Origin of the sequence: uncultured Bradyrhizobium sp. (assembly GCF_936943645.1) — a bacterium.
GTDB lineage: Bacteria > Pseudomonadota > Alphaproteobacteria > Rhizobiales > Xanthobacteraceae > Bradyrhizobium.
In genome coordinates, this window is the sequence record NZ_CAKZJO010000050.1 from 109340 (window position 1) to 163512 (window position 54173).

A 54173-nucleotide genomic window follows, 5' to 3' on the forward strand; every position below is an offset into this window, starting at 1 on the left:
GCGCCGGGGAGCAGAATCAAGGTGCCGCAGAGCACATCGGAGGCGGGTCGCGCGACGGCGGCCGCATCGAAGCCGTTGCCGTCCATGGCCGCCACCGGTGCGCGCAGCTGGCGCGATTATGCGCTGCTGCTCGCGCTCGCCTGCTGCTGGAGCTCGACTTATCCGCTGGCCAAGCTCGCGCTCCCCACCATCCCGCCCATCACCTTCATCTCGGCCCGCTCCCTGATCGCGGCCGCCTTCCTGTTCGCGATCCTGTGGATGCGCGGCATCAGGATCCCGACCGACCCAAAGGCCTGGAAGCTGTTCGCGACCCAGCAGCTGATCAACTCGACCTTCCCGTTCCTGATCATCACCTGGTCGCAGCTCTACGTGCCGGCTTCGAACACCGTGGTGCTGGCCTCGACCACGCCGATCTTTGCCTTCCTGATCACCTCGCTGATCACCCGGCACGAGCCGGCCACGCTGCTGAAGCTCGCCGGTGCGATTCTGGGCCTTGCCGGCACCGTCGCCATTGTCGGCCTCGATGCGCTGCGCGGCTTCGGCAGCGAGATCGTGGCGGAGATCGCGATCCTGCTCGCCACCATCTCGTTTGCCTGTGCCACGATCTTCGGCCTGCGCCTGTCCGAATACGATCCGATGATGGTGGCGGCCGGCTCGCTGCTGTTCGGCGGCTTCATCCTGCTGCCGCCCTCGCTGATCATCGACCAGCCCTGGACGCTGCACCCGACGCCGACGGCCATCGTCGCCACCATCGTCATGGGCATCGTCTCGAGTGCACTCGGCCTGATGCTGTTCTATGTCTGCCTTGGCCGGCTCGGCACGCTGACCACCAACGCCCAAGGCTATCTGCGCATCCCGATCGGCGTCGGCCTCTCCGTGCTGCTGCTCGGCGAGAGCGTGCCGTCGAATCTCGCGCTCGGGCTATTGCTGGTGATGGCCGGGGTTGCGGCCATGACGGTGCCGGCGGAGAAGTTGAAGTTGCGATAGCTACTGCTTGGCGTCGTCCGCCAGCATCTTCCGGTATTTCTCGACGTCGCGGGTCACCAGCTTTTGCAGCACTTCGGGCGCATGCTCGTCGGCATCGGGGGCGACGGTCGAAAGGTCGGCAAAGCGCTTCTTGACCGCGCCGGTTTCCACGGCGGTGCGCGCGGCGGCGTTCAGCTTGGCAATCACGGCCGGCGGCGTCCCCTTCGGCGCGAACAGGCCGTTCCAGCCCTGCGCCTCGAATTCGGGCAGGCCGGCCTCCGCGGAGGTCGGCAGGTCCGGCAGCGTGGCGAGCCGCACGGTGGAGCCGACCACGAGACCCTTCACCAATTTCTCGTTGATCGACTGCGAGACCGAAGCCGCCGCATCGCAGACGCCGTCGATCTGGCTGCCGACCGCGTCGGTGAGCGCGGGCGCGGCGCCGCGATAGCCGACCAGCGTCGCGTCGATCCCCGCTGACGTGACGAAGCTCTTGCAGATCAGATAGTTCGAGGAGCCGACGCCGGCATGGCCGAGATTGATCTTGCCCGGATTGGCCTTGGCGTAGGCGACGAACTCTTTCAGGTCCTTGGCCGGAAAATCCTTGCGCAGCGCGATGATGCCGAACGTCTTCGCCACCATGGCGATCGGCACGAAGGACTCCGGCGTGAACGGCAGCTTCGGATAGATCGTGTAGGTCGCGGCATTGGTGCCGGCATTGCCGATCGCGATGGTGTAGCCGTCGGGCTCCGCACGCGAGGCGCGCGCCAGCGCGGTCGAGCCGCCGGCGCCGGCGACGTTCTCGATCACGATGGTCTGGCCGAGCGCGATGCCCATCTGCTCGGCCACCGCGCGCGCGATCACATCCGAGGTGCCGCCGGCCGCGAACGGCACGATCATGGTGATCGGACGCTTGGGGAAATCCTGCGCGAAGGCGCCGGTCGCGAGCGAAAATGACGCCAGCGACAGCGCCGCGATCGCAGCGAGCGACCGCTTCAGCACGAAGGAAATCACGCGGCCTTTTCCAGATGCGCGGTGAGGCCGGCGAACAGGCCACGACCGTCGGTGCAGCCCATGATGTCTTCGACGTGGTTTTCCGGATGCGGCATCATCCCGAGCACGTTGCCCTTGTCGTTGACGATGCCGGCGATCGAATGCGCCGCGCCGTTGATGTTGGATTGATCGTCGACGGCGCCATCCGGAGAACAATAGCGATAGAGCACGCGCCCCTCACCCAGCAACCGCTTCACCGTCTCTTCGTCGGCTGCATAATTGCCCTCGCCATGCGCGACCGGCACGCGGATGACCTGGCCGGCATTGTAGCCGCGCGTGAACGGCGTATCCGAACGCTCGACCCGCAGGTGAACATCCTTGCAGATGAATTTCAGCCGCGAATTGCGCATCAGGATGCCCGGCAGGAGGCCGGACTCGCAGAGGATCTGAAAGCCGTTGCAGACGCCGAGCACGAGGCCGCCCTTGGCCGCATAGTCGCGCACCGCATCCATCACCGGCGCGCGGGCCGCGATGGCGCCGCAGCGCAGATAATCGCCATAGGAGAAGCCGCCGGGCACCACCACGAGATCGGTGCCTGATGGCAGCGACGTCTCGGCGTGCCAGACCATTGCCGGCTCGTGGCCCGAGATCAGCCTCAACGCACGCGCCATGTCGCGCTCGCGGTTGATTCCGGGAAAGACGAGGATGGCGGCTTTCATGTTCGGGTTCCGGCGGTGACGGGAATCGGGCTGGCCAAGGGGCCATTTCGTGAAGAGACATAGCCATTTGACGGGGATTTTACCAGTGCTAGCCTTGCCGGATGGCCTTGTACACAGGCCATAGCCACGGCACTTCTGCCTGACGATTTTGCCCGGGATTGAAGCCATGAACGTCCCGTCGCTCCCCGCATCTCCCTCCGAGCCGGTATCCACCGAGGGCGTCGTCGCGGCCGGCGCCTATGTCGACGGCCGACGCGTCGCCAATATCGCCATCAGCGAAGCCTCGAGCTGGCGGGCCAAGCCCGGCCATGTGGTCTGGATCGGCCTGCATGAGCCCGACATGGCGCTGCTCGAAGCGGTGCAGAAGCAGTTCGATCTGCACGAGCTCGCCATCGAGGACGCCAATCACGCCCATCAGCGGCCCAAGATCGAGCAATATGGCGAGGCCCTCTTCATCGTGGCGCGCACCGCGCAATTGATCGAGGGCCGCATCGCCTTCGGCGAGACGCACATCTTCGTCGGCGAAGGTTATCTCGTCTCCGTGCGCCACGGCGCTTCGACGTCCTACAAGCCGGTCCGCGAGCGTTGCGAGAGCTGCCCGCGGGCGCTCGCCCGCGGCGAGGACTACATCCTCTACGCCATCCTCGATTTCATCGTCGACAATTACTCGCCAGTGCTGGAAAGCATCCACGACGAGGTCGAGGGCATCGAGGACGACGTGCTCTCCAAGCCGATCAGCAAGGCGCAGATCGAGCGGCTCTACATGCTGCGCCGCGACCTCTTGCGGCTGCGCAACGCGATCGGACCGCTGGTGGAAGTGTGCCGCCGGCTGGAGCATGACGAGCTGGCGATGGTGCGGCAGGCCATGCAGCCGCTGTTCCGCGACGTCACCGATCACGTCCGCAACATTCAGGAGCGCATCGATTCCATGCGCGAGGTGCTGGCCTTCGCCTTCGAGGCGAGCCTTCTGGTCGGCCAGGCCCAGGAGACGGCGGTGTCGAAGAAGCTGGCCTCGTGGCTCGCGATCATCGCCATCCCGACCGCCCTCGCCGGCATCTACGGCATGAACTTCAAGCACATGCCGGAGCTGGAATGGGAGTACGGCTACTTCATGCTGCTCGGCGTGATGCTGACGGCGTGCACCGCGCTGTACTGGCGGTTTCGCCGGGCGGGGTGGCTGTGACGCACTCGACCAACGCTATCGAACAGGCCCCTCGTTCAATTCAAGCCTGCGCTCGATCCGGTCAAGCCGCCCTTCATGCCTCACCAGCGTGGCATGAACCCCCGCAATCTCCTGAAAGACACTCGTGACATCCTGGCGAGCGGCATTTTGAGACGTCCGCAACGCCAGAATTTCCTGCTTCATTTCATCGATCTTGCCATCGACCTGCGCCAACCGCGCCTGGATCGATTTCAACACCTCGAACATGAGCTCGGCCGTCACGTCGGGCATTTTGGCTTAATCCCTATGCTTTCATCTCGATAGCATAATTCTCGATCACGGTGTTCGCCAGCAGCTTGTCCGCAGCGTCCTTCAGCGCAGCCTCCGCCTTGGCCTTGTCGGCGCCGGCGAGCTCGATGTCGAACACCTTGCCCTGGCGGACGCTGGCAACGCCGTCGACGCCGAGCGATTTCAGCGCGCCTTCGATGGCCTTGCCTTGCGGATCGAGAATACCCGTTTTCAAGGTAACGGTGACACGTGCCTTCACGTCAAAATCCTCTTCAGCTCTTCACCAGCACCGGGCCGGAGCCCTGCGGACGCTCGTTCTCCATGAGGATGCCGAGGCGCTTTGCAACTTCCGTATAGGCTTCGAGCAGCCCGCCGAGGTCCCTCCGGAAGCGGTCCTTGTCGAGCTTCTCGTTCGACTTGATGTCCCACAGACGGCAGCTATCCGGCGAGATCTCGTCGGCGACGATGATGCGCATCATCTCGTTCTCGAACAGGCGCCCGCACTCCATCTTGAAGTCGACGAGGCGGATGCCGATGCCGAGGAAGAGGCCGGTGAGGAAGTCGTTGACACGGATGGCAAGCGCCATGATGTCGTCGATCTCCTGCGGCGTCGCCCAGCCGAAGGCCGTGATGTGCTCTTCCGACACCATGGGGTCGTTGAGCTGGTCGTTCTTGTAATAGAATTCGATGATCGAACGGGGCAGCTGCGTGCCTTCCTCGATGCCGAGGCGCTGCGACAGCGAGCCGGCGGCAACGTTCCGCACCACCACCTCGAGCGGCACGATCTCGACCTCACGAATCAACTGCTCGCGCATGTTGAGGCGGCGGATGAAATGGGTCGGCACCCCGATGTCGTTGAGGTGCTGAAACAGGTACTCCGAGATCCGGTTGTTGAGGACGCCCTTGCCCTCGATCACCTGATGCTTTTTCGCATTGAACGCGGTGGCGTCGTCCTTGAAGTGCTGGATCAGGGTGCCGGGCTCCGGGCCTTCATACAGAACCTTTGCCTTGCCTTCATAAATGCGACGCCGACGGCTCATGGGGATGTACCGTGTTTTGTTGAAATCCATGAATTTGGTGTGCTCCGGTTGACTAGGATTACGACCCACAGCGGAGCTGCCGTGAACGACTGGGAACCGATCCATGCCCTCAGGAAACCTGAGGAAACAGAACGGGAACCAAGCCTTTAGGCAACCTATCCGATTGGCTGTCCCAGCACAATCGATCCGGCCGTCCGGCGCCAACTTATACCGTCTTGCCTGCGGCTTAACGGCCCGTTGTTTTGCCGATTCGTGCCCCTTATGTAGGCATGCACCGGGGCCCTCGCAACGAGGGCCTGCCGGCTCCAGTCAGCAGGGATTTGCAATAGGCATGAGCGAGATCAACAAGCGCGAGGAAGGCTTTGAGAAGAAGTTTGCCCTCGACGAGGAGCAGAAATTCAAGGCGGAGGCCCGCCGCAACCGGCTGCTCGGGCTGTGGGCCGCCGAGAAGCTCGGCATGTCAGGCGACGCCGCCACGGCCTATGCCAAGGAGGTTGTCGCGGCCGATTTCGAGGAAGCGGGCGATGCCGACGTCCTGCACAAGATCACGACCGATTTCGCCGCCAAGAACATCGCCGTCACCGAACAGGCGATTCGCGCCAAGATGAGCGAGCTGCTCGCGGTCGCGGCCGCCGAGGTGAAGGCGGGGAAATAATCCATTCAGGCAAGACGCCGGCGCGCAACAACCTTGCGCGCCGGCGTCTTTCTTCTGACGTTTTGCTTTTTGACCGTCTGCGTGGCCGAGACGTCCTGCCCGGCGTAGTTGCGGCGGATGGTGTCGAGCAGGCGCCCTGCGGCAGCGCTCAGAAAGCCATCGCGACGCGTCACGAGGACAGTGTCCTGGTCCGCGGCAAGATCGCCGACGGCGATCGTCGCGATCGAGGCGGCGCGCAGCTCCTCATCCACATGGCTTCGTGCCAGCAGCGCAAGACCGAAGCCGGCCTCCACGAGGCGCTTCTGCGCGGTGAGGCTGTCGACGGCGGTCCATTCGACTTCGCCGAACCCTTTCGTGAGAAACAGCGCGAACACATGGGCCGCGGCGATCTCGCGGCGTCCGCGCGTTTCCGGAAATGCGATCCAGCGTTCACCGCGAAGCTCGGCAAGCCGCTTCACGCGCTTGCCGGCCAGCGGATGATCGGGCGCACAAACGACCTGCAACGCCTCGGTGAGCACCAGCTCGCAGGCGAGATCGCCGGCGCGGTCGACGTTGTAGCGCAGGCCGATCGTGGCCTCGCCGCGCCGGATGAGATCGCTGACCTCCGCGCTGGTCGCCGTCCGCAACGTCAGCGTGACCGCCGGATTTTCCCGGGCGAACCGCTTCATGATGGTCGAGAGGCGGCCATCGGCGAGCGTGCCGGTCACGGCCAGCGAAACCGGCCCCGCATTCTCTTTGGTCAATGCACGTATCGCCTGTTCGGCATCCTGCGCCGCAGCGACCGCGCGTTCGGCATAGGGGATCAGCACGCGCCCGGCATCGCTCAGCCGGGTGCGGCCTGCCTCCCGTTCGAACAAGGGCACGCCGAGCTCCTGCTCCAGCAACGCGATTCGGCGCGAAATCGCCGGCTGTGAACGGTGCAGGAACTTCGCGGCATTCGAGATCCCGCCCCTGCGATGCACCGTCAGAAAGGTGTTGAGGGCGTCGCTGTCCATGCCAACCTCATGCAAAAAGCTGATGATATCTGCAAGAATAACAAATTTGGCGGATGGCGAAAACGCGCCTAAGTCTCCCTCGACCGACAACACGGAGACGAGCCATGACGAGCCAGCTGGACAAGGCGACGGCGTTTCGCGCGCTGCACGAGCGGCGGGATGCCTTCATCATTCCCAATCCATGGGATGCCGGCACGGCCAAGCTGCTTGCGGCGATGGGCTTCGAGGCCCTGGCGACCACGAGCCTCGGGGTGGCCAACATGATCGGCAGTAGCGGCGTCAGTCTCGATGTCATCCTCGCTAACGCGCGCGCGATCGCCGAAGCGACCGACCTGCCCGTCAGCGTCGATCTCGAGAATTGCGGCGCAGACGAGCCGAAGCGTGCCGCCGAAGCAATTCAGCGGGCCGCCGAGGCCGGCGCCGTCGGCGGCTCGATCGAGGATTTCAGCGGCGACCGCGATCGCCCCATCTACGAGTTTTCCCACGCCGTCGAGCGCGTCCAGGCCGCCGTGGAAGTGGCGCGCGCACTTCCAATTCCGTTCACGCTGACGGCGCGGGCCGAGAACTTCCTGCACGGCCGCAAGGACATCGACGACACGGTTCGGCGCCTGCAGGCCTTCGAGGCCGCAGGAGCCGACGTCCTGTATTCGCCGGGGCTATACGATCTCGCCACGATCCGGACCGTCGTCTCCTCGCTGAGGAGGCCGTTCAACCACGTGATGGGCTTTGCCGACCCGACGCTGACAGTCGGACAATTGTCCGCTGCCGGCGTCAAGCGCATCAGCGTCGGCGGGGCCATGTCGCGCTACGCCCTCGCCGCATTCCTGAGCTGCGCGCGCGAGATGAAGGACAAGGGATCCTTCAGCTACATTCGCGAGATGGCCAACGTCGGCGAGCTGCGCGCCGCCTTCGCTGCGGTCACTCCTCCTTGAAACCGTATTCCGGCACGTTACCGCTGGCGCCGTAATATTTGTACGGCAGGAACTTGCCGCTCATGGTGATCTTGACGCGGTCGCCCTTCGGGTTGGGTTGACGCTCCATCGCCATGTCGAAGTCGATCGCCGACATGATGCCGTCGCCGTACTCCTCCTCGATCAAGGCCTTCCAGGCCGGCCCGTTCACCATCACCAGCTCGTAGAAGCGATAGATCAGGGGATCGGTCGGGGGCATCGGCATGCCACGCATCGGGGTCTCGTTCAGCATGGCGACTTCGGACTTCGACAGGCCGAACAGCTCGCCGGCATTGGCGGCCTGCGGCTTCGTCAGCTTCATCTGGCCGAGGACGGCGCCGACGATCAGCACCTCCGAATAGCCGCCGATCTTGTCGCAGATGTGCTTCCAGCTCCAACCCTTCTCGCGCTTGATATCGAGCAGCTTTTCGGTGAGGTCTTCGCGTTTCATGATGGCGTCTCCTTGTTAGGCACTCAATCCGGGATTTGTCCCCGGCATCCAGGTCTGTCGTGGCTCTTCACCGTTTGATGCGATCGTCAGGCCCGGCTTGCCGATATGCACCAGCGGCACATTACGCGGATCGTGACCGGGTGTCTCGGCGGCGAACGTCTTGCTGCGCGTCACCAGGAAATCGATGATGTGGTTGCGCAGCGCGTAGTAGAGTGGATGACGGTGCAGATCGGTACGGCCGCGATCCCTCGGCAGGGGGTTCTCGACCACCTCCGCAAGCATCGCGCCGGGCCCGTTGGTCATCAGGAAGATCTTGTCGGCGAGATAGATCGCCTCGTCGACGTCATGGGTGATCATGAAGGCGGTCTGCCCGGTCTCGAGGCAGATGCGGCGGACCTCGTCCTGCAGCGTGCCGCGCGTCAGCGCGTCCAGCGCCGAGAACGGCTCGTCCATCAGCATCATCTTCGGCGTGATCGACAGCGCCCGCGCGATGCCGACACGCTGCTTCATACCGCCCGACAGCTCCGACGGTCGCTTGTGCTCGGAGCCGGAAAGACCAACGAGATCGATGAATTTCTGCGCGTGCGCCTTGACCTTGGCCCGGTCCCAGCTCCGCCATTTCGAGCTGACGGCATAGGCGACGTTGCCGAGCACGGTGCGCCAGGGCAGCAGCGCATGGCTCTGGAAAATCACGGCACGGTCGAGGCTGGTGCCCGAAATCGCCTGCCCGTCGACGATGACGGCGCCCTCGCTCGGCGCATCGAGGCCGGCGAGGATGTTGAGCACCGTGGTCTTGCCGCAGCCGGAATGGCCGATCACGCAAGCAAACTCGCCGCGCGCCATCGACAGCCAGAGATTCTCGAAGATGGTCGTCGTCGCGCCGCCCGCACCGGGATAGCGCTTGGCGATGCCTTCGATGGAGACGAACTTGTCGGTCATGTCACCTACTCCGGAAACGTGACCATGCGCGTGAAGCGCGCGAGGATCTGGTCGAGCAGCATGCCGACGACCCCGATCAGCAGGATCGCGATGATGACATTGGTGATCGAGAGGTTATTCCACTCGTTCCAGACGAAATAGCCGATGCCCGTGCCGCCGACGAGCATCTCGGCCGCGACGATCACGAGCCAGGCGATGCCGATCGAGATCCGCATGCCGGTCAGGATCGTCGGGGCCGCCGCGGGCAGGATCACGGTGAAGGCGCGCCTGATCGTGCCCACCTCCAGCGTCCGCGCCACGTTGATCCATTCCTTGCGGACGCTGGCCACGCCAAACACCGTGTTGAGCAGCATCGGCCAGATCGAGCAGATGAAGATGACGAAGATCGCGGAGATCGAGGAATCCTTGATGGTGTAGAGCGCCAGCGGCATCCAGGCCAGCGGCGAGATCGGCTTCAAGACCTGGATGAAGGGGTCGAGCGCCTTGCTGAGCAGCGGCGACATGCCGATCAGGAAACCGAGCGGGATCGCGACCAGCACGGCGAGCAGATAGCCGATGCCGACCCGCGCGATCGAATAAGCGAGCTGGATGCCGAGACCCTTGTCGTTCGGCCCGTTGTCGTAGAACGGCCGCCGCAGATGCTCCCAGAGCTTGGCACCGACATCGAGCGGCCCCGGCAGCGCCGATTTGCCTTGCGTCGCGGTCAGGCCCATCAGCTTGGCGTATTCCGGGCTCATCGTCGTGGTGGCACCAGTCGAGCGCGTCGCCAGATGCCAGATGCCGAGAAATGCGGCGAGCAGCACGATGGAGACGAGGCCGGCACGGAGACGGAGGGAGGATGTCATCGCGCGAGACCTCTCCACCCGTCGTCCCGGCGAACGCCGGGACCCATACCGCGTGATCTATCGATGGCGGTCAGTGGGAGTACCGAACGACGAGTCATCGCCAAACAGCTCCCTGTGGTTATGGGTCCCGGCGTTCGCCGGGACGACGATGGGGAGAGAGCGCAGCCCGTCATCACGACGACTTCCTGATCTTGAAGCTCGCGGTATACTCCTCCGGCTTGGCGGGATCGAATGTCTTGCCCATCACCGCGAACGATTTGTAGGCGCTCGCCGGTGGCGACAGACCCATCTCGGTCATCAGCTTCTTGGTATCGGTGGCGAGATAGACCTGCTCGGCGACCGCCTTGTAGTCGACGTCGCCCTTGATCTGGCCCCAACGCTTCATCTGCGTCAGCATCCACACCGCGAAGGACTGCCAGGGGAACGGATCGAAATCGACGCGCTTGGCGTCGGTCTTCACCCCGCCGAGGCCGTCGGCATAGGTGCCGGTCAGAACTTGCTCCAGCACCGTGACCGGCGCGTTGATGTAGTTGGCCGGCGCGATCGCTTCCGCGATCTGCTTGCGGTTCTCGGCCTTGGACGCATAAGCGGTGGCGTCGACGATGGCGCGGGTCAGCGCCGCAAAGGAGTTCGGCGCCGCCGTGATGAATTCGCGGCTGGCGGCGAAGCTGCAGCAGGGGTGGCCGTCCCAGATCTCCTTGGAGAGCAGATGCATGAAGCCGACGCCGTCATAAATCGCGCGCTGGCAGATGTTGTCGGGCGCTAGGAAGCCGTCGATGTTGTCGGCGCGCAAATTGGCGACCATCTCCGGCGGCGGCACCGAGCGCAGCTGCACGTCGGTATCGGGATCGAGACCGTGCTCGGCGAGATAATAGCGCAGGAGGTAATTGTGCATGGAATAGTCGAAGGGAATGGCGAATTTCATTCCCTTCCAGTCCTTCGGGTCGCGCTTGTCCTTGTGCTTGGTCGCCAGCACGATGCCCTGCCCGTTGATATTCTCGATCGCAGGCACAGCAAACGGAATAGCGTTGGCACCGAGCCCCAGCGAGATCGCGATCGGCATGGGTGCCAGCATGTGCGCGGCGTCGTATTCCTTGTTGATGGTCTTGTCACGGATCACGGCCCAGCCGGCCGTCTTGACCACCTCGACGTTGAGACCGTGCTTGGCATAGAAGCCCATTGGCGCCGCCATGATGATCGGCGTCGCGCAGGTGATCGGGATGAAGCCGACCTTGAGGTCCTTCTTCTCGGGCGCACCGGTCTGCGCGAAAACCTCTGTCGCCGTCTTGAGCGGGAAGAACTGCGACAGCGCAGCGAGCGCGGTCGAGGCACCGACGGATTTCAGGAAGGCGCGCCGCGCCACATCCTGCGGAAACATCGCGCGCATGACGGCCGAGGCGACGACCCCCTCGTAGCGCGTCTCCTCGCTCTCGACGGGCTCGCAGCGCAGGGCCAGGGCCGCCTGCTCGTGCTCTCCTGCCGAGCGGTGCTGGCCGCACACGCAACCAGATTGAAGATTGCGGTCGGCATCAAACGGATCGTCGAACGTGGACATGCTGCTGCGCCCCTTTGTCACACCGCGCGAAGGACGCCGTTGTCCTCCGCGTCGGCTCAAAATTCCATCGTGGCCCGGCTATGGCTTACGCGGCCGGGCCACTGGAAACATGCAGGTTCTATGCCGCCTTGCCTGTTACCTGGGCAGCCACTGGCAGCCCCTGCTCGATCGGCAGCGACGGATCGCGTGACCACTCGTTCCAGGAGCCGAAATACATCCGCACGTCCTTCACGCCGGCGTTCTTCAGCGCAAGGAACGTGTTCGAGGCCCGCGCGCCCTTGAAGCAGTAGAGATAGACCGGCGTGGTCGGCGAGATGCCGACGGTGGCGCACTCCGCCAGGATCTCGTCCTTGGACTTGAAGCGCGGCCCTTCGGCGGTCGGCTTCATCATGCGATACCATTCCAGCCACACTGCCCCGGGGATGCGGCCCTTGCGCGGACAAAAGTCCTTGCCGTAGGGCGAGGAGCTGTCGCCGATCCATTCGTCGACATCGCGCACGTCGAGAATGGCGATGCCGGGCTTGCCGACTGCGGCCAGCATGGTCTTGGCGTCGATCAGGATCTCGCCGGCTTCCGGCACGATGGAGAAAGAGGCCTTCGCCGGCGTCGGCACATCCTTCGTCACCGGGAGGCCCGCAGCGGCCCAGGCGTCGAAGCCGCCATGCAGCACCTTCACCTTGGGATAGCCGAGCATGGTGAGAAGATAGTAGCCGCGGCAGGACTGGCCGAAGCCGGAATTCATCGACTGCTCGTAGATCACGGCCGTCTCCTTGCCGGAGAGGCCGGCAGCGCCGAAGGCGTCGGCGAATTTGGTCTTCAGCTCGCTGATGCCTTCCGGCGTCGAGGTCGCCAGGAACGTGAAGATCTCGTGCACGTTCACGGCATTGGGCAGGTGCCCGGCGGCGTAGGCGTCGGGATTGCGGGTGTCGATCACGACACAGGGCTCGGTCTTCAAGAGATCGGCAAGTTCGCTGGCAGAAATCAGAACGTCCGTCATTGGCAGCCTCTCCGTTGAGGTTGGGTGGTCTTCTGGGTGGACTCGCAAAACTCAGGAATCGGCGAGCATCTTGCGCAGCTGCTTGGTGGCCGGCGTGACGATCGCGACGAAATAGGCCTCGCGCATGCGCCGCTGCGCGCGGTGGCTCTTCAGGTAGCCGCGCGCGCCACAATGCAGCATCGCCGCATGCGCCGCCGCGACGCTGGCCTCGCCGGCGCGAAGCCTGAGCGCGATCACCTTGCGCCAGTAAGTTTCCTCCTCGTTGTAGGGATCGCGCGCCAGCGCCATGGTCTCCGCTTCGAGCTCGGCGGCGAGATCGCGGAAATGCACCGGCTGCTGCGGCAGATAGCGGTTGATGTGTCCGAGGGGATTGTCGACCTCGTCCATGATGTTGATGCAGTCCTTGATCAGGCCGAGCGCCATGCCGGCCTGCAGCAGGATGAAGCCGGCGCGGATCTTCTTGACGAAGGGCGCGGCGGGATCGGCGAGGATCAGCTCGTCCGGCACGAAGACGTCGCGGAACTGGACGCCATAAGTGCCGGTGCCGTCCATCGCGAGGAACGGCTTGCATGGCGTCAGCGTGATCGCGGGGTCCGAGCAGTCGGCGAGGAACATCACTTGCCCCGGCTCGTCCTCGCGCTCGAAGATCGTACCGAAATAATGACCGGGGCCGAGATTGGAGACCCAGGGCAGCGCGCCGCGCACGATGTAGCCGCCGTCGACTTTCTTGCCTTTCAGCTTCAGCTTCTCGATGCCGAAGAAGCTCTTCATCGGATTGGAGAGGCCGGTGCCGCCGAGCACGCGTCCGGTCGAGAAGGCATCGCCGAAACGTTTCGCGAGCTTCAGATTGGTCGAGTTGGCCGCGTACCAGGCCAGCGTGTTCTGGCACCAGGCCATGAAGGCCGTGGCGCCGCAGACCTCGCCTATCGCCGCCATCGCCTGGATGGCGCAGCGCAGATCGGCGGGACCTTCGTGCGGCACGTGACTGCCCCACGCGCCGACCGCGCCGAACTTGCGCAACACCTCGGCCGGATAGACCGTGCCGTCGTCGATACCGGCAGCAAGCGGCGCGAGATCTTCCCGCGCGATCCGCGCCACCTCACCTGCAATGGACGGTGCGGGCTGATCCAGAACGTCGACCCGCGATAAAGCCAGTGAACCCATGATCGTCTCCCGCACCTTGTCCTTGTTGTGATCAGCTAGATGCCGACCTCGAGATTGACCGGACGGGTGAAGGTGTTGGCGACCGGCGACCATTTCTTCACATGGGCCACCAGCGCGTTGATCTCGTCCGCCGAGACGCCCTCGCATTCCATGTCGACCTTGACGCGGACGTCGGTGAAGCCGACCGGCTTGTCGGAGGTGTCGCCGGTGCCCCAGACCGCGGTGATGTTGAGGTCGCCTTCGAGCTCGAGCTCGAGCTTGTTGACGATCCAGCCGCGATGCACGGCGTTGGCGTGCAGGCCGACGGCAAGGCAGGAGCCGAGCGCGGCGAGCGAGGCTTCCGACGGATTCGGTGCGGTGTCGTCGCCCAGAAGCCCCGGCGGTTCGTCGACGATGTAGGGCGGCAGGTTGCGGATGTAGTTGGCGTGGCGGAATTTTCCTTCCGCGACCGTCTTGCATTTCAAGGTCTTGACGACCTTCGGATTGGCCTTGCCGCTCGCGATCAGTTGCTCGAGGCCATTCTTGTCGATGGGCGCAAGGCACCCCGTCAGCACTGTCTTTTGAACGACGGCAGTCATCTTCTTCTCCCTGGCAAGCCGCGGAACGCGGCAGGATACCGAACGGTCTGTTTCCTTGCATGGACCGTGCCAGAGCGGGCCGAGAGCGAAAGACGAGGCATTGGAGCCGCTTAAGCGTCGCTGCCTGCGGATTGACCAGCGATGCTTTGCTCAAAGCCGATGCAGATGCGCATGGCGCTGCGAATCTTTTCGGCGCGGGACAGATGCGGCTTGATGATACCGCGTGGCTGCGATTAAGTTGGCGCGCATGGCAAAGACGTCATCGAAGAAGAATTCCAGTTCACCGCATTCGGGTGCCGGCGACGACGAATCCGCACGCGGCCGCCTGCTCAGCGCCGCGTCGCATCTGTTCTGCAAGAACGGCATCAACGCTACCGGCATCGATGCGATCATCGAGGAGGCCGGCACCGCGAAGACCACGCTGTACAAATTGTTCGGCTCCAAGACCAATCTCGTCAACGCGGTGTTGGAGAGCGAAGGCAAGCAGTGGCGCGAATGGTTCATCGCCGCCATGGAAGACGGCGGCGGCGACGCGCAGGCGAAACTCACGCGCATCTTCCCGGCCCTGAAGAGCTGGTTCGCGGAAGAGCGCTTCTACGGCTGCCCCTTCATCAACGCCGTCGGCGAGCACGACAAGGACGCCAAGCAGTTCCGCAACATCGCGCTGAAGCACAAGAAGATCGTGCTTGGCCACATCGAGAAGCTCGCCGGCGAGCTCGGCTCGAGCGAGCCCGCGGTGCTCGCACATCAACTCGGCCTCCTGATCGACGGCGCGATCGTCGCCGCGATGATCTCGCGCGACCCTGCTGTGGCCGACACCGCGGCACTGACGGCAGGCCCCCTGCTCGGGCAATCCAGAGCAAAGAAGAAGCGCGAACTCGAAGCGGTGTGACTCTGCCGTGATCCCGTAGGGTGGGCAAAGGCGCGGAGTGCCGTGCCCACGATCTGCCTACAGATTGCGAGAGTACGTGGGCACGCTCCGCTTTTGCCCACCCTACGAGATCCGTTTCGTGAATCCCTCGATCGCCTCCAGCACCGGCAGCTGATCGCCCGCAAAGAACCAGTGATCATTGCCGTCGAGCTCGACGAACTCCGCGCCCTTGATTCTGTCAGCGATGTCGCGGCCGGCCGCGATCCGCACCGCCTTGTCGTTCGTCCGGTGCAGCACCAATGTCGGCACGGCGATCTCCGGCAGCAGGTGCCGCACGTCGGCGTCGCGAAACGCCTCCAGCACGGCCGAGATGCCGCCGGGACTGGACGCGGCACGCAACAGCCCGGCCCACCAGGCGCGCGCCTGCGGATCATTGGCAAGGCTCGGCGCAAACGCCTCGATCCCGACCGGCCCGCCCCATTGCGCGATCAGGTGCTTGCTCCAGGCATCATACTGGCTGGTGCGCAAGGCGTGCGGATAGTCCTCCGACCAGCAGCCTTTTGCCAGCGCGCCGAACAGGATCAGCCCGGCCACACGGCGCGGTTCGTCAACCGCAAATTTGTGCAGGCCGGCCCGCATTCGGAGGCGCCGAACAGCACGACGCGGCGCGAATTCGTCGCACGCAACACGGTGCCGATATCCTCCGCGGTGACGTCGATGCCGGGAGCTGCCCCGACACGGTCGGACAGGCCGATGCCGCGCCGATCGAACACGATCAGCCGCCCCAGCTTCATCAACGACGCCAGGAACGTCCGGCTCGCCGGATGCTCCCAGGCGCGCTCCACATGCGACACGAAGCCGGGCATCACCAGGATATCGAGCGGCCCGTTTCCGTAGGTCTGATAGGCCAGATGCACACCGCCGCCCTTCACGTAGCGCGTGGTCGGCAAGGCGTGCGGCGCCGCAGCCGGACTCATGAGCGCTTCGGTCTCGGCCTCCGGCGCGACGCCGAGCTCGTCCCGCAGCCGCTGTGTCAGGGCCGCGTGATGACGCTCCGCCGCGCTTCGGTCTCCTGATAGCAGCAGGCTGCGGATCAGGTGCCGGCCATAGACCTCGCTGAGCGGATCGAGCTCGACCAGGCGCTGCGCATGCGCCGTCGCGGCGGAATGGTCTCCGGCTGCGTTCTTGTCCTGCACGAGGCGCTCGAGCGCATGCACCAGCCGCCCCCGCAGCGCCTCGCGGCGGAAGAAGGCCCAGTCGTCGAATTCGGGACAGTCCTCCGGCGCAAAGCCCGCCAGGAAATCGCCCCGGTAGATCTGGCACGCCTGTTCGAACGCGCCGCGATCACAGGCCTCCTCGAACAGATGGGAGTCGAGCTTCATGTCGACGTCGGACGACCATCTCAGACTGGAGCGGTCGGTCTCGAACACCGACTGGCCGAGCGTGATCTCGGTGCGGTGAAGCAGTCGGCGCAACCGCGCAAGGCCCGTCTCCCGCGGCGTCTCCGGCCACAACAGCGTCGCCATCATTTCGCGCGCGACGGCGCCCCTGGCCTCCCCGAGATAGACCAGCAGCGCAAGCCCCTTGCGCAAGGCCAGCTTGATCGGGCGGCCATCGGCATGGACCTCGGGGAACCCGAACGTTCCCAGCGAGAAAGCCGTCATCGAAATCCTCTTCTTCCGGCCAGCGTCCCCCGGGGGACGCCCAGGGGACGGTCCGGTGGGTACGGTCGGGCCAGACCGAGCCTGCTCGCCCGCGAGCGACCGGGCTCTGCATGCGACACCGTCGCCATCGGCACAATAGGAAAAACCATGTTCGCGCGCTTCACAATCCTGCTCTACGCCCTCGTGAGCTATGCCATCTTCACGGCTTCGTTTCTCTATGCGCTCGGTTTCGTCGGCAATTATGTCGTGCCGAAGTCCATCGACGTCGGCCCCGCTTCGAATCTGGGTGAGGCCATCGTCGTCAACCTGCTGCTGATGAGCCTGTTCGCCATCCAGCACACCGTGATGGCGCGCCCGGCCTTCAAGCGATGGCTGGCCCAATTCTTTCCCGCAGCCTACGAGCGCAGCACCTATGTGCTGCTCTCGAGCCTTGTTCTCCTGCTGCTGTTCTGGCAGTGGCGGCCAATCCCGGCACCGGTCTGGCAGGCGAGTGGAATTGCGGCCTGGGTGCTGACCTCCGTGCACTGGCTCGGCTGGGTGATCGCCTTTTCCTCGACCCACATGATCGATCATTTCGATCTGTTCGGCTTGCGCCAGGCCTTTCTCGCGTGGCGCGGCGCGGAGATGCCCGGCCAGTCGTTCCGGACCCCGCTGCTCTACAAGATCGTGCGGCATCCGATCATGCTCGGCTTCCTGCTCGCCTTCTGGGCCACGCCCGTGATGACGGAGGGCCACCTGCTGTTCGCGCTCGCCAATACGGCCTACATCCTCGTCGCATTGCAGTTCGAAGAGCGCGACCTGATCGCGGTATTCGGCGCGACCTATCAGGAGTACCGCCGGCGCGTTCCGATGCTGGTGCCCGGTCTGTTCGCGCGGCGCCGCAACGAAGATCGCCGGCCTGTCGGAGCGCCGCAATGAAAGCCATGCTGTGCCACTCGTTCACCGGCCCCGGCGATTTGCGTCTCGGTGAGACTGCCGAGCCCCGGCCCGCCGCTGACGAGATTCTCATCGACGTTCATGCGGCGTCGGTCAGCTTCATGGACCAGCTGCTGGTGTCCGGTCTCTACCAGATGCGACCGCCGACGCCCTTCGTGCCCGGCACGGAAGCATCCGGTGTGGTCGTCGCGGTCGGCGACAAGGTGACAAAATTCGCACGCGGCGACCGCGTGGCAAGCAGCAGCTGGATCGGCGGCTACGCCGAACGGATGACAGCCAAGGAGTCGAAGAGCGTGCGCCTGCCGGATGGCGTTGCGTTCGAAGCCGCGGCCACGGTGCTGCACAATTACGGCACGGCCTACTACGCGCTGGTCGAGCGGGCGCGGGCCGCGCGAGGCGAAACCGTCTTCATCACCGGCGCGGCCGGCGGTGTCGGCCTCGCCGCCGTCGATCTCGCCCGCCATCTCGGTCTGCGCGTCGTCGCCGGCATCGGCTCCGACGACAAGGCGGCCCTGGTGCGCGATTACGGCGCCAGCGAAATCATCAATTATCGCCGCGAGGATCTGCGCGACCGGATCAAGACGATCACGGGCGGCGACGGCATCGATGTTGGTTTCGACAATGTCGGCGGGGCAATCTTCGAGCAGATGGCCCGGCTGATGGCCTGGAACGGACGGCTGATGCCGATCGGCTTCACCGGCGGCGAGATTCCACAGATCCCGATGAACCTGCCGCTGCTGAAGAACTATTCCATCATCGGTGTCTTTGCCGGTGCCTGGGCGGAGAAATTTCCGGATGAAGCCGCGCGCATGAACGACACGCTGATGCAATGGCTGGCCGGCGGACAAATCCGTCCGCGCATCGACCGCATCCTCCCTTTGGAGGAGGCCGCGGACGCCATGCGCGCCGTGGCCAGCCGCACGGTGCAGGGAAGAATTGTGCTCAAGATCCGATAGAGTGATGAAGGACAGGCAAGACAGGAACACGATCGTTGACAGAGATCATCATCGACAGGCGCTATTGCGGCCCTCCGAACTCCGGCAATGGCGGCTATGTCTGCGGCCGGCTCGCCCGGCACTTCCCCTCGCCTGCGGAGGTGACGCTACGTGCACCGCCTCCCCTGGACACGCCGCTCGCTGCGGTCGCAACGGACGACGGCACCTGGGAGCTTCGCGACGGCGACAAGACCGTCGCCACCGGCCGCGCCGCGAGCGTCGAGCTTGCGCGGGTCGAGGCGGCAACCTTGCCGGAGGCGCGCGCCGCCGAGCTGCGCGCGCTGTTCAGGCCGCAGGAGCATCCGCTGCCTCATTGCTTTGTTTGCGGTCCCGCTCGAGCGATGGGCGACGGCTTGCGCATCTTCGCCGGCCCGCTTCGCCGTCAAGCAGCAACTCCCGTTCTGGCCGCAAGCTGGGCCCCCGACCCGAAGCTCGCCGCCGAGGATGGCCTCGTCGCGCCCGAATTTCTCTGGTCGGCGCTCGACTGCCCCACCGGCTTTGCCTGCAATTACGATCTGCAGAGCGGCAGCTTCGAGAAGACCCCGCTCCTGCTTGGACGGATGTCCGCCCGCATCGAGTCCCGCCCGCGCCCCGGCGCGCCCTGCATCATCACAGCCTGGGCCACCGGCCGCGACGGCCGCAAGCGCATGGCCGACGCCGCGCTTCATGATGAGGCCGGGACGTTGCTGGCGGTGGCCAAGACGACGTGGATCGCAGTGGAGCGCGAGGTGCAGCTCGGACGTTAGGTCCGCGGGTGGATTGCGCCTTGGGCTTCATCGACCCCCTACGAGATCGCACTAGACCAACGTCTTGGAGAACCCCGCCGCCAGGTGATCGATGAGTGCGCGAACCGCGCGCGGCAAGCCGCGCCGGGTGGTGAAGACGAGATGCACCATGCCTCGGTGACCGCGCCATTCCGAGAGCACATGGACGAGCTTGCCCTGCGCGAGCGCATCGCGACAGAGATGATCGGGCAACAGCGCAACCCCGAGGCCGGCGACCGCCGCATCGCGCACCGCGCCGAAATCGCCGCACCCCATGCGCGGCTCGTGCCTGACAATGCGCGCCTGCCCGTCGTCCGTCTCCAGATGCCATTCGACCAGATTGTCCTCGTCTGACGTCGCGAGCGTCGGAAGTGCGGCAAGATCGTCCGGGGTCCGCAGCCGACTTGCCAGTTGCGGGCTCGCGACGAGGATGCGAGTGGACGTGCCGAGAGACCGCATGGTGAGCGCGGCATCCCCCGTGAGCACGGAGCGAACCCGCAGCGCCACGTCGACCCGCTCTTCGATCAGATCGATCGGCCGGTCGACGGCGATGAGTTGCAGGCGCACCTTGGGATAACGGATCAGGAAACTCGACGTGAGCGCGGAGATTTCCGCGACCATGCCCGTCGGGCAACTGAATCGAATGCGACCGTGCGGCTCGGCCTGCGCTTGCGTCACGAGCGCTTCGGCCTGCTCGGCCTCCGCCAGGATCGCACGGCAACGCTCGTAGAACGCCTGCCCTACCTCGGTGACGCGAAAGCGCCGGCTCGATCGCTCGATCAGGCGCAGGCCAAGGCGCTCCTCGAGACCGGCAATCCGGCGGCTGAGCTTTGATTTCGGCTCTCGCAACGCCCGTCCCGCGGCTGCGAAGCCACCATGGCCGACCACCTCGGCGAAATAGGCAAAGTCGTTCAGATCGGCCCTCATCGTTCCTCCCATAGAACGCTGAGTACCATATTCGCTGACTACTCGCACCATCGTTCCGTGGGCATCTACGTCGGGCAACGGCGCTTCTGCCAGATGTTTTCCAGAGGAGACGGACGATGACGAACAGGTTCAGCAACAAGGTCGTGGTGGTGACCGGCGGCACGAGCGGTATCGGCCTTGCGACCGCCAAGGCATTCGCGGCGGAGGGCGCCTCGGTATTCATCACCGGCCGCCGCCAGGACGCGCTGGACGCGGCGGTGAAATCAATCGGCGGCCGCGTGACCGGCGTGCGCGGCGATATGGCAGACCTTGCCGATATCGACCGGCTCTACGACGCAGTCCAGCAGAAGCATCAGCAGATCGACGTGATCTTCGCCAATGCAGGCGGCGGCGAGTTCGCGCCGCTCGGCACGATCACCGAGGAACACTATCAGCGCACGTTCGATACCAACGTGAAGGGCGTGCTCTTCACCGTTCAGAAGGCACTGCCGTTGCTCCGCGACGGTGCATCCATCGTGCTGACCGCCTCGACCACGAGCGTCTCGGGCACGCCGGCCTTCAGCGTCTATTCGGCGACCAAGGCAGCCGTGCGCAATTTCGCGCGCAACTGGATCCTCGACCTCAAGGATCGGCACATCCGCGTCAACGCCATCAGCCCCGGCGTCACCGAGACACCCGGCCTGAACCATCTGTTCGGCGCCGGTGAGCAAGCGGAAGGCGCCAAGTCCTATCTCGCCGGCCTCATCCCGTCCGGCCGCGTCGGCCAGCCCGAAGAGATCGCCAAGGCCGTGCTGTTCCTCGCGTCCGACGAGGCGAGCTTCGTCAACGGCGTCGAGCTCTTCGTCGACGGTGGTCAGGCTCAGATCTGAAGCGCGCACCCGCGCCTGCCTCGTCCCAACTCTTTCAACAGGAGACAACCCGATGACCTCGCCCCATGACTCCACGGATCGAATCCACGAACTGCTTCGTCGCAACCTTCAGGAGGTGTTCGGCGAGGGCGATGCGAAGCGCCGTCGTGCCGCAATCGATGAGCTCTGGACGGAGAACGCCACCTTGTATGTGCCGCCGGGCGTCGTTGTCGGCCGCGAGGCGATCGACAAGTTCGCAGGTGAGCTCCGTGCCACGCATCCCCACTTCGTCTACACGCCGACGAGCGAGCCGCAGGCGCTTCACAACGCCGGGCGGCTGGCCTGGGGATCGGGTCCGCGCGGCGAAGTCCCGGACTACACGGGCTGGGACGTGATCATTGTAGAGGGCGACAGGATCGCCGCGCTCTACGTCTTCCTCGACCAGCCCGGGAAGTGAATGCGAACTTCGCAATCGGTTTGCAGGGCAGATGAGTCTTACTGCGTCATGATGATTCAGTAAGATTGGCCGCAGGCGTCATCCGCCGCCTCACCCTCCGCGCCGAGTGCGGCCTACGCGCCCTGCTCCATCATGCCCTGCAGCCGCACCAGCTCCGCCTCGAGATCGCGCTCCACATCCGCCGCGCGAATGTCGAGCACCCGATAGTCCCGCGCCTCGAGCCAGCTCCGCCGCCCGGCGCGATCCGCCGCAATCGTCTCACCCTCGCCCGGATTGACCAGCTCGATCGCGATCCGGTGCGGGAAGGAGACGAAGTCCGGGATGTGCCGCCCCACGGGGGTCTGGCGCTTGAACCCGCCGGCGAAGCGGCGGTCGCGGGTCAGGGCCTGCCAGAGCAGGCGCTCGGCATCGGTCGGGTTGCGGCGAAGCAGGCGGGCAAGGCCGCGCACGGTCGAGCCGCTGTCGGCGACGCCGCCGCCCTGCCCGTGCTCGGCCAGCAGCGCGCGCAGGCGCGTGGCCTGCTCGCCGTCGAGCACGCCGCCCTTGGCCGGGCCCTTGCGGCCTTCGGCGATCGCCATCACCACCCCGTGCAGGGTGTGCATGTCCTGCTTGGTCGGCTCCATCCGGCTGAAGATGTTGCGCAGGTTGACCAGCATGGTGTCGCGCTTCTCGGCGGGCCGCAGGAATTCCACCTTGTCGAGCTCGCGCACGAGGTTGTCGAAGAAGGCCTGCATCTGGTGCTGCGAGGCGCGCTCGGAACGCTCGGGCATGGCATGCGGCAGCTCGCCCGAGGTCGCGCGCTTGAACCATTCATAGCCGACCAGCAGCACGGCCTGGGCGAGGTTGAGCGAGGCGAAGCCCGGATTGACCGGGAAGGTGATGATGCGGTTGGAGAGCCCGACCTCCTCGTTGGTCAGCCCCCAGCGCTCCCGGCCGAACAGGATACCGCACTTGCCGCCGGTCGCGACGTGCCCGGCGATCTCGCTGGCCGCGGTCTCCGGCCCGACCACCGGCTTGGCCTGGTCGTGGGGGCGCGCGGTGGTGGCGAACAAGAGGTCGAGGTCGGCGACCGCCTCTTCCACCGTGCCGAACAATTCGACCTTTTCCAGAATGTGGTCGGCGCCGGCCGCCGCCCGCTGGGCGGCGATGTTGGGCCAGCCGTCCCGGGGGTTGACGATGCGCAGCGCGCCTAGCGCAAAATTGCCCATGGCGCGCGCGGCCATGCCGATGTTTTCCCCGAGTTGCGGCTCGACCAGGATCACGATGGGACCGTCGAGGGAAAGCCCCGCCTTGCTCTTGTCAGTCCCCGACATCTGGTTTCGCTTTCACTCTTGGTCTCAAGGCCTTGCCAGGGCCTTCTTCAGGAATTGATTCAAGCCGGCCGTTTCGGGTCCATCCCGGGGCCGGGCTTGTCCGCCTGTCGTTTGCCTGTCCTGACGAAATTCTCAAGGGAAATAACGGGTTGGATTCGACTTTTGAATCTCTTCCGAATCCTCAGCTGCGGCCCCGCCGGCGGACCGCTCCCCGCCCCCCATCTGTGGGGGCTGGATCGGCTAAAAGTGCATAATCCCTTGGCTTTCGCCCGCCGCGCGGCGGTGCTAAGAGGCGGCGGATATTCACGTGGGCGCATAACCAGCGCCGTTCCCAAGAGGGCTTCCCCGATCATGGCAAAAATCAAGGTATCCAATCCCGTCGTCGAACTCGATGGCGACGAGATGACCCGGATCATCTGGCAGTACATCAAGGACAAGCTGATCAACCCGTTCCTGGATGTCGAGCTGATGTATTTCGACCTGGGCATGGAGTACCGCGACCACACCAACGATCAGGTCACCATCGACGCGGCCGAGGCGATCAAGAAGGTCGGCGTCGGCGTCAAGTGCGCCACCATCACCCCTGATGAAGCCCGGGTGAAGGAGTTCAACCTCAAGCAGATGTGGAAGTCGCCGAACGGCACCATCCGCAACATCCTCGGCGGCTGCATCTTCCGCGAGCCGATCATCTGCAAGAACGTGCCGCGTCTGGTTCCCGGCTGGACCAAGCCGATCATCATCGGCCGCCACGCCTATGGCGACCAGTACCGCGCCACCGACATCAAGTTCCCGGGCAAGGGCACCCTCTCGCTGAAGTTCGTCGGCGAGGACGGCACCGTGATCGAGAAGGAAGTGTTCAAGGCCCCGGGCGCCGGCGTCGCCATGGAGATGTACAATCTCGACGACAGCATCATCGACTTCGCCCGCGCCTCCTTCAACTACGGCCTGCTGCGCAACTACCCGGTGTACCTGTCGACCAAGAACACGATTCTGAAGGTCTATGACGGCCGCTTCAAGGACATCTTCCAGGAGATCTTCGACAAGGAGTTCAAGAAGGAGTTCGACGCCAAGGGCCTGACCTACGAGCACCGCCTCATCGACGACATGGTGGCCTCGGCGCTGAAATGGTCCGGCGGCTATGTCTGGGCCTGCAAGAACTACGATGGCGACGTGCAGTCCGACACGGTCGCGCAGGGCTACGGCTCGCTCGGCCTGATGACCTCGGTGCTGCTCACCCCCGACGGCAAGACCGTCGAGGCGGAAGCCGCCCACGGCACGGTGACCCGCCACTACCGCGAGCACCAGAAGGGCAAGGAGACCTCGACCAACTCGATCGCGTCGATCTTCGCCTGGACGAGGGGCCTCGCCCACCGCGCCAAGCTCGACAACAATGCCGAGCTCGCCAAGTTCGCCAACACGCTGGAGAAGGTCTGCGTCGACACCGTCGAGGCCGGCTACATGACCAAGGACCTCGCGCTGCTGGTCGGCGCCGACCAGCGCTGGCTCTCGACCACCGGCTTCCTGGACAAGGTCGCCGACAACCTGGTGAAGGCGATGGCCTGATCAGCCTCAACCGTATCAGCGACGAAGCAGAGCGCGGGCCTGGCCCGCGCTCTTTTTGTTTGGCCGACCGCGACCAGATTTTGACGACATTGCGGGTTTTGATGCCTTGGCCTATCTATCTCTGATTGTCATTGTTTCTTTTGGAGAACGGCTATGGCTACACCCTGTCAGTTTCTGGCCAACACTCAACAATTTGCAGGCTCACCGGCTGATCAGGCGCGCTGCCTGCTGCGGCGTGTCAAAGTCGCGGGAAACGTCGACGATACCCCGGCGCAGATTCCCGACAAGCTGCTCGCCATCGTCGGACAGCCTGCGACGGTGACGCTTCAGCAGTTGCAGAGCTACCTCGCGTTCAAGGGCATCTCTGCTGCGGATATCGGCGGCGACTTGGCGAAGGGCGTCTCCTCCACCTCCAAGGGGACCAAGGCGAGCTATTTCATCATTCACGACACCAGCGATGAGCTGTCAGGCAACTCGTTTCCGGCAACCATCAATACGGCTGCATGGTCCGGCAACGACCTCGCGAAGCGGAGCACGAACTCGGCGCATATCTTCATCAACCGGCTCGGTCAGTCCGCCACCGGACACAATTATTCGGTAGCGTGGCGAGCCACCAAGATCGAACGCGACCCTGCGATGAAGGGCCTTTTTCTGCATCACGAGCTGATCCAGCCGCGCATCAAGGGCGGCTTCAAGTTCGCCGCCGTTGGTCCGACGCCCGGATTCACCCAGGAAACCATGGACCGGCTCGCGCTCTGCTACATCGCGGCCGCAGTCAGGCGCGGATCGTTCTTAATCCCGGCCTTCCATTGCGTTCTCGACCTCGGGATCAAGGACGGACATGACGACCCGCAGAATTTCGACCTGTTCCAGTGGGTCGGTTCGATCGAGAAAATCCTCAGCGAAATCCAGACGCCGGTCGGGGCTCATGCGGTGCTGGCTGCTGCGATGGAGGCAATTGCTCCGCAAGCGGTAGCGGTAGCTGCCGCACCGCCGCCAGCCGCCGCGCCGCCGCAGCTCGAAACGGTACGTGACGCCTTTGACGGCAAACGCCACATGCCGGTCAGGCGTATTAAGGGAACCACGCCTCTTTTCTTCAAGGCCAAGATGTCCATCGACGCAGACGGCGCCGCCCGGGCATACCATCCCGACTCCAAGAATCCTGAATCCCTCGACAACACCGGGAACGCCACCAGCGAATCGAAGAAATTCATCCAGGGCAAGAAAATGAATGGGAAAACGGGCAAGGGTCCCCGCCCCGGATTCTTCGTGTCAGCGACACGTCTTCAACATGGCGACGACTTCGATGCCGACGCGTTCGTCGATGCCGAGTTCATTCCCTATATCGTCTTGCCGAATAGTTTCGCAGCCGATGTCGCTCCCGGTGACATCTGCACGGTCGTGAACATGAAGAATCTCCGGACGACGTCCGCGATCTTTGCCGACACCAATCCCAGGGTCGGCGAAGCATCGATCCGCACGGCCCTCAATTTGCATGTTCACGATCCCTCCTTTCCCATTACCAAGATGGCGAGAGCGGGCGGCGATGAAGGGGCCAATTACGTCTATATCGTCTATCCCAAGTCGCGGTTCACGCCCCGCGCCAATGCTCCGCACTGGCCGGCGGAACAGATCGAGGCAACAGCTGCTCCGCTTTTCGAAGCCTTCGGCGGACTGGATATGGTGAAGCGCCTCTTTCCGCTAGCCTAGACGGCGGATTGGTGCTCTTGCACGCTTTATCCTGACGATCCGTGCACCTCCGCGCGGATCGTGCACCGCGTCGCGTTCGTGAAAGACCTCGCGATGATCGTTGGCGCCGACCAGCGCCGGCGAAGCAGGTGGACATCCGCAATTTCGCCCGACTACGGTCGGACATGATCAAGGGCCGCACTTCAGACGCGGCCCTCTCGTTTTACGCTTTGCGGAGCACCTCTATGTCTATCAAGCTTGCCGTCCCCTGCCTGCTCCTGCTCTCGACCGGCATGGCCGGCGCCGCGGAGTCCTTGCCCGATGGCATTGCCGCCCCCGGCGAGAGCCTCGTCCTCAGAGTCCACGCCGAAGGCGCTCAGGTCTATGAGTGCAAGGCCGCCGCCGACGGCAAGCTCGCCTGGGTCTTCCGCGAACCGATCGCGACGCTGCTCTCCGATGGCAAGACGGCCGGCCGCCACTATGCCGGCCCGAACTGGGAGCTCGCCGACGGCAGCGCCGTGATCGGCAAGGCCGTCGGCAACGCGCCGGGTGCAACGCCTGCCGATATCCCCTGGCTGAAGCTGGAAGTGACCGCCCGCCGCGGCAGCGGCACGCTGACGCCTGTCACCACCGTCCAGCGCATCAACACCCATGGCGGCAAGCTCGACGGTTCTTGCGACAAGGCCGGCGAATTCAGGAGCGCACCCTACTCGGCCGACTACGTCTTCCTGAAAAAGGGCTGACGAACGGAGCTGAGCGCTACGCGGCCGGCCCCTCGTCCTGCTCGGCCTGCGCCAATTCGGCCAGCGCGAGGTCGCCGGTGTCGGCGAGCCGGGCCTTGGCAGTGGTGTGAACGTGATCGGCCAGCGTCGGCATGCGCGCGATCAGCGCGTGAAAATCCTGCGCGTCGAGCACGAGCAGGCGCGTCTTGCGCGTCGCCGTCACCGTGCCGCTGCGTTTTGTCTTGTGCAGCAGCGCGATCTCGCCGAAGAATGTGCCGTCGGCAAGCCGCACATGCTGGCTCGGCAGCGCGATCTCGACCTCGCCGGCGGTGATGAAATACATCGACGAAGCCGTATCCCCCCGCCGCACCAGGATCTCGCCCTGCTCGACGGTGCGGGCCCGGAGCAGCCGCATGATGTCGGCGATCTCCGCGGCCGACAGATGCGAGAACAGCGGCACCCGCGCCAGCATGCCCCAGGTGACGACGAAATCGCGCCGCTTCACCTCCTCGGCGAAGGCGGTGGAGATGATCGCGACCGGCAGCGCGATCATGGCGAAGCCTGACATGATGGCGAAGGTGGAGATCAGCTTGCCGAGCGGCGTCACCGGGACGACGTCGCCATAGCCGACGGTGCCGAGCGTCACGATCGCCCACCACATCGCGTCCGGAATGGTGCCGAGCTTGCTGGGCTGCACGTCGCGCTCGACGGCGTAGAGCAGCGAAGCGAAGGTCAGGACGACGCCGATCAGAATGACGACGCAGCCGATCAGCGCCCGCCGCTCGGCATGCACGGCGGCCAGCAGCGAGCGCATCGCCGGCGAATAGCGGACCAGCTTGAAGAACGGCAGCACGCCGAGCGCGGCCAGCGTCGCGTGCCGCCCGCTCGCGAGCACGGCGGACGCGGGCAGGAACGCCATGAGGTCGATGATGCCGAGCGGCGAGAGGGCGTAGCCCAGCCGGTCGGACAGCGCCGAGCCCTTGCGCTGGGTATGTCCCGCCACGGTCCATAGCCGCGCCAGATATTCCAGCGCGAACACGATCAGGGACAGGACGGTGACGACCTCGAACAGCGTGCCGAACTGCGCGTCGAGCTCCGGCACCGATGTGAGGATCATCGTGACGACGTTGAGCACGATGACGCCGATGATGAACTTGATGAAGCGCGATCCGGCCGAATAGGCCAGCGGGTCGTGCTCCAGCAATTCATAGAGGCGATCCCGGAGATCGGGATCGCGAAGCCCACGCCCTCGCGGACCCGGGCGCATGACAGTCAAGCGCCTGCCATCGCTTTTTCGATCGCCGCCAGCGCCTCGGTCGCCTTGGCGCCGTCGGGGCCACCGGCCTGCGCCATGTCGGGCCGGCCACCGCCGCCCTTGCCGCCGAGGGCTTCGGAGGCGATCTTGACCAGATTGACGGCGTTGAAGCGCGCGGTGAGGTCGGCGGTGACGCCGACCACGACGCCGGCCTTGCCGTCCTCGGTGACGCCGACGATGGCGACGACACCGGAGCCGATCTGCTTCTTGGCCTCGTCGGCAAGGCTCTTGAGATCCTTCATCTCGATGCCTTCGACCGCGCGCGCCATCAGCTTGACGTCACCGACCTCGCGCACGCCGCTCGCTGCGCCATTGCTGCCGGCCGAAGCGCCGCCGCCCATCGCCAGCTTCTTGCGGGCGTCGGACAATTCGCGCTCGAGCTTCTTGCGCTCGTCCATCAGCGCGGCGATGCGCGCCGGCACGTCGTCGAGCGAGGTGCGCAGCTCGTTCGCCGCGGTCTTCGCCAGCGCCATGGTGTCATTGGCGTGTTTTCGCGCGTAGTTGCCGGTCAGCGCTTCGATGCGGCGCACGCCGGAGGCCACCGCGCTCTCGCTGGTGAGCGTGATCAGGCCGATGTCGCCGGTGCGCTTGACATGCGTGCCGCCGCAGAGCTCGACCGACCAGCCGAGCGCATTGGCGCCGCGCTCGCGCGCGGTCCGGCCCATCGAGACGACACGGACCTCGTCGCCGTATTTCTCGCCGAACAGCGCGCGCGCGCCGGCTTCGCGGGCCTCATCCACACCCATCACGCGCGTGGTGACTTCGTCGTTCTCCAGCACCACGTCGTTGGCGATGTCTTCGACGCGGGCCAGCTCTTCCGCCGTGATCGGCTTCGGATGCACGAAGTCGAAGCGCAGCCTATCAGGGGCGACCATCGAGCCGCGCTGGGCGATGTGGTCGCCGAGCACCTGGCGCAGCGCTTCATGGATGAGATGCGTCGCCGAGTGATGCGCGCGGATCGACGAGCGCCTGGAGTGATCGACCTCGAGCTGCAGCGCGGTGCCGAGCTTGAGCTCCCCGCCCTCAACCGTGCCGACGTGAACGAAGAAATCACCGAGCTTCTTCTGCGTGTCGGTGACCCGGAACTTGATGCCGCCTTCGCCCGTGAGCACGCCGGTGTCGCCGACCTGGCCGCCGGACTCCGCGTAGAACGGCGTCTGGTTCAGCACGATCGCACCCGTCTCGCCGGCCTTGAGGCTCGCAACCTCGGCGCCGTCCTTCACCAGCGCGGACACCACGCCTTCGGCGCTCTCGGTCTCGTAGCCGAGGAACTCGGTCGCACCCAGCTTCTCGCGCAGCGGGAACCAGATCGCCTCGGAGGCCGCCTCGCCAGACCCCTTCCAGGACTCGCGCGCCTTGGCCTTCTGGCGCTCCATCGCGTCGGTGAAGGCCGACTGATCGACGCCAATGCCGCGCGACTTCAGCGCGTCCTGCGTCAGGTCGAGCGGGAAGCCGTAGGTGTCGTACAGCGTGAAGGCGACGTCGCCGTCGAACATGTCGCCCTTCTTCAGGCCCGCCGACTTCTCATCGAGAATGGCAAGGCCGCGCGAAAGCGTCTTGCGGAAGCGGGTCTCTTCCAGCCGCAGCGTTTCCTCGATCAGGTTTTCCGCGCGCATCAGATCAGGATAGGCCTGGCCCATCTCGCGGACCAGCGCCCAGACCAGCCGATGCATCAGAGGCTCTTTGGCGCCCAGCAGCTGCGCATGGCGCATCGCGCGGCGCATGATCCGGCGCAGCACATAGCCGCGGCCCTCGTTCGAGGGCAGCACGCCGTCGGCGACCAGGAAGGCGGACGAACGCAGATGGTCGGCGATGACGCGGAACGAGGCGATGGTCTGCTCGTTCGGCCCGCTGCCGAGCGCGGACGAGGTCGCGTCGATCAGGTGACGGAACAGATCGGTCTCGAACACGCTCTCGACGCCCTGCAGGATGCAGGCCATGCGCTCGAGGCCCATGCCGGTGTCGATCGAGGGACGCGGCAGATCAACGCGCTCCTCCTTCGTCACCTGCTCATATTGCATGAACACGAGATTCCAGAATTCGAGGAAGCGGTCGCCGTCCTCTTCCGGCGAGCCCGGAGGGCCGCCCCAGATGTGCTCGCCGCGGTCGATGAAGATCTCCGAACACGGGCCGCACGGCCCGGTGTCGCCCATCGCCCAGAAATTGTCGGAGGTCGGGATGCGGATGATGCGGTCGTCGGAGAAGCCGGCGATCTTCTTCCAGAGCCCATGCGCCTCGTCGTCAGTGTGGTAGACCGTGACGAGCAGCTTGTCCTTCTTGAGCCCGAACTCCTCAGTGATCAGCTTCCAGGCGAGCTCGATCGCGCGCTCCTTGAAGTAGTCGCCGAACGAGAAATTGCCGAGCATCTCGAAGAAGGTGAGATGGCGCGCGGTGTAGCCGACATTGTCGAGGTCGTTGTGCTTGCCGCCGGCGCGCACGCATTTCTGCGACGTGGTGGCGCGCTGATAGGGCCGCTTCTCGACGCCGGTGAAGACGTTCTTGAACTGCACCATGCCGGCATTGGTGAACATCAAGGTCGGGTCATTGCGCGGCACCAATGGCGAGGACGCCACGGCCTCGTGCCCGTTCTCGGCAAAGAAGTTCAGAAAGGTCGACCTGATCTCGTTGACGCCGCTCATGTTCATCCAATCGGGTGTGCTTGGACCCGCAATACGCATCCAAACCAGACATTAAGGCTGTTATCTGCGGGGCAAAGCGCTTTTAGACAAGGCCAGCTTTCCTGTCCAGAAACTGTGCAAGGAGATCAGAGGGTTGCCGCAGGCGCTCAATCCGTTGGATAGGACGCGCTGACGCGTTGACAGGCTTGGCCGGCTTGTGGTCTGTACCCATCTGTATCGTACGGCCACGTCGGGAGAGACCGGCTTTAGGCAGCCGGCGCCGAAGGAGCAACCGCCCCGGAAACTCTCAGGCAAAAGGACCGCGTGGCTTTGACAGCATCTGGAAAGAGGCGCCGACGGGTCTAGACCCGCCAGCGTCCGCCGACGGGATAATACTCTCAGGCACAGCGACAGATGGGGCTTCGTCTGGTGTCCTCAGGGAATCGTCCCCGGGGAACCGCCGAGGGCCCCCTAAGATGCTAGCGCACGACCAAGACTCCCTGAAGCGAACGCCCCTTTACGACCTTCATGTCTCCATGGGCGGCAAGATGGTGCCGTTCGCCGGCTATGACATGCCGGTGCAATACTCTGCGGGCGTGCTTAAAGAGCACCTCCATACCCGCACCAAAGCCGGCCTGTTCGACGTCTCCCATATGGGCCAGATCGCGCTTCGGCCGAAATCCGGCAAGGTCGAGGACGCCGCCCGCGCGCTGGAACGGCTGGTGCCGCAGGACATCGTGGCGATCGCGCCGGGACGGCAGCGCTACGCCCAGTTCACCAATCCGGATGGCGGCATTCTCGACGATCTCATGGTCGCCAATTTCGGCGATCACCTGTTCCTGGTCGTCAACGCCGCCTGCAAGGACGCCGACGAGGCGCATCTGCGCGCGAATCTCTCCGAGGACTGCGTCATCGAGCCGCTCGCCGACCGCGCGCTGGTCGCGTTGCAGGGCCCGAAGGCGGAAGCCGCGCTGGCGAAATTATGTGCAGCGGCGCCGTCCATGAAGTTCATGGATGCCGGCCCGCACAAGGTTGCCGGCATCGACTGCTTCGTCTCGCGCTCCGGCTACACCGGCGAGGACGGTTTCGAGATCTCGGCTCCGGCTGCCGATGCCGAACGCCTCGCCAAGCTGCTGCTGGATGATCCCGACGTGATGCCGATGGGCCTCGGGGCCCGCGACAGCCTGCGGCTGGAAGCAGGGCTCTGCCTCTACGGCCACGACATCGACACCGCGACCACGCCGGTCGAGGCCGCGCTGGAATGGTCGGTGCAGAAGAGCCGCCGCTCTGGCGGCGCGCGCGCCGGCGGCTTTCCCGGCGCCGACAAGATCCTCGCCCATTTCGATCAGGGCGCATCCCGCCGCCGCGTCGGCCTGCGCGCGGAAGGGCGCGCACCGGTGCGCGAAGGCGCGCTGCTGTTTGCGGATGAGGCGGGCGGCGCGCCGATCGGACAAGTCACCTCGGGCGGCTTCGGCCCGAGCCTGAGTGCGCCGGTGGCGATGGGCTACGTGCCAACGCCTCTCGCCGCACTCGGCACCAAGCTGTTCGCCGAGGTGCGCGGCCAGCGCCTGCCGCTCACTGTTGCCGCGATGCCCTTCGTCAAGAACACCTACAAACGCTGAGGATTCGAAATGACCACGACGCTGTACACCTCCGACCACGAATGGCTGGCGATCGACGGCGATGTCGCCACGGTCGGCATCACCGACTACGCCCAGCAGCAGCTCGGCGACGTCGTGTTCGTCGAATTGCCCAAGGTCGGCCGCGCCCTGAAGAAAGCGGAGGCCGCCGCCGTGGTCGAGTCGGTGAAGGCCGCCTCCGACGTCTACGCGCCCGTGACCGGCGAAGTGCTCGAGACCAATGCCGAGCTCGCCGCCGAGCCGGCGCTGGTGAACTCGGACGCGCAAGGCAAGGCCTGGTTCTTCAAGATCAAGATGGCCGACAAGAGCGAGCTCGGCGGCCTCATGGATGAAGCCGCCTACAAGGCACATACGGCGTAGGGACAATGGAGCAAGCGATGACCGCGCACCGCAAGACCAACGGCGAAACCGCCGCCAGTTTCGTTCGCCGCCATATCGGCCCGTCGGCGCGCGACGTCACCGCCATGCTGGAGACCGTCAGCGCCAGGAGCGTCGATGCCCTGATGGCGGAGACGCTGCCGGCCTCGATCCGGCAGGCCGCTCCGCTCGATCTCGGCAAGCCCTTGAGCGAGACCGAGGCGATCGCGCACATGACCGAGCTCGCGCGTCAGAACCAGGTCTTCACCTCGCTGATCGGCCAGGGTTATTCCGGCACGATCCTGCCCGCGGTGATCCAGCGCAACATTTTGGAGAACCCGGCCTGGTACACGGCCTACACGCCCTACCAGCCGGAGATCAGCCAGGGCCGGCTGGAAGCGCTGCTCAACTTCCAGACCATGATCTGCGACCTCACCGGGCTCGACGTGGCCAACGCCTCGCTGCTCGATGAAGCGACCGCCGCGGCCGAAGCCATGGCGCTCGCCGAGCGGCACTCGCAGGTGAAGGCGCAGGCCTTCTTCGTCGACAAGGACGTGCATCCGCAGACGCTGGCCGTGATGCGCACCCGCGCCGAACCGCTGGGCTGGAACCTGATTGTCGGCGATCCCCTCACCGATCTCGACAAGGCGGACGTGCTCGGCGCGCTGCTGCAATACCCCGGCTCCTCCGGCGCGGTGCGCGACCTCCGGCCCGCGATCGCCACGCTGAAGGCCAAGGGTGCGCTCGCGATCGTTGCTGCCGACCTGCTTGCGCTCACCCTGCTCGCCTCGCCCGGCGAGCTCGGCGCCGACATTGCGATCGGCTCGGCACAGCGTTTTGGCGTGCCGATGGGCTATGGCGGACCGCACGCCGCCTATATGGCGGTGCGCGATGCGCTCAAGCGCTCGCTGCCCGGCCGCATCGTCGGCCTCTCCGTGGATTCCCGCGGCGCGCCGGCCTATCGGCTCGCGCTGCAGACCCGCGAGCAGCATATCCGCCGCGAGAAGGCGACCTCCAACATCTGCACCGCACAGGTGCTGCTCGCCGTGATCGCCTCGATGTACGCGGTCTATCACGGCCCCGAAGGCCTGACCCAGATCGCACGCAACGTGCATCGCCGCGCCGCCGTGCTGGCCGCCGGCCTGCGCAAGCTCGGCTTTGCGCCTGGCAGCGAAGCTTTCTTCGACACGCTCAGCGTCGATGCCGGCGCCAAGCGCGCCGAAATCGTCGCGCGTGCGGGTAGCGAGAAGATCAATCTCGGCGTCGGCGAAATTGCGCTGCGCATCGCGCTCGACGAGACCACGACGCCGGCGACGGTCGAAGCGGTCTGGCGCGCCTTTGGCGGCACCCTCGCCTATGCCGAGATCGATGCGGAGACGCGCGAGGCGCTGCCGGAGGATCTGAAGCGCACCACCGCGTTCCTCACCCATCCGGTGTTCCACGCGCATCGCTCGGAGACCGAGATGCTGCGTTACATGCGCAAGCTCAGCGATCGCGACCTCGCGCTCGACCGCGCGATGATTCCGCTCGGATCCTGCACCATGAAGCTGAACGCGACCACCGAGATGATGCCGCTGACCTGGCCGGAGTTTGCGACGCTGCACCCGTTCGTGCCGCGCGAGCAGGCGAGCGGCTATCACGCGCTGTTCGCGCGGCTGGAAAAATGGCTGTGCGACATCACCGGCTATGACGCAATCTCGCTGCAGCCGAATTCAGGCGCGCAAGGAGAATATGCCGGGCTGCTCGCGATCCGCGGCTATCATGCCGCGCGCGGCGAGAGCCACCGCAAGATCTGCCTGATCCCCTCCTCCGCCCACGGCACCAATCCGGCCTCGGCCGCGATGGTCGGCATGGACGTGGTGGTGGTCGCTTGCGAGAAGAACGGCGACGTCGACGTCAATGATCTCCGCGCCAAGGCCGAGAAGCATTCGAACGACCTCGCCGCGGTCATGATCACCTATCCCTCGACCCACGGCGTGTTCGAGGAACACATTCGCGAGATCTGCGACGTCGTGCACGGCCATGGCGGCCAGGTCTATCTCGACGGCGCCAACCTCAACGCGCAGGTCGGCCTGTCCAGGCCCGGCGATTACGGCGCCGATGTCAGCCATCTCAATCTGCACAAGACCTTCTGCATTCCGCATGGCGGCGGCGGTCCCGGCATGGGTCCGATCGGCGTCAAGGCGCACCTCGCGCCGTTCCTGCCGGGTCATCCGGGGACGAATGCTGAAGCTCCTGTCGGCCCGGTCTCGGCCGCGCCGTTCGGCTCGGCGTCGATCCTGACCATCTCCTACATCTACATCCTGATGATGGGCGGCGAAGGATTGAAGCGCGCCACCGAGATCGCGATCCTCAACGCCAATTACATCGCAGCGCGTCTCGATCCGCACTTCCCGGTGCTCTACAAGAACGCAAAAGGCCGCGTCGCCCATGAGTGCATCGTCGATCCCCGTGCGCTGAAGACGACCTCAGGCGTCACCGTCGACGACATCGCAAAGCGCCTGATCGACTACGGCTTCCACGCGCCCACCATGAGCTTCCCGGTGCCGGGGACGCTGATGATCGAGCCGACCGAATCGGAATCCAGGGCCGAGCTGGACCGGTTTTGCGATGCCATGATCGCGATCCGCAAGGAGATCGCCGAGGTCGAGGCCGGCCGCTTCAAGATCGAAGCGTCACCGCTGCGCCATGCTCCGCACACCGTGCACGACATCGCCGACGACGATTGGAAGCGCGCCTATAGCCGCAGCGAAGGCTGCTTCCCCGCCGGCGTCTCGCGTACCGACAAATATTGGAGCCCGGTGGGCCGCGTCGACAACGTCTACGGCGACCGTAACCTCGTGTGCTCCTGCCCGCCCGTGAGCGATTACGCGGAAGCGGCGGAGTAAGGCCGCGGCGGAGGTCTCGGAGCGTGGGCAAAGCGCAAGCGTGCCCACCAGTTTCGTCCCCGTTGAAATGCGGTGGGCACGGCGCTTACGCGCCTTTGCCCACACTACGGCACTGAGCGCGTCTCTAGACCACAACCAAGAATCGGCTTCGCCGGCATCAGACGCTTCATCGCACCACCTGATCGACGCATACCGCGAAACGAAACGGGCGCTGACGACGTCGGCAACTCAACGTCTTCAGCGCCCGCTCCTCGCGAAAAGCTTTCGCGGTTCGTCTTACTCGTCCGCCGGCTCCTCGCCGTCGGCGTCGCTCTCGGGCGTGCCGGCCAGGATCTGTTCGGAGATCAGGCCGGAGTTCTGCCGGATCGAGGTCTCGATCTTGGCGGTGATGTCGGGATTGGCCTTCAGGAAGGCCTTCGAGTTCTCGCGGCCCTGGCCAAGACGCTGGCTGTCATAGGAGAACCAGGCGCCCGACTTTTCGACGATGCCGGCCTTGACGCCGAGATCGAGGATCTCGCCCATCTTGGAGACACCCTCGCCGTACATGATGTCGAACTCGACCTGCTTGAAGGGCGGTGCCAGCTTGTTCTTCACGACCTTGACGCGCGTGGTGTTGCCGACCACCTCGTCGCGCTCCTTGATCGCGCCGATGCGGCGGATGTCGAGGCGGACGGAGGCGTAAAACTTCAGCGCGTTGCCGCCGGTGGTGGTTTCCGGCGAGCCGTACATCACACCGATCTTCATGCGGATCTGGTTGATGAAGATCACCATGGTGTTGGACTTGTTGATCGAGGCCGTGAGCTTGCGCAGCGCCTGGCTCATCAGACGCGCCTGCAGACCCGGCAGCGCATCGCCCATCTCGCCTTCGAGCTCGGCCTTCGGCACCAGCGCCGCAACCGAATCGACCACCAGCACGTCCACCGCGCCGGAACGCACCAAGGTGTCGCAGATTTCCAGCGCCTGCTCGCCGGTGTCGGGCTGCGAGATCAGGAGCTCGTCGATGTTGACGCCGAGCTTCCTCGCATAGACCGGGTCGAGCGCGTGCTCGGCGTCGATGAAGGCGCAGATGCCGCCCTTCTTCTGTGCTTCAGCCACCGTGTGCAGCGCCAGCGTGGTCTTGCCCGAGGATTCCGGCCCGTAGATCTCGACGATACGTCCCTTGGGCAGACCGCCGATGCCGAGCGCGATATCAAGCCCGAGCGAGCCCGACGACACCGCCTCGATGTCCATGGAGCGGTCGTTCTTGCCGAGCTTCATCACCGAGCCCTTGCCGAACTGGCGCTCGATCTGGGAGAGCGCGGCGGCCAGAGCTTTACTCTTGTCCATGGAAGATCCTTCGACGATACGCAGGGCAGTTGCGGACATTGGGTCGTGCTCCTTATGGCGAGGATTCGGGTGCGGGACAAACGGTGAGGCAGCGGGTCGTCGATAAAAACAATGTACCCCATTTGTTCTAGGTTCGCAATATGTTCTTTTGCGGATTTGAACCCCCACAGCTCAAATCGCCCTGTGCGCACAATTGAACAGACTCCGGGTCTGCCCTCCCCCCTAATGAACCGTCACCGCACGGACCCGTGGCTGCTACCGGTGATGAGAACGCCGATTGCGCTCCCGCCTTCCTCGCACGGACAGGAGCGTGTCATGTTCAAACGACGACGGTTCAAGCAACAGCTGACCCTTCAAGACCGGCTCTCCGCATGGGTGAAGCAGGTCAAGGAGGATGCCGCCCGGCTGCCGCCCGGTCCTGAGAGGGACGCCCTCCTCAAGAAGGCGCGCCAGGCCGAGATGGCAAACCATCTGCACGACTGGGTCAAATCTCCGGGGCTGCAACCGCCGAAATAGCCGCGCAGGCGCAACGCCCCTCCCGCGCCGAAGCTGATGCGCATCGAAGCCGCGTACCCGGTCGCCGTCATAAACCCGCAATCCTGCGGCAACGAACCTTCGCGCGGTCTCAGGCCTTCTCCACCGATGAGACCGCAACTCCGGGGACGGCAGTCATGACGGACAACGAGCAACGCGAGACGATCCGGCGCAATCCTCTGCTGGAGGCGGCGCATGACGAGATGATCAAGTTCGAGCGCAAGGAAAACGAGTTCCGCAGGAAGGATCGCCTGGAGCGCGCCAGCGAGCTGCATCTTCCCCTCGACGAAATCAAGCTTCACTAGGGGGCCGCCGGGACTGGCAAAGGCCCGACAACGCAGGGCCGAGCGCATAGGGGTATTTAAACACCACCATTTAAGCCACTGATATACCGACGAAATTCACATGCTGCCTACTGTGCATGGGGTTGTTTTGCAATTTTTTGGGGATGGACACGCCTCATGCGCCCAGGTCGCGGGCGCGGCGGCCATTTGCGGACCTTTCTACAGCAGTGCCAGCAGCACTAATCCAATCACCAGCACGACGAAGCCAGCCGCTGTCGCGGCGGCGAATGACCGCTCAACGTTGTCCATGATGCCACCCCGTTGCCGGCGTGCCACGTTCCCCCATGGCTGCGCCGAGCGATGTGGAATCTTGCCGACCTGTGTGTCCGCAGTTGTGCGAACGGATGTCGAAATTTGGACGGGTGCGGGGCCTGTCTGCGGCCTCGGGCGGAAATCCGCCACCTGTCAGGCTGCCGTAAGCGGAGCCCGCTAGGGTGAAGCGGCTATGGTGTTGCAGCCCAGCACCTCAGCCTCCAATAACTCCTGACCCCGCTTGGCTCTGCCCAGGCGGGGTTTTTTCATGCCTTCTCGCCCGCCGTCGAATCCATCTCCTCCCGCGTCAGGCGCAGCGCGAAGGCGCGGATCGCGGGCGCCGCCAGCAGCACGATCGGCACCATCGCGGTCCAGGCGATCAGCCACGAGACCATCCAGTGTCCAACGAAGATCATCGTGCTGCCCGCAGGGAAGCTGGCGATTCCCGCCGCGACCAGCGAGGTCAGTCCGGACTGGATGACCCCGAAGACGAAATGACTGTAGCGGCGGGGAATGCCGAGCATGTGGAGCCCATGTTTGGTTGCCGTCGTGACACCAAGCAAGGCATATGCCGCCGCTGGTAGGAAGTCGCCTCATGGCGGGAACCAGCCTTGCGGACGCGTTTTCAAAGCGGAGCGCGAACACAAGCGGGACGCAGCTCAGGAACTCTGTTCATGGTCGGAGAACCACGGGGCACCTGAGGGGGTCTACGGATTTTGCCTGTCTTGCGGAATATCATGACGATCAACATGTTAACACTCATGGAAGTGAATCGTGGGAGGTCGCCATGAATCACAGGGGCATCGAGTTCACCGTCGCCAAGACGGCTGTTCCCGGAATCTGGCAATGGCAGTTCCGGATCGGCGAGCAGGTCAAGTCCGGCAAGACCGAGACGAAGATTGACCTGCTGGCGATTCGGCGCGTGCAACTGCGCATCGACCGTGAGCTGAAGCGATCATCCAGGACGGACTGAACCCGCCGGTTAGGACTGTCGCCCGGCACCTTGCGCCGCGACGCCACGGCCAGCCCCGCAGCATGATCCGTAGCCGCCCGGAATTGATCTGATGCCGGTTTGGGATTGGAGTGCGCGCGCCCATGGCCTTGGGGGTGAGGCCGTCACGCGCGCGATCGGTGCCAGCCATGCCGCTCTATTTCTTTCGAATCCGCAATGGCAGTTACTCCGGCTGCGCCGATCAGGCGACGGAGTTTGCCAATCGCGATTCGGCCTGGAAAGAGATGACCAGCGTCTGTGCCGACATGACCGCCGGCATTGCCCGCAAGCTCCAGGAAAATTCCGAATGGCAGATGGAGCTGCTCGACGAGGCCAAGGAACCCGTGTTCCGGATCCGTATCGTCGCAGAATCCCTCGACTAGCAAGACCTTCGGATCAAGCCGGCTCTAATCCGCGCTGGGCAGCCGCCGCATGGTGAATTGGATGTCGCCGCCGGGCAGTTCGCGCCAGGTCTCGACCGCGCTCATATAGCCGGCCTTGGGGTAGCGGGCGAAAAAGGCCTGCGCCCTCTCCCGCGCGGCCAGACGCGGCAATGTGAAGGTCTCGCGCAGATAGCCGTCGCCGACCGGTTGGCCGGGCTTGCCGGCCGATTTGCGTCGGCGCGCCATCCGTTCGGCAAGATCCCGCGGACGATCGGCCATCGCCTGCCCTCCTCTACGCAACTCACGCTCAGCCAAATGTAGGGCGTCGGCCGAGCGAAGAGGAGTCCCGTCCGGAAGGCGCTGTCGGCCTGCCGGAACCGAGCGACGGTCAGTTGGCGGCCGTGCCGCTCTTCTTCTTCGGCGCGCTGGTTGCGGCCGATGCCTTCGGCGCCGGCTGTTTCGGCGGATCGGCGCGCATGCCGCCCCAGGGATCGTTGGACGCCTTGGTGTCCGGAATCTTCTTCAGCGTTTCCTTGTAGGCCTTGTCACGCTCGGCTTCCGCGGCCTTCTCCTCGGGGGTCTTGCTCGGGGCGTCCTGCAGCAAATTGAGCTGCGGCATTTGCGCATAGGCAGGTCCCGCCAGCACGGCCAGCACCGCGGCCAAACGGAAAAGCTTCATCGTCCACTCCTTGATCATTCATGAGGCTCGGAGCACCCGCGCCTCGTCATCCTTGTCGCCGCCGCCGGGGCCGCTGGAGGCCCGCTATAGCCGATCCGACCGGCACGATTTGGGCCCATGCAGCCAGTCGTCCCAGATCGGGCCGCATTTGGTGCACCCGCTGAGCGCGAGGCCGAGCGCGGCCATGCAGAACAAGAGGACACACCGGCGCAACATCATCCACCCCTACCCAACCAAGCCATCATATCGGCCCAAGTCGGGCATTTTCAAGCCGACCGGACGGAGCGAGACCGGGTGACTTTGCCGCGCCGATGCGCGCACAATGGGGCGAAACATCCGGCAATACGGGAGAGTGCGACAGCAATGCAGATGCAGCCAGACGCCGAATTCGGCCTGTCCGACGCCAGACGCATCCTCGGCGAGGTTTTTGCGCCCTGGGTCCAGGACCTCAACCTCGCCGTCGAGCGCGTCGAGCACGCGCAGCCGGCGGATGCGCCGGACTGGCAGCCGGGCGCACTGCTGCGCATGCCGTTCTCGGAGCGGCTCTGCCGGAACGGCGGCGTGGTCTGCGGCCAGGCCCTGATGGCGCTTGCCGACACCGCGATGGTGATCGCGATCCTGGCCGCCAATCGCGGCTATCGCCCCATGACCACGGTCGACCAGACCACGCATTTCATGCGCGCGGCGTCCTCGGCGGACGTGCTGGCGGATGCGCGCGTGGTGCGGCTCGGGCGCACCATGAGCTTTGGCCGCGTCACGCTGCTCTCGGCTGGCGACAACAAGCCGGTGGCGATGGTCTCGAGCGCGTTCGCGATGTTGCCGGGCTGATCGCCAAAAAAACGAGAGCCGCGTGCGCGCAAGGCGCACCGCGGCTCTCCACGATCCCAGCGAAGCACTGGACGACCGCGCCTCGATCGTCCAGCTTCGCGAGCTTTACTTGCCGAGAATTTCGTCGGCCGCTGTGACGACGCTGACGGTCGGATTCTTGCCGCAATAGGCACCGAACTTCTTGGCGTTGTCGATGAACACCTCGGTGTCGATGATCGCGTTGTCCTCGTCGCCCTTGTACCAGCCGTCCATCCAGGTCAGCACGACCGCGATGTTGTCTTCGCCGCTGTCGAGGAATTGCTTGCAGGTCATGGTCGAGAGGTCCCACTTCACGGCGTGGGCCGGCATCGACGACAGCGAGAACGCTGCGGCAAGCAGAAGCGAAAGCGTGGTCTTCATCAGTATCTCCATTGGCGCATCGCGCCTTAAAAGAAGGCTTGTCGGGGAAAGTCGGCGGAGAGGCTCTCCGCGCGAACGTCGTAAACGAAGTCTGAAACGCCATTCAGGTAGCGCCAGTATTGAGTTTAGTTCAACGTAATTTCTATGCACTACTCCACGATCAGGATGATGGATCGACGCCGATGATCGAGAAGCGTACAGCGCAGCGTCACCGTGTTTTCAAGGGTGGGACGATCACCTTCGAAAACGGCGGCATTCCCTGCACGGTGCGAAACATGTCGGCGGGTGGCGCGGCGATCGACCTCGACGCCCCCGTCATGCTGCCGCAATCGCTCACGCTCTCGATCGCGTGCGACGATTTCGTCCGGAATTGTCGCACAGTTTGGCGCAGTGACAAGCGCGTCGGCCTCGCCTTTGTGCAATAGCGCGTGCGATGTGAACGATCGTTCGCATCGCATCCACATCACGATGATGATCGCGTGATGCAGCAAGGCGCGACGTCATCGCAAGGCTCGCGCGCGCCGCTCGCGGGCGTCTCGTGATCGATCCCGTAAGTGTGGCTGACGCAACGATTGGCGAAGCGCGACTGAGTCGCGATGCTGGCCCGTCCACCGCAAGCGCGCCGGCGTGCGATGCGCAGGCCCGACGCAAAGCCTAACTCTATTTCGACTTCTTGGCGGGTTCGCTCGGACGAGCCCCGCCCCAGGGATCGTACTTGTCCTTGGGCTCGGGAATACGATCGAGCGCGGCCTTGTAGGCCTTCTCGTCGACCTTGGGCTTGTTGTCCGCCGGCTTGGCGGAGTCTTGGGGTTGCCGCCGGCCCTGCGCCTGTGCGGAAGCACAAGTCAGTGTCAGCACGGTCGCCGCAATGACCAAAAACCTCATTGGCGCAATCCCCTTCCTCTGGGGTAGAAACTAGCCTGCAATCGCGGAATAGCAATTGCCGCGGGTTCCAGGCCCAAGCCGAGACTTCAGCAAAACTTGATCGGCCCGGACTTCGCCGGATCGCATTCGTGCCTATCTGTTGGCCCGCAGGGGACCCTCAGGAATGTTGCGGATCATTGCTCATGCGGCGCTGCTCGCCGGCGCGCTCGCGCTCGGCGCCTGCGGCGTTGCCGACAGCCGCGCGCCGGTGCCCGAGTTCATGCGCATGAAGGAGGCCGAGCAGCCGCCGCCCGAAGCACCTCCCGACGTCAAGCGACTGGTGCGCGAGCAGATCGATGTCGTCTTCCTCACGACCTCTTATCCGCGCGAAGTGCACGTGGCCCCGCCTCATCGTGAGGTGCGAGGACCGGGCTGGACGGCCTGCGTCCGCGCCCAGCTCACCTCCGCGACCGGCAGTGCGCTCGGCGCCCAGACCTACATCGTGACCATCAAGGGCGGAAAAGTGGTCGACCGCCGGCGCGCCGAGGCCGAGGACATCTGCGGGACGGAAGCTTACGAGCCGATCTAGGTGCGTACGCACAAAAACCCCTGCCAGGAACAGGCGCACCTGATGTCCGCTTGCCCCCAAACAGCGGCGGGGAAGCCGACGTTGTCGGACTTCCGAGAAGGGCCGAACGCGGCTGTCGCATACCGTCTCTTGAACTGGAAGGAGACGCCGTCTTGCAAACGGCATCTCCTTGGTGCGTAAAGGCGATGACGGTGGGGAGATGCCGGGTCAAGACCTGATGAACGCAAGGAGGTCGGGGTTGAGGACATCCGCATGCGTGGTGAGCATGCCATGGGGATAACCGGCATAAGTCTTCAGCGACCCGTTCTTAAGTAGGTCAACCGCACGCGGCACTGAACTTGCGAACGGGACGACCTGATCAGCCTCGCCGTGCATCACCAGCACCGGCACGGTGATCTTCTTGAGGTCTTCGGTATAATCTTCGAGCCAAGAGTCGACGGTTGCGTAATGAGCGAGGGCACCGCCGGCCATGCCTTGGCGCCACCAGTTCGCAATGATCGCCTCCGAAGGCTTCGCCCCTTCCTGGTTGTAGCCGTAGAACGGATTCTCAGGGACGAAACGGTAGAACTCCGACCGGTTGCCCAACACACCTGCCCGGATCGCTTCGAACCACTCCGGCGGTTGACCGGACGGGTTGTCCTTGCTCCGGTACATGTTCGGCGTCAGTGAAGCGACCAGCGCCGCCTTCGCGACGCGATCCTGGTGCCGAGCGACATAGCGAGCCACCTCACCGCCGCCCGTGGAGTGGCCGATGTGGATCGCGTCGCGCAGGTTGAGATGCTCAGTCAAAGCCGCGAGGTCGGCAACCCAATGGTTCATGTCGTTGCCGGTGCCGGGCTGGTCGGACCGGCCGTGGCCGCGCCGGTCATGTGCGATCACCCGATACCCGTGATGAAGGAAGAACGTCATCTGGGCATCCCAGTCGTCCGCTGTCAGCGGCCAACCATGGCTGAAAACGATCGGCTGACCCGATCCCCAATCCTTGTAGAAGATTTTTACGCCGTCTGTCGTCGTGATCTCGGGCATCGAGGTGCTCCATCTGCGCTATCGGATTTATTGAAAGGTTTGCGGACGGGTGTCTGAAGAAAGCAAGCGAGCCCGAGCTGATCAGGCCACAGATCGCGCCCCCTGGCTTCCCAAAAGACACGATGTTCAGCGGTCTCGCCGGCGCGCCCTTGCCGTGGCAACACCCGATCGCCGACGCGTTGTCGGCGGATCCGGCGCGGCGCTATTCGCCGCTTTTGCGCATTCGCGCGCATTTCCCGTTAAATGACGGAAACCACTCTCGATCGCGCTGCAGAATTGTTGAGGCCGTACCGAATTGCGATCACGCCGTGCCGACCGGCCTGGGGTGCTGGGATCACTTTTCTGAAGACGATGCGAGGCTTCGGCGAAGACATTGTTCGTTGTCCTTCTCTTGGTTGAAGACCACGAAACGGTAGATCCCTCTTTGGCTCCTGACCAAGACCTTGTAAGCTTCAAGCTATGCCTGAAAGACATACGAGGGATCATGGAGCTCCGGCACCTGCGTTATTTCGTTGCCGTCGCTGAAGAAGGCAGCGTGCTGAACGCCGCCGAGCGGCGACTGAACACCTCCCAGCCGTCGCTGAGCCGGCAAATTCGCGATCTAGAAGCCGAAGTAGGCGTCCGGCTATTGGAGCGCCAGGCGCGAGGCGTGACGCTGACGTCCGCCGGAAGGGTATTTCTTGATCACGCGCGGCTGGCGCTGCTGCAGGTTGAGGCCGCAACGGAGGGCGCCCGGCAAACAGCGCAACCGCAACGGCCCGTCCTTTCGATGGGTTTTCTCGTCGGGCTGGAGGTGATGTGGCTCCCTCAGCTGCTGCGTATGCTCCGCGAGGAAGCACCCGATGTCGACGTGACGCTCAGTACGCAATCTTCGCCAGAACTCGCACTGGCATTGATGCGGGGAAAGCTGGACATCGCTTTCCTTCGTCCGGAAAAAGGCAACGACGGCGTCGTTTTCAAGATATTGGCAAAGGAGCCCTTAATTGCCGTGCTGCCGGCCGAACACCGCCTGGCATCACGGAAGAAAATTCGTCCGCAGGATCTCGCCCGCGAGATCTATGTCAGCTCGGCAAGAACATCGCCTGTCTTGCAGGATGTCATACAGAACTACGCATCCCGGGTCGGCATTACCCTCAAGGCGAAGTATGAAGGTGAAAACATATCATCGGCCATGTCGCTCGTGGCCTCCACGGGCGGAATTAGCCTCGTCCCGCTCTATGCCCAGAACATGCTGGCACCGAACGTCGTCGCCAGAGCGCTTGAGGGCGGCACTCCAACGGTCGATTTGGCCTTGGGATACAATCAGGCAAATCCGTCGCCCTTGCTGCGTCGGCTTTTATCCCGCACGGATGAATTGGTCGCGAACGTCCAGAACCAGAGCATCATCCGATACGTTGAAGCTCAGTAGCTGGCGACGGTAAACGTCCGCTAAGGGCCATGAACGACAAAACTCGAGGTGAGCATAGGTCTGCGTTCGGGTGCATAGCGACCAAGCCATTCGACCGAAGGGCGCCGGAATCATGCGGTACGAACTGACGGACAATGAGTGGTTTGCCATTGAGCCGATGCTGCCGAACAAATCGCGCGGCGTGCTTCAGCCCTTACCTCTGTCGCGCTCGCATCCGCGCCGAACGACTCTTCAACAGGATCAAGCAATGCCGTCGGGTGGCGACGCGCTGCGACAGGCTCGCGCGAAACCACCTCGCCAACTCGCAATATCCGTCTATGGCTGGCCGAGCGTTATGAGTCCGCGCCCCTAGATCTCCATCGCGGAACGACGTCCGGCCCGCTTCGGTCGTTTTCGGACCTGGTCATCGGATCAGGCTGGCACTCCGAAATCGCCATCGCTATAGCCGCGTCATGTCCGACTTCGACGGGTGAGGATGAGGATATCGCGATGGTCACCAGAACCTATGGCACGGTCGACGCCGAACGACAAAAGCAATGAGCGGGTTGGAGTTCGTCCAGGGCCTTGCCAACGGAACCCTGCCTCTCAACACGATCGCCCAGACCCTCGGCTACGATGTGGTGGAGGCTGACGCTGGCCGCGTCGTCATCGCGCTGACGCCGTCGGACACTCATCTCAACCCGGCCGGCACGGTGCACGGCGGTCTCACGGCCACCTTGCTCGACAGTTGCATGGGGCTGGCGGTCCAGTCGATGCTGGAGAAGGGGATCACTCAGACCACGCTCGAGTTCAAGATTTCGCTGCTGCGGCCGATCACGCCGGAGAAGGGCCCGATCACGGCCGAGGGTAAGGTTCTCAATTGCGGCCGTCGCATTGGAACGGCCGATGGACGCGTGACGGACGGCAAGGGCCGGCTGCTCGCCCACGGCACGACGACATGCCTGATCTTTCCCGCTTGACCCCGGAACGGAACAGGTGGCGCACGCATCCGGTTCCGGGAAAAACCTGTAAATCGGCTGGGAACGATCCCCGCCTCCCCTTCTTGTTACCGCCGAGGGCAGTTTCGGAGGAGGACATGATGAAGACATTTACGATTGCGCTGTTGGCAGGTGTCGGCGCGCTGGCTGCCGCGACCGGCGCCAAGGCCGCGGACGTCTATACGACCAGCGAATACACGAACCCCGAGCTGATCCAGCAGGTGCGGCTGGTCTGCGACGACGCCGGCCGCTGCTATCGCACCCGCGGCGGTGCGCGCGTGGTCGTGCGCGATTCCTACAACTACGTGCCGCGCGAACGCTATTACGAGCGCCGGACCTATCATCGCGACTGGGATGACGGCCCGCGCGCCGGCGTCGGCATTCGCGCGCCCGGCGTCAGCGTCGGCGTGGGTGTCGGCGGCGACCGCTGGTAATGACCGCGAGCTGAGGCAAAGGACCGGACGACGATCGTCGTCCGGTCCTTTTCGCGCCAGGCAGCCGACCGTGCCGCTCAGGCGGAAAAGGCTTGCTGCTGGAACTGCTCGTACGCGGCGATCGCATCGGCGGCGTACATCAGCGACGGTCCGCCGCCCATATAGACGGCCATGCCGAGGGTCTCCTCGATCTCTTCGCGCGTCGCGCCGAGCTTGACCAGCGCCTCGGCGTGAAAGCCGATGCAGCCGTCGCAATGCGCGGCGACACCGAGCGCCAGCGCCATCAGCTCCTTGGTCTTCTTGTCCAGCGCGCCGTCCCGCGTGGCGGCCTGGGCCAGTGCGGAAAATCCCTTCATCGTATCGGGAATGTCGCTTCGCAGCTTTTTCAGATTGGCCGAGATGTTCCTGGTGATGTCGACGTAGTTCTTGTCCATCGGATCCTCGCTAGCTGGATTTGGCTGTGGTCGGAGCCGCCTCGCGCGGTGCGCGCAAGGCGATGTAGATCGCGGGGATCACCAGCACGGTGAGCAGTGTCGACGAGGCGAGCCCGAACAGGAGCGAGATCGCCAATCCCTGAAAGATCGGATCGAGCAGGATGGTCGCAGCCCCGATCATCGCCGCAAGCGCGGTGAGCAGGATCGGCTTGAAGCGGACCGCGCCGGCTTCCAGCACCACCTCGCGAAGCGACTTGCCGTCGCCGCCGCTGTGCCGGATGAAATCGACCAGCAGGATCGAATTGCGCACGATGATGCCGGCGAGCGCGATGAAGCCGATCATCGAGGTCGCAGTGAACGGCGCGCCCAGGAGCCAGTGCCCGATCAGGATGCCGATCAGCGTCAGCGGGATCGGCGTCAGGATCACGAGCGGCAGGCGAAAGCTCCTGAACTGGGCGACGACCAGCACGTAGATGCCGAGGATGGCCGCGCCGAAGGCGGCGCCCATGTCGCGGAAGGTCACCCAGGTGATCTCCCATTCGCCGTCCCACAGCAGCGTCGGACGCGACTCGTCCGCTGGCTGGCCGTGCAGGCTGATCTCAGGCTTCGGCAGCCTGCCCCAATCATGGGCCTCTACGCGATCGGCAACCGCGAGCATGCCGTAAAGCGGCGCCTCGAACCGTCCGGCGAGCTCTGCCATCACCATGTCGGCGAAGCGGCCGTCGCGGCGGAAGATCGTCGGCGAGCCCTCCTCCATGGTCGCCTTCACGACCTGACCGAGCTCGACCACCGTCTTGCTGCCGGGCAAGGTGTTAGCCGGCACCGGCGTCGAAGCCAGCGCCTCATCCCAGACCAGGTCGCGCTTTCCGAGATGCACCGCGATCTCGATCGGGTTGCGGTCCTCGCCGCGATGCGAATAGCCGACCGAGATGCCGCCGAACAGCGCCTGGATGGTGTCGTAGACATCGCGCTGCTCGACGCCGAAGAATTCGAGCCGGTCCTGGTCGATCGAGAGCCGCAGCCGCGGCCGCTTCTCGCCGATGGAATCGTCGATGTCGACGATGAACGGCACCTCCGCGAAGACCTTCTTGAGCTCGGCGGTGACCGCACGGCGCGTGGCGGCATCGGGACCATAGACCTCGGCGAGCAGCGTCGAGAGCACCGGCGGCCCGGGCGGCACCTCGACCACCTTGATGCTGGTTCCCGCCGGCGGATCGAGCGCCTTCAGCTTCTCGCGCAGCTCGAGCGCGATCTCATGGCTCGCGCGCTTGCGTTCGCCGCGCGCCGCCAGATTGACCTGAACCTCGCCGAGCTCGGGCCGCTGGCGCAAATAATAGTGCCGCACCAGGCCGTTGAAATTGAACGGCGCCGGCGTGCCGGCGTAGGATTGCAGCGAGGTGACCTCCGGCAGCTGGCGCGCAATCTCGGCCGCACCGAACAGCGTGCGCTCGGTCGCCTCCAGGCTCGCCCCTTCCGGCAAGTCGACCACCACGGCGATCTCGGACTTGTTGTCGAACGGCAGCAGCTTGACCGTCACCGACTTGGTCGCGAACAGCGTCATCGACAGCAGCGTCGCGATGCCGACGCCGAGCAGGAAGATCCAGGCCGACCGCTTGCTCCGCACGATCGGCGTGGCAAAACGGCGGTAGAGCCGGCCGAGCCGGCCTTCATCGTGCGCTGCATGCGCGGGGGCCGCCTCGCCCTTCGGCGCAAGCTTGAGCATCAGCCAGGGCGCAACCACCATCGCCACGAAGAACGAGAACAGCATGGCCGCCGACGCGTTGGCCGGGATCGGCGCCATATAGGGGCCCATCAGGCCCGACACGAACAGCATCGGCAAGAGCGCCGCGACCACGGTCAGCGTCGCGACGATGGTGGGATTGCCAACCTCCGCCACCGCTTCGATGGTTGCCTGCAGGCGCGGCCGGCCGTCGCGCATGCCCCAGTGCCGCGCGATGTTCTCGACGACGACGATGGCGTCGTCAACGAGAATGCCGATGGAGAAGATCAGCGCGAACAGGCTGACGCGGTTGATGGTGTAGCCCATCAAATTGGCGGCGAACATCGTCAGCAGGATCGTGGTGGGAATCACGACAAAGGTCACCAGCGCTTCACGCCAGCCGATCGCGATCGCGATCAGGACGACGATCGAGACGGTGGCGAGGCCGAGGTGAAACAGGAGCTCGTTGGCTTTCTCGTTGGCGGTCTCGCCATAGTCGCGCGTCACCGTCACCTGGATATCTGCGGGGATCAGGCGCGACTTCAATCCGTCCAGGCGCTTGGCGATGTTCTCGGAGACGACGACCGCGTTGGCACCGGCCCGCTTGGCGAGCGCCAGGCTGACGGCGGGCGTGCGTGCCCACTGCCCGGCGGACCCGCGCGAATCCGTCCAGACGCGCTGCTCGACGGTGCTGGGGCCGACGACCACGGAGGCGACGTCCTTGACGTAGACCGGCCGGCCGTCGCGGCTCGTGATCAGCAATAGTCCGATGTCGGGAACGCCTGACAGCGTCTGCCCTGCCGCGACGTTGCGCACGATGCCGGCATCGCGCACCTGTCCGGCCAGGAACGAGCGATTGGCGTCCTTCACCTTGGCCACGAGTTGCTGCAGCGTGACACCGAACAGCGACAGCTTCTCCGGATCGGGCTCGACCCGGATCTGCTGCGCCGCGCCGCCGGAGATGTAGGTCAGGCCGACGTCATCGACCTTCATCAGCTCCGCACGAACCTTGTCGGCGAGCTCGTAGATGTCCTTGTCGGTCCAGCGGTCGGCCGCCTCCGGCTTCGGCGACAGCGTCAGCACCGTCACCGCAACGTCGTTGATGCCGCGGCCGACGATCAGCGGCTCGGGGATGCCGACGGGTATGCGGTCGAGATTGGCGCGGATCTTCTCGTGCACCCGCAGAATCGCGTCCTCGAACTTGGTGCCGACCAGGAAGCGCGCGGTGACCATCACGCGGTCGTCTTCGGTCTGGCTATAGACATGCTCGACGCCGTCGATGCCCTTGACGATCGATTCCAGCGGCTTGCTCACCAGCTCCACGGCGTCAGGCGCGCGCAGGCCGTCGGCATTAACGCGGATGTCCACCATGGGAACGCTGATCTGCGGCTCCTCCTCGCGCGGGATCACCACGACGGCGATCAGCCCCACGACGAGCGCCCCGAGCAGGAACAGGGGCGTCAGCGGCGATGCGATGGTCGACCGGGTCAACCGTCCTGACAGACCGAGATTCACGGCTGCACCAACTGGTCACCGGTCCGAAGGCCCGACAGGATTTCGAGCCCGTCGGGAAGCGAAGGCGTCGGCATCTCGCGGCCGCGCTGCACCGGCACGTCGATCGTCTCATTCCCTTTCCGGAGCTGCACGTAGTCGATGCCGAATCGGGTCGTCACATAGCTCGAGGGGATGACGAAGGCCGGCCGCGCACCGCCGGCGATCCAGACCCGCAGGCGATCGCCGACGAAATACTCGCCGAGCCCCTCGACGGTCGCGTCCGCGATGACGCGCCCCTCCTCGATCTGGGGATAGACGAGGTCGACGACGCCCCATTTCGAGGCCTCTCCCGCCAGCTCCGCGCCATCGACGCGGACCTTGTCGCCGGCCTTCAAGGAACGGGCGTGGCGCTCCGGCACGCGCAGCCGCAGCTTGAAGTTCTGCTCGGCGACCGTGACGATCGGGTCGCCGGCGAGCACGACGGATCCCACGGTGATCAACCGTTTCAACACCCGCCCGTCCGTCGGCGCAAGCACCTGTCCCTGATTGAGCTGCTCGTTGATGACGGCGCGCTCCGCGGTCCGGGCGCGCAGGCCGTTGTCGGCGACGTTGAGCGCCGTGCGTTGCTCGTCGAGCTTGACGCGCGGCAGGATGCCGCGCTCGACCAGCCCTTCGGTCCGGGTGAAATCAAGCTGCGCCTGCCTGGCCTGGGCCTGCAGCGCCTCAATCTGCGCATCGAGCGATTTCATCTGGAGGACGAGCTTCTCGTCGCCGATTGCAGCGATGACCTGATCCGCGGTGACGCGGTCGCCTTCCCGCACCTTGAGCTGAACGACGGTGCCGCCGATGCGGCTGCGTGCAGGAACCACGCTGATGCTCTCGACGGTCGCAAAGACCGCCTTCTCGTCGCTGGCTTGCTGCTGCGCAACGGTGAACGTACCCGCGGCGGCAGCGGATCCCGCCGGTACCCCGATCGCCGCCCACGCGGCCACGAGCCCAAGGCGCGCCAGATATTGCATGGGACGCATCCGTATCGTCATGACTTCATCACACCGCGCTGCGGTGTCCTCTCATTTCATCGACATCGGGAGGAAGCGCGTTGATCTCGCGCAAGGCGCGCCCGCCCGCCTTTGCCTAGGCTTCACTTCGTCCTTGCGGACTTCGGCGCGCAGAACACCTGGTAAAGCGTCTTCAGGATTTCGCGCGCCGGCTCGCTGGCGATCGAATAGAAGATCGTCTGCGCATCGCGCCTGGCGACGACCAGGCCGTCCTTGCGAAGGAGCGCAAGATGCTGGGAGACCGTGGAGTCGCGCAGGCTCAGAAACTCTGCCAACTCGCCGACGGACCGCTCGCCGTCGATCAACTGGCAGATGATGAGAAGACGGTGGCGGTTCGAGAGCGCCTTGAGCAGCTCACTCGCCTGATCCGCCGCCCGCTCCATGATCTCGCTATCTATTTTCATACTTGCGTATATACGCAATTACGAATATATAGTCAAGCGCTGCACGACGGCCGGAGCTGAACCGGCGAAGCAGCCTGGTCCAACGGAGGTACCCATGGCGGAAGTTGTCGTAATCGGAGCCGGTCTGAGCGGAACGCTGATGGCCTATGAATTGCTACCCCAGTTGCGAAAGGAGGATCGCGTCAGCGTCGTCTCGCAAGGCGCGGTTTATCATTTCGTGCCGTCGAATCCGTGGGTGGCGATCGGCTGGCGCAAGCGCGAAGAGATCGAGATCGATCTCGCGGACATCATGAAACGCAAGGGCGTGCGGCTGCTGACGCAAGGCGCAAAGCGCGTCCACCCCGAGGAGAACCGTGTCGAGCTCGGCGACGGCACCTCGATCAACTATGATTGCCTGGTCGTGGCGACCGGTCCCGAACTTGCCTTCGACGAAATCCCCGGCCTCGGGCCGCAGGGTCATACGCAGTCGATCTGTCACGTCGATCACGCCGCCCATGCCCGCGAGGCCTTCGAGAAGCTCGCAGCCAATCCCGGCCCGGTGGTGATCGGCGCCGTTCAGGGCGCCTCGTGCTTCGGCCCTGCCTATGAGTTTCTCTTCATCCTGGAGACCGAGCTGCGCCGGCGGAAGCTGCGCGACCGGGTGCCGATGACGTTCGTCACCTCGGAACCCTATATCGGTCATCTCGGTCTCGACGGTGTCGGAGACACCAAGGGTCTCCTGGAAAGCGAGATGCGGGAGAAGCACATCAAGTGGATCACCAATGCCCGCGTCGACAATGTCGCACCCGGCTTGATGACAGTGGAGGAGCTTTCCGACAACGGCACGTCACGCAAGGCCCATGAGCTGCCATTCGTCTATTCGATGATGCTGCCCGCCTTCCGCGGCGTCGAGGCAGTGCGCGGCATCGAGAAGCTGACCAATCCGCGCGGCTTCGTCATCGTCGACAAGCATCAGCAGAATCCCGCGTTCCCCAACGTGTTCGCCGTCGGCGTCTGCGTCGCGATCGCACCGGTCGGCGCGACACCTGTGCCGGTGGGCGTCCCCAAGACCGGCTTCATGATCGAATCCATGGTGACGGCGACCGCGATGAACATCGGCGCCCTGCTCCGCGGCAAGGCGCCGACGGCGCAGCCGACCTGGAACGCGATCTGCCTCGCCGATTTCGGCGATTCCGGCGTCGCCTTCCTCGCGCAGCCGCAGATCCCGCCGCGCAACGTCAACTGGTCCTCCAAAGGAGAATGGGTGCACCTCGCCAAGGTCGCCTTCGAGAAATACTTCCTGCGCAAGATGCGGCGCGGCGAGAGCGAACCGTTCTACGAGCGCTTCGTTCTCGACAAGCTGAACATCGCCAAGCTCAAGGAGGTCCGAACCGGCACATGAGCACGACACGCCAGATCGTCTGCGGACATTGCGGGCGCATCAATCGCCTGCCGGCCGAGCGCGCAGCCCAAGATGCGCGCTGCGGCGCCTGTCACCAGCCGATGTTCACCGGCCATCCGGTCGAGGTGGACGAAGAAGCCTTCGGCCGCCATGTCGCCAGCAGCGACATTCCCGTGCTGGTCGACGTCTGGGCGCCATGGTGCGGACCCTGCCGCGCCATGGCTCCGATGTTCGAGCGCGCGGCGCAACAGCTCGAGCCGGGCGTCCGGCTCCTGAAGCTCAACTCGGACAATGCACCCGCGTTGTCGTCGCGGCTCAACATCAGCGGCATTCCAACGCTGCTGCTGATGCGCGGCGGCCGCGAGATCGCGCGCCAATCCGGCGCGATGGATGCGCGCAGCATCGTCGCCTGGACCGAAGCCAACCTGACCCGTACCTAAGAAGGAGCCTGCCATGAATGTCGATAAAGCCGTCCTCGCCTTTGCGGGATTCGTCGTCCTGCTCGGTCTCGCACTGGGCACCTATGTGAATGCTTACTGGTACCTGCTGACGGCCTTCGCCGGGCTGAACATGCTGCAGGCCTCGTTCACGGGCTTCTGCCCGGCCGCGATCGTGTTCAGGAAGCTCGGCCTGAGCAGCGGCTGCGCGTTCTCCTGAACGCGCCAATGCAGCCAGCGATGCGGGGGAATTTGCCATGACCGACGACACCTTCATTGAGGGACCTCTCTACGAGAAGCGCAGGAAGGTCTATCCACAGTCGGTCCACGGGCCGTTCCGCCGCATCAAA

The 54173-nt window shown here is 64.7% G+C and carries 58 protein-coding genes, 2 pseudogenes and 1 riboswitch (1 of these 61 cut by a window edge); of the genes and pseudogenes, 31 read left to right on the forward strand and 29 right to left on the reverse strand.

Going from position 1 to position 54173, the window contains the following annotated elements; genetic code table 11:
- Positions 1–21 precede the first annotated feature (21 nt).
- Entirely contained in the window at positions 22–987 is a 966-nt protein-coding gene (locus Q0743_RS09475) for a DMT family transporter (RefSeq protein WP_298241268.1), read from the forward strand.
- Here the strand turns inward: Q0743_RS09475 and Q0743_RS09480 are convergent, their stop codons facing one another.
- Positions 988–1977: a tripartite tricarboxylate transporter substrate binding protein BugD gene (locus tag Q0743_RS09480; RefSeq protein ID WP_298241269.1), complete on the reverse strand. Its 990-nt coding sequence runs from the start codon at positions 1975–1977 to the stop codon at positions 988–990.
- Positions 1974–2675 carry a phosphoribosylformylglycinamidine synthase subunit PurQ gene (purQ, locus tag Q0743_RS09485; protein ID WP_298241270.1) on the reverse strand — a complete coding sequence of 234 codons (702 nt, stop codon included), beginning with the start codon at positions 2673–2675 and terminating at the stop codon, positions 1974–1976. The genes Q0743_RS09480 and purQ overlap by 4 nt, the downstream gene beginning before the upstream one ends.
- Before the next feature lie 166 nt (positions 2676–2841).
- Here purQ and Q0743_RS09490 point away from each other — a divergent pair, with 166 nt between their 5' ends.
- Positions 2842–3858, forward strand: a complete 1017-nt coding sequence (locus Q0743_RS09490; RefSeq protein ID WP_298241271.1) for a magnesium and cobalt transport protein CorA — start codon at positions 2842–2844, stop codon at positions 3856–3858.
- 15 nt (positions 3859–3873) lie between these two features.
- Here Q0743_RS09490 and Q0743_RS09495 read toward each other — a convergent pair whose 3' ends face one another.
- From Q0743_RS09495 to purC, 3 genes are read right to left on the reverse strand one after another with little or no spacing between them, the layout of a single operon-like run.
- Positions 3874–4128, reverse strand: a complete 255-nt coding sequence (locus Q0743_RS09495; RefSeq protein WP_298241272.1) for a hypothetical protein — start codon at positions 4126–4128, stop codon at positions 3874–3876.
- A gap of 13 nt (positions 4129–4141) precedes the next feature.
- Positions 4142–4384 carry a phosphoribosylformylglycinamidine synthase subunit PurS gene (purS, locus tag Q0743_RS09500; RefSeq protein ID WP_128950927.1) on the reverse strand — a complete coding sequence of 81 codons (243 nt, stop codon included), beginning with the start codon at positions 4382–4384 and terminating at the stop codon, positions 4142–4144.
- A gap of 13 nt (positions 4385–4397) precedes the next feature.
- Entirely contained in the window at positions 4398–5165 is a 768-nt protein-coding gene (gene purC, locus Q0743_RS09505; RefSeq protein ID WP_173015815.1) for a phosphoribosylaminoimidazolesuccinocarboxamide synthase, read from the reverse strand.
- Between the two features lie 331 nt (positions 5166–5496).
- On the opposite strand from purC, the gene Q0743_RS09510 reads away from it, so the two are divergent.
- Entirely contained in the window at positions 5497–5820 is a 324-nt protein-coding gene (locus Q0743_RS09510; RefSeq protein ID WP_298241273.1) for a DUF1476 domain-containing protein, read from the forward strand.
- 5 nt (positions 5821–5825) lie between these two features.
- Here the strand turns inward: Q0743_RS09510 and Q0743_RS09515 are convergent, their stop codons facing one another.
- The gene (locus Q0743_RS09515) at positions 5826–6908 is read right to left on the reverse strand and encodes a LysR family transcriptional regulator (RefSeq protein ID WP_298241274.1); all 1083 of its coding nucleotides are present in this window, start codon (positions 6906–6908) and stop codon (positions 5826–5828) included.
- 11 nt (positions 6909–6919) lie between these two features.
- Between Q0743_RS09515 and Q0743_RS09520 the strand changes: the two genes are divergently transcribed.
- Entirely contained in the window at positions 6920–7747 is an 828-nt protein-coding gene (locus tag Q0743_RS09520) for an isocitrate lyase/phosphoenolpyruvate mutase family protein (protein ID WP_298241275.1), read from the forward strand.
- Here Q0743_RS09520 and cynS read toward each other — a convergent pair.
- The 7 genes from cynS to Q0743_RS09555 form a co-directional block, all read right to left on the reverse strand.
- A complete protein-coding gene (gene cynS, locus Q0743_RS09525; RefSeq protein ID WP_298241276.1) occupies positions 7734–8216 on the reverse strand; it encodes a cyanase in 483 nt (160 codons plus the stop codon). The two genes, Q0743_RS09520 and cynS, sit on opposite strands and share 14 nt — an antisense overlap.
- A 15-nt stretch (positions 8217–8231) precedes the next feature.
- Positions 8232–9155, reverse strand: coding sequence for an ABC transporter ATP-binding protein (locus tag Q0743_RS09530; protein WP_298241277.1), 924 nt, complete (start codon positions 9153–9155; stop codon positions 8232–8234).
- A 5-nt stretch (positions 9156–9160) separates the two neighbouring features.
- Positions 9161–10000, reverse strand: coding sequence for a nitrate ABC transporter permease (gene ntrB / locus Q0743_RS09535; RefSeq protein ID WP_298241278.1), 840 nt, complete (start codon positions 9998–10000; stop codon positions 9161–9163).
- Between the two features lie 172 nt (positions 10001–10172).
- Positions 10173–11555: a CmpA/NrtA family ABC transporter substrate-binding protein gene (locus tag Q0743_RS09540; RefSeq protein ID WP_298241279.1), complete on the reverse strand. Its 1383-nt coding sequence runs from the start codon at positions 11553–11555 to the stop codon at positions 10173–10175.
- A gap of 118 nt (positions 11556–11673) precedes the next feature.
- Positions 11674–12552, reverse strand: coding sequence for a sulfurtransferase (locus tag Q0743_RS09545; RefSeq protein WP_298241280.1), 879 nt, complete (start codon positions 12550–12552; stop codon positions 11674–11676).
- A gap of 51 nt (positions 12553–12603) precedes the next feature.
- Positions 12604–13716 carry an acyl-CoA dehydrogenase family protein gene (locus Q0743_RS09550; protein ID WP_298241281.1) on the reverse strand — a complete coding sequence of 371 codons (1113 nt, stop codon included), beginning with the start codon at positions 13714–13716 and terminating at the stop codon, positions 12604–12606.
- A gap of 35 nt (positions 13717–13751) precedes the next feature.
- Positions 13752–14294 carry an OsmC family protein gene (locus Q0743_RS09555; RefSeq protein WP_298241282.1) on the reverse strand — a complete coding sequence of 181 codons (543 nt, stop codon included), beginning with the start codon at positions 14292–14294 and terminating at the stop codon, positions 13752–13754.
- Between the two features lie 247 nt (positions 14295–14541).
- Here Q0743_RS09555 and Q0743_RS09560 point away from each other — a divergent pair, with 247 nt between their 5' ends.
- On the forward strand, positions 14542–15186 hold the full coding sequence (locus Q0743_RS09560; protein WP_298241283.1) for a TetR/AcrR family transcriptional regulator: 645 nt from the start codon (positions 14542–14544) through the stop codon (positions 15184–15186).
- Positions 15187–15288: 102 nt separating this feature from the next.
- On the opposite strand, the pseudogene Q0743_RS09565 reads toward Q0743_RS09560, so the two are convergent.
- Positions 15289–16829 (reverse strand): annotated as a pseudogene (locus Q0743_RS09565) (alpha/beta fold hydrolase).
- A gap of 147 nt (positions 16830–16976) precedes the next feature.
- Here Q0743_RS09565 and mddA point away from each other — a divergent pair.
- Genes mddA through Q0743_RS09580 form a run of 3 tightly spaced genes read left to right on the forward strand, consistent with a single transcriptional unit; the run spans position 16977 to position 19506 of the window.
- Positions 16977–17747, forward strand: coding sequence for a methanethiol S-methyltransferase (gene mddA / locus Q0743_RS09570; protein ID WP_298241284.1), 771 nt, complete (start codon positions 16977–16979; stop codon positions 17745–17747).
- Positions 17744–18721 carry an NADPH:quinone oxidoreductase family protein gene (locus tag Q0743_RS09575; RefSeq protein ID WP_298241285.1) on the forward strand — a complete coding sequence of 326 codons (978 nt, stop codon included), beginning with the start codon at positions 17744–17746 and terminating at the stop codon, positions 18719–18721. Before mddA ends, Q0743_RS09575 begins: the two co-directional genes overlap by 4 nt.
- Positions 18722–18756: 35 nt before the next feature.
- Entirely contained in the window at positions 18757–19506 is a 750-nt protein-coding gene (locus Q0743_RS09580) for a hypothetical protein (RefSeq protein WP_298241286.1), read from the forward strand.
- 51 nt (positions 19507–19557) lie between these two features.
- Here the strand turns inward: Q0743_RS09580 and Q0743_RS09585 are convergent, their stop codons facing one another.
- Entirely contained in the window at positions 19558–20451 is an 894-nt protein-coding gene (locus tag Q0743_RS09585) for a LysR family transcriptional regulator (protein WP_298241287.1), read from the reverse strand.
- A gap of 116 nt (positions 20452–20567) precedes the next feature.
- Between Q0743_RS09585 and Q0743_RS09590 the strand changes: the two genes are divergently transcribed.
- Entirely contained in the window at positions 20568–21320 is a 753-nt protein-coding gene (locus tag Q0743_RS09590; protein WP_298241288.1) for an SDR family NAD(P)-dependent oxidoreductase, read from the forward strand.
- 52 nt (positions 21321–21372) lie between these two features.
- The gene (locus Q0743_RS09595) at positions 21373–21756 is read left to right on the forward strand and encodes a nuclear transport factor 2 family protein (protein ID WP_298241289.1); all 384 of its coding nucleotides are present in this window, start codon (positions 21373–21375) and stop codon (positions 21754–21756) included.
- 113 nt (positions 21757–21869) lie between these two features.
- Here Q0743_RS09595 and Q0743_RS09600 read toward each other — a convergent pair whose 3' ends face one another.
- Positions 21870–23069, reverse strand: a complete 1200-nt coding sequence (locus Q0743_RS09600; RefSeq protein ID WP_298241290.1) for a TrmJ/YjtD family RNA methyltransferase — start codon at positions 23067–23069, stop codon at positions 21870–21872.
- Between the two features lie 351 nt (positions 23070–23420).
- Here Q0743_RS09600 and Q0743_RS09605 point away from each other — a divergent pair, with 351 nt between their 5' ends.
- The 3 genes from Q0743_RS09605 (at position 23421) to Q0743_RS09615 (ending at position 27064) form a co-directional block, all read left to right on the forward strand.
- Entirely contained in the window at positions 23421–24632 is a 1212-nt protein-coding gene (locus tag Q0743_RS09605; protein ID WP_298241291.1) for an NADP-dependent isocitrate dehydrogenase, read from the forward strand.
- 153 nt (positions 24633–24785) lie between these two features.
- Positions 24786–26342 carry a glycoside hydrolase family 75 protein gene (locus Q0743_RS09610; protein WP_298241292.1) on the forward strand — a complete coding sequence of 519 codons (1557 nt, stop codon included), beginning with the start codon at positions 24786–24788 and terminating at the stop codon, positions 26340–26342.
- A 224-nt stretch (positions 26343–26566) separates the two neighbouring features.
- Entirely contained in the window at positions 26567–27064 is a 498-nt protein-coding gene (locus tag Q0743_RS09615) for a DUF3455 domain-containing protein (protein WP_298241293.1), read from the forward strand.
- Positions 27065–27080: 16 nt separating this feature from the next.
- Here Q0743_RS09615 and Q0743_RS09620 read toward each other — a convergent pair whose 3' ends face one another.
- Together Q0743_RS09620 and alaS are read right to left on the reverse strand one after the other, a co-directional pair.
- Complete coding sequence (locus tag Q0743_RS09620; protein ID WP_298241325.1) at positions 27081–28310, reverse strand: cyclic nucleotide-gated ion channel; 1230 nt, start codon at positions 28308–28310, stop codon at positions 27081–27083.
- 5 nt (positions 28311–28315) lie between these two features.
- Positions 28316–30997, reverse strand: coding sequence for an alanine--tRNA ligase (alaS, locus tag Q0743_RS09625; RefSeq protein ID WP_298241294.1), 2682 nt, complete (start codon positions 30995–30997; stop codon positions 28316–28318).
- A 220-nt stretch (positions 30998–31217) separates the two neighbouring features.
- Positions 31218–31308, forward strand: a riboswitch (glycine riboswitch).
- A 144-nt stretch (positions 31309–31452) separates the two neighbouring features.
- On the opposite strand from alaS, the gene gcvT reads away from it, so the two are divergent.
- The 3 genes from gcvT to gcvP are packed head-to-tail and all read left to right on the forward strand — an operon-like array spanning position 31453 to position 35861.
- Entirely contained in the window at positions 31453–32598 is a 1146-nt protein-coding gene (gene gcvT, locus Q0743_RS09630) for a glycine cleavage system aminomethyltransferase GcvT (RefSeq protein ID WP_298241295.1), read from the forward strand.
- A gap of 9 nt (positions 32599–32607) precedes the next feature.
- Positions 32608–32976, forward strand: coding sequence for a glycine cleavage system protein GcvH (gene gcvH, locus Q0743_RS09635; protein ID WP_298241296.1), 369 nt, complete (start codon positions 32608–32610; stop codon positions 32974–32976).
- A gap of 17 nt (positions 32977–32993) precedes the next feature.
- A complete protein-coding gene (gcvP, locus tag Q0743_RS09640; RefSeq protein ID WP_298241297.1) occupies positions 32994–35861 on the forward strand; it encodes an aminomethyl-transferring glycine dehydrogenase in 2868 nt (955 codons plus the stop codon).
- Between the two features lie 276 nt (positions 35862–36137).
- Here gcvP and recA read toward each other — a convergent pair whose 3' ends face one another.
- Positions 36138–37226 carry a recombinase RecA gene (gene recA, locus Q0743_RS09645; protein WP_018316624.1) on the reverse strand — a complete coding sequence of 363 codons (1089 nt, stop codon included), beginning with the start codon at positions 37224–37226 and terminating at the stop codon, positions 36138–36140.
- A 276-nt stretch (positions 37227–37502) separates the two neighbouring features.
- Between recA and Q0743_RS09650 the strand changes: the two genes are divergently transcribed.
- Both Q0743_RS09650 and Q0743_RS09655 read left to right on the forward strand, forming a co-directional pair.
- Positions 37503–37703, forward strand: a complete 201-nt coding sequence (locus Q0743_RS09650; RefSeq protein ID WP_298241298.1) for a hypothetical protein — start codon at positions 37503–37505, stop codon at positions 37701–37703.
- A 155-nt stretch (positions 37704–37858) separates the two neighbouring features.
- On the forward strand, positions 37859–38026 hold the full coding sequence (locus Q0743_RS09655; RefSeq protein WP_298241299.1) for a hypothetical protein: 168 nt from the start codon (positions 37859–37861) through the stop codon (positions 38024–38026).
- A 557-nt stretch (positions 38027–38583) separates the two neighbouring features.
- On the opposite strand, the gene Q0743_RS09660 is transcribed toward Q0743_RS09655, so the two are convergent.
- Positions 38584–38841 carry a DUF2798 domain-containing protein gene (locus Q0743_RS09660; protein ID WP_298241300.1) on the reverse strand — a complete coding sequence of 86 codons (258 nt, stop codon included), beginning with the start codon at positions 38839–38841 and terminating at the stop codon, positions 38584–38586.
- A 263-nt stretch (positions 38842–39104) separates the two neighbouring features.
- Between Q0743_RS09660 and Q0743_RS09665 the strand changes: the two genes are divergently transcribed.
- Together Q0743_RS09665 and Q0743_RS09670 are read left to right on the forward strand one after the other, a co-directional pair.
- Entirely contained in the window at positions 39105–39290 is a 186-nt protein-coding gene (locus tag Q0743_RS09665) for a hypothetical protein (protein WP_298241301.1), read from the forward strand.
- Between the two features lie 167 nt (positions 39291–39457).
- Positions 39458–39691, forward strand: a complete 234-nt coding sequence (locus Q0743_RS09670; RefSeq protein ID WP_298241302.1) for a hypothetical protein — start codon at positions 39458–39460, stop codon at positions 39689–39691.
- A gap of 24 nt (positions 39692–39715) precedes the next feature.
- Here Q0743_RS09670 and Q0743_RS09675 read toward each other — a convergent pair whose 3' ends face one another.
- On the reverse strand, positions 39716–39970 hold the full coding sequence (locus Q0743_RS09675) for a hypothetical protein (RefSeq protein WP_298241303.1): 255 nt from the start codon (positions 39968–39970) through the stop codon (positions 39716–39718).
- Between the two features lie 109 nt (positions 39971–40079).
- Positions 40080–40370, reverse strand: coding sequence for a hypothetical protein (locus Q0743_RS09680; RefSeq protein WP_298241304.1), 291 nt, complete (start codon positions 40368–40370; stop codon positions 40080–40082).
- A gap of 363 nt (positions 40371–40733) precedes the next feature.
- Between Q0743_RS09680 and Q0743_RS09685 the strand changes: the two genes are divergently transcribed.
- Positions 40734–41198, forward strand: coding sequence for a PaaI family thioesterase (locus Q0743_RS09685; RefSeq protein ID WP_298241305.1), 465 nt, complete (start codon positions 40734–40736; stop codon positions 41196–41198).
- A gap of 105 nt (positions 41199–41303) precedes the next feature.
- Here Q0743_RS09685 and Q0743_RS09690 read toward each other — a convergent pair whose 3' ends face one another.
- A complete protein-coding gene (locus tag Q0743_RS09690; RefSeq protein ID WP_174719055.1) occupies positions 41304–41597 on the reverse strand; it encodes an HdeA family protein in 294 nt (97 codons plus the stop codon).
- A gap of 182 nt (positions 41598–41779) precedes the next feature.
- Here Q0743_RS09690 and Q0743_RS09695 point away from each other — a divergent pair, with 182 nt between their 5' ends.
- Positions 41780–42022 (forward strand): PilZ domain-containing protein, encoded by a 243-nt coding sequence (locus Q0743_RS09695; RefSeq protein ID WP_298241306.1) that lies wholly within the window; start codon positions 41780–41782, stop codon positions 42020–42022.
- A gap of 235 nt (positions 42023–42257) precedes the next feature.
- On the opposite strand, the gene Q0743_RS09700 is transcribed toward Q0743_RS09695, so the two are convergent.
- Positions 42258–42482, reverse strand: coding sequence for a hypothetical protein (locus Q0743_RS09700; protein ID WP_298241307.1), 225 nt, complete (start codon positions 42480–42482; stop codon positions 42258–42260).
- Positions 42483–42645: 163 nt separating this feature from the next.
- Between Q0743_RS09700 and Q0743_RS09705 the strand changes: the two genes are divergently transcribed.
- Entirely contained in the window at positions 42646–43050 is a 405-nt protein-coding gene (locus Q0743_RS09705; RefSeq protein WP_298241308.1) for a hypothetical protein, read from the forward strand.
- A gap of 207 nt (positions 43051–43257) precedes the next feature.
- On the opposite strand, the gene Q0743_RS09710 is transcribed toward Q0743_RS09705, so the two are convergent.
- Positions 43258–44076 carry an alpha/beta hydrolase gene (locus Q0743_RS09710; RefSeq protein ID WP_298241309.1) on the reverse strand — a complete coding sequence of 273 codons (819 nt, stop codon included), beginning with the start codon at positions 44074–44076 and terminating at the stop codon, positions 43258–43260.
- A 484-nt stretch (positions 44077–44560) separates the two neighbouring features.
- Between Q0743_RS09710 and Q0743_RS09715 the strand changes: the two genes are divergently transcribed.
- The 4 genes and pseudogenes from Q0743_RS09715 (at position 44561) to Q0743_RS09730 (ending at position 46895) form a co-directional block, all read left to right on the forward strand.
- Complete coding sequence (locus tag Q0743_RS09715; RefSeq protein ID WP_298241310.1) at positions 44561–45484, forward strand: LysR substrate-binding domain-containing protein; 924 nt, start codon at positions 44561–44563, stop codon at positions 45482–45484.
- A 182-nt stretch (positions 45485–45666) separates the two neighbouring features.
- A pseudogene (locus Q0743_RS09720) lies at positions 45667–45783 on the forward strand (IS5/IS1182 family transposase); the annotation flags it as partial.
- Between the two features lie 237 nt (positions 45784–46020).
- The gene (locus Q0743_RS09725; RefSeq protein ID WP_298241311.1) at positions 46021–46443 is read left to right on the forward strand and encodes a PaaI family thioesterase; all 423 of its coding nucleotides are present in this window, start codon (positions 46021–46023) and stop codon (positions 46441–46443) included.
- Positions 46444–46559: 116 nt separating this feature from the next.
- Positions 46560–46895 (forward strand): hypothetical protein, encoded by a 336-nt coding sequence (locus Q0743_RS09730; RefSeq protein ID WP_298241312.1) that lies wholly within the window; start codon positions 46560–46562, stop codon positions 46893–46895.
- A gap of 77 nt (positions 46896–46972) precedes the next feature.
- Here the strand turns inward: Q0743_RS09730 and Q0743_RS09735 are convergent, their stop codons facing one another.
- From Q0743_RS09735 to Q0743_RS09750, 4 genes are all read right to left on the reverse strand, one after another.
- Positions 46973–47329, reverse strand: a complete 357-nt coding sequence (locus tag Q0743_RS09735) for a carboxymuconolactone decarboxylase family protein (RefSeq protein WP_298241313.1) — start codon at positions 47327–47329, stop codon at positions 46973–46975.
- A gap of 10 nt (positions 47330–47339) precedes the next feature.
- On the reverse strand, positions 47340–50564 hold the full coding sequence (locus Q0743_RS09740) for an efflux RND transporter permease subunit (protein WP_298241314.1): 3225 nt from the start codon (positions 50562–50564) through the stop codon (positions 47340–47342).
- The gene (locus Q0743_RS09745; protein ID WP_298241326.1) at positions 50561–51562 is read right to left on the reverse strand and encodes an efflux RND transporter periplasmic adaptor subunit; all 1002 of its coding nucleotides are present in this window, start codon (positions 51560–51562) and stop codon (positions 50561–50563) included. The genes Q0743_RS09740 and Q0743_RS09745 overlap by 4 nt, the downstream gene beginning before the upstream one ends.
- Positions 51563–51684: 122 nt before the next feature.
- Positions 51685–51984 (reverse strand): helix-turn-helix transcriptional regulator, encoded by a 300-nt coding sequence (locus tag Q0743_RS09750; protein ID WP_298241315.1) that lies wholly within the window; start codon positions 51982–51984, stop codon positions 51685–51687.
- Positions 51985–52099: 115 nt separating this feature from the next.
- Here Q0743_RS09750 and Q0743_RS09755 point away from each other — a divergent pair, with 115 nt between their 5' ends.
- The 4 genes in view from Q0743_RS09755 to ccoG are tightly spaced (at most 37 nt apart) and all read left to right on the forward strand, a layout consistent with a single transcriptional unit that may run on beyond the window.
- Positions 52100–53386, forward strand: a complete 1287-nt coding sequence (locus Q0743_RS09755; protein ID WP_298241316.1) for an FAD/NAD(P)-binding oxidoreductase — start codon at positions 52100–52102, stop codon at positions 53384–53386.
- Complete coding sequence (gene trxC, locus Q0743_RS09760; protein ID WP_298241317.1) at positions 53383–53826, forward strand: thioredoxin TrxC; 444 nt, start codon at positions 53383–53385, stop codon at positions 53824–53826. Before Q0743_RS09755 ends, trxC begins: the two co-directional genes overlap by 4 nt.
- 13 nt (positions 53827–53839) lie before the next feature.
- Positions 53840–54043 carry a DUF2892 domain-containing protein gene (locus Q0743_RS09765; protein ID WP_028181089.1) on the forward strand — a complete coding sequence of 68 codons (204 nt, stop codon included), beginning with the start codon at positions 53840–53842 and terminating at the stop codon, positions 54041–54043.
- A gap of 37 nt (positions 54044–54080) precedes the next feature.
- On the forward strand, positions 54081–54173 hold the start of the coding sequence (ccoG, locus tag Q0743_RS09770) for a cytochrome c oxidase accessory protein CcoG (RefSeq protein WP_298241318.1). Its footprint extends 1347 nt past the window's final position; the window shows 93 of its 1440 coding nt (coding positions 1–93); it begins with the start codon at positions 54081–54083; its stop codon lies off the right edge, out of view.

Excerpts from the sequence above, each read along its gene's own strand:
- purQ (WP_298241270.1), bottom strand. The coding sequence starts at position 2,675 with ATGAAAGCCGCCATCCTCGTCTTTCCCGGAATCAACCGCGAGCGCGAC.
- Q0743_RS09490 (WP_298241271.1), top strand. The coding sequence starts at position 2,842 with ATGAACGTCCCGTCGCTCCCCGCATCTCCCTCCGAGCCGGTATCCACC.
- Q0743_RS09495 (WP_298241272.1), bottom strand. The coding sequence starts at position 4,128 with ATGCCCGACGTGACGGCCGAGCTCATGTTCGAGGTGTTGAAATCGATC.
- purC (WP_173015815.1), bottom strand. The coding sequence starts at position 5,165 with ATGAGCCGTCGGCGTCGCATTTATGAAGGCAAGGCAAAGGTTCTGTAT.
- Q0743_RS09510 (WP_298241273.1), top strand. The coding sequence starts at position 5,497 with ATGAGCGAGATCAACAAGCGCGAGGAAGGCTTTGAGAAGAAGTTTGCC.
- Q0743_RS09520 (WP_298241275.1), top strand. The coding sequence starts at position 6,920 with ATGACGAGCCAGCTGGACAAGGCGACGGCGTTTCGCGCGCTGCACGAG.
- cynS (WP_298241276.1), bottom strand. The coding sequence starts at position 8,216 with ATGAAACGCGAAGACCTCACCGAAAAGCTGCTCGATATCAAGCGCGAG.
- Q0743_RS09530 (WP_298241277.1), bottom strand. The coding sequence starts at position 9,155 with ATGACCGACAAGTTCGTCTCCATCGAAGGCATCGCCAAGCGCTATCCC.
- ntrB (WP_298241278.1), bottom strand. The coding sequence starts at position 10,000 with ATGACATCCTCCCTCCGTCTCCGTGCCGGCCTCGTCTCCATCGTGCTG.
- Q0743_RS09540 (WP_298241279.1), bottom strand. The coding sequence starts at position 11,555 with ATGTCCACGTTCGACGATCCGTTTGATGCCGACCGCAATCTTCAATCT.
- Q0743_RS09545 (WP_298241280.1), bottom strand. The coding sequence starts at position 12,552 with ATGACGGACGTTCTGATTTCTGCCAGCGAACTTGCCGATCTCTTGAAG.
- Q0743_RS09550 (WP_298241281.1), bottom strand. The coding sequence starts at position 13,716 with ATGGGTTCACTGGCTTTATCGCGGGTCGACGTTCTGGATCAGCCCGCA.
- Q0743_RS09555 (WP_298241282.1), bottom strand. The coding sequence starts at position 14,294 with ATGACTGCCGTCGTTCAAAAGACAGTGCTGACGGGGTGCCTTGCGCCC.
- Q0743_RS09560 (WP_298241283.1), top strand. The coding sequence starts at position 14,542 with ATGGCAAAGACGTCATCGAAGAAGAATTCCAGTTCACCGCATTCGGGT.
- mddA (WP_298241284.1), top strand. The coding sequence starts at position 16,977 with ATGTTCGCGCGCTTCACAATCCTGCTCTACGCCCTCGTGAGCTATGCC.
- Q0743_RS09575 (WP_298241285.1), top strand. The coding sequence starts at position 17,744 with ATGAAAGCCATGCTGTGCCACTCGTTCACCGGCCCCGGCGATTTGCGT.
- Q0743_RS09585 (WP_298241287.1), bottom strand. The coding sequence starts at position 20,451 with ATGAGGGCCGATCTGAACGACTTTGCCTATTTCGCCGAGGTGGTCGGC.
- Q0743_RS09590 (WP_298241288.1), top strand. The coding sequence starts at position 20,568 with ATGACGAACAGGTTCAGCAACAAGGTCGTGGTGGTGACCGGCGGCACG.
- Q0743_RS09595 (WP_298241289.1), top strand. The coding sequence starts at position 21,373 with ATGACCTCGCCCCATGACTCCACGGATCGAATCCACGAACTGCTTCGT.
- Q0743_RS09600 (WP_298241290.1), bottom strand. The coding sequence starts at position 23,069 with ATGTCGGGGACTGACAAGAGCAAGGCGGGGCTTTCCCTCGACGGTCCC.
- Q0743_RS09605 (WP_298241291.1), top strand. The coding sequence starts at position 23,421 with ATGGCAAAAATCAAGGTATCCAATCCCGTCGTCGAACTCGATGGCGAC.
- Q0743_RS09610 (WP_298241292.1), top strand. The coding sequence starts at position 24,786 with ATGGCTACACCCTGTCAGTTTCTGGCCAACACTCAACAATTTGCAGGC.
- Q0743_RS09615 (WP_298241293.1), top strand. The coding sequence starts at position 26,567 with ATGTCTATCAAGCTTGCCGTCCCCTGCCTGCTCCTGCTCTCGACCGGC.
- Q0743_RS09620 (WP_298241325.1), bottom strand. The coding sequence starts at position 28,310 with ATGCGCCCGGGTCCGCGAGGGCGTGGGCTTCGCGATCCCGATCTCCGG.
- alaS (WP_298241294.1), bottom strand. The coding sequence starts at position 30,997 with ATGAGCGGCGTCAACGAGATCAGGTCGACCTTTCTGAACTTCTTTGCC.
- gcvT (WP_298241295.1), top strand. The coding sequence starts at position 31,453 with ATGCTAGCGCACGACCAAGACTCCCTGAAGCGAACGCCCCTTTACGAC.
- gcvH (WP_298241296.1), top strand. The coding sequence starts at position 32,608 with ATGACCACGACGCTGTACACCTCCGACCACGAATGGCTGGCGATCGAC.
- gcvP (WP_298241297.1), top strand. The coding sequence starts at position 32,994 with ATGACCGCGCACCGCAAGACCAACGGCGAAACCGCCGCCAGTTTCGTT.
- recA (WP_018316624.1), bottom strand. The coding sequence starts at position 37,226 with ATGTCCGCAACTGCCCTGCGTATCGTCGAAGGATCTTCCATGGACAAG.
- Q0743_RS09650 (WP_298241298.1), top strand. The coding sequence starts at position 37,503 with ATGTTCAAACGACGACGGTTCAAGCAACAGCTGACCCTTCAAGACCGG.
- Q0743_RS09655 (WP_298241299.1), top strand. The coding sequence starts at position 37,859 with ATGACGGACAACGAGCAACGCGAGACGATCCGGCGCAATCCTCTGCTG.
- Q0743_RS09660 (WP_298241300.1), bottom strand. The coding sequence starts at position 38,841 with ATGCTCGGCATTCCCCGCCGCTACAGTCATTTCGTCTTCGGGGTCATC.
- Q0743_RS09665 (WP_298241301.1), top strand. The coding sequence starts at position 39,105 with ATGAATCACAGGGGCATCGAGTTCACCGTCGCCAAGACGGCTGTTCCC.
- Q0743_RS09670 (WP_298241302.1), top strand. The coding sequence starts at position 39,458 with ATGCCGCTCTATTTCTTTCGAATCCGCAATGGCAGTTACTCCGGCTGC.
- Q0743_RS09675 (WP_298241303.1), bottom strand. The coding sequence starts at position 39,970 with ATGGCCGATCGTCCGCGGGATCTTGCCGAACGGATGGCGCGCCGACGC.
- Q0743_RS09680 (WP_298241304.1), bottom strand. The coding sequence starts at position 40,370 with ATGAAGCTTTTCCGTTTGGCCGCGGTGCTGGCCGTGCTGGCGGGACCT.
- Q0743_RS09685 (WP_298241305.1), top strand. The coding sequence starts at position 40,734 with ATGCAGATGCAGCCAGACGCCGAATTCGGCCTGTCCGACGCCAGACGC.
- Q0743_RS09690 (WP_174719055.1), bottom strand. The coding sequence starts at position 41,597 with ATGAAGACCACGCTTTCGCTTCTGCTTGCCGCAGCGTTCTCGCTGTCG.
- Q0743_RS09695 (WP_298241306.1), top strand. The coding sequence starts at position 41,780 with ATGATCGAGAAGCGTACAGCGCAGCGTCACCGTGTTTTCAAGGGTGGG.
- Q0743_RS09700 (WP_298241307.1), bottom strand. The coding sequence starts at position 42,482 with ATGAGGTTTTTGGTCATTGCGGCGACCGTGCTGACACTGACTTGTGCT.
- Q0743_RS09705 (WP_298241308.1), top strand. The coding sequence starts at position 42,646 with ATGTTGCGGATCATTGCTCATGCGGCGCTGCTCGCCGGCGCGCTCGCG.
- Q0743_RS09710 (WP_298241309.1), bottom strand. The coding sequence starts at position 44,076 with ATGCCCGAGATCACGACGACAGACGGCGTAAAAATCTTCTACAAGGAT.
- Q0743_RS09715 (WP_298241310.1), top strand. The coding sequence starts at position 44,561 with ATGGAGCTCCGGCACCTGCGTTATTTCGTTGCCGTCGCTGAAGAAGGC.
- Q0743_RS09725 (WP_298241311.1), top strand. The coding sequence starts at position 46,021 with ATGAGCGGGTTGGAGTTCGTCCAGGGCCTTGCCAACGGAACCCTGCCT.
- Q0743_RS09730 (WP_298241312.1), top strand. The coding sequence starts at position 46,560 with ATGATGAAGACATTTACGATTGCGCTGTTGGCAGGTGTCGGCGCGCTG.
- Q0743_RS09735 (WP_298241313.1), bottom strand. The coding sequence starts at position 47,329 with ATGGACAAGAACTACGTCGACATCACCAGGAACATCTCGGCCAATCTG.
- Q0743_RS09745 (WP_298241326.1), bottom strand. The coding sequence starts at position 51,562 with ATGCAATATCTGGCGCGCCTTGGGCTCGTGGCCGCGTGGGCGGCGATC.
- Q0743_RS09750 (WP_298241315.1), bottom strand. The coding sequence starts at position 51,984 with ATGGAGCGGGCGGCGGATCAGGCGAGTGAGCTGCTCAAGGCGCTCTCG.
- Q0743_RS09755 (WP_298241316.1), top strand. The coding sequence starts at position 52,100 with ATGGCGGAAGTTGTCGTAATCGGAGCCGGTCTGAGCGGAACGCTGATG.
- trxC (WP_298241317.1), top strand. The coding sequence starts at position 53,383 with ATGAGCACGACACGCCAGATCGTCTGCGGACATTGCGGGCGCATCAAT.
- Q0743_RS09765 (WP_028181089.1), top strand. The coding sequence starts at position 53,840 with ATGAATGTCGATAAAGCCGTCCTCGCCTTTGCGGGATTCGTCGTCCTG.